This window comes from Protofrankia sp. BMG5.30, from assembly GCF_001983005.1.
Classification (GTDB): domain Bacteria; phylum Actinomycetota; class Actinomycetes; order Frankiales; family Frankiaceae; genus Protofrankia; species Protofrankia coriariae.
Genome location: NZ_MOME01000014.1, coordinates 1 through 57671 on the forward strand (window position 1 = coordinate 1; position 57671 = coordinate 57671).

Annotated in this window: 49 protein-coding genes; 11 read left to right on the forward strand and 38 right to left on the reverse strand. The window is 70.6% G+C overall.

Features of this window, described 5'->3' with window-relative positions; all coding sequences use genetic code 11:
* Positions 1–86 precede the first annotated feature (86 nt).
* The 4 genes from BL254_RS09045 to BL254_RS09060 all read right to left on the reverse strand — a co-directional run bounded on the left by BL254_RS09045 (position 87) and on the right by BL254_RS09060 (position 3840).
* Entirely contained in the window at positions 87–776 is a 690-nt protein-coding gene (locus tag BL254_RS09045) for an NADH-quinone oxidoreductase subunit C (protein ID WP_047221542.1), read from the reverse strand.
* Entirely contained in the window at positions 773–1576 is an 804-nt protein-coding gene (locus tag BL254_RS29320) for an NADH-quinone oxidoreductase subunit B family protein (protein ID WP_076843065.1), read from the reverse strand. The genes BL254_RS09045 and BL254_RS29320 overlap by 4 nt, the downstream gene beginning before the upstream one ends.
* On the reverse strand, positions 1567–1926 hold the full coding sequence (locus BL254_RS09055; protein WP_047221680.1) for an NADH-quinone oxidoreductase subunit A: 360 nt from the start codon (positions 1924–1926) through the stop codon (positions 1567–1569). The genes BL254_RS29320 and BL254_RS09055 overlap by 10 nt, the downstream gene beginning before the upstream one ends.
* Before the next feature lie 477 nt (positions 1927–2403).
* Complete coding sequence (locus BL254_RS09060) at positions 2404–3840, reverse strand: geranylgeranyl reductase family protein (RefSeq protein WP_076843084.1); 1437 nt, start codon at positions 3838–3840, stop codon at positions 2404–2406.
* A gap of 744 nt (positions 3841–4584) precedes the next feature.
* Here BL254_RS09060 and BL254_RS09065 point away from each other — a divergent pair.
* Entirely contained in the window at positions 4585–5304 is a 720-nt protein-coding gene (locus BL254_RS09065) for a dienelactone hydrolase family protein (RefSeq protein WP_047221540.1), read from the forward strand.
* Between the two features lie 150 nt (positions 5305–5454).
* On the opposite strand, the gene BL254_RS09070 is transcribed toward BL254_RS09065, so the two are convergent.
* From BL254_RS09070 to mqnC, 3 genes are all read right to left on the reverse strand, one after another.
* Positions 5455–6192 carry a demethylmenaquinone methyltransferase gene (locus BL254_RS09070; RefSeq protein WP_013875160.1) on the reverse strand — a complete coding sequence of 246 codons (738 nt, stop codon included), beginning with the start codon at positions 6190–6192 and terminating at the stop codon, positions 5455–5457.
* Positions 6193–6506: 314 nt separating this feature from the next.
* Positions 6507–7700 (reverse strand): adenosine deaminase, encoded by a 1194-nt coding sequence (add, locus tag BL254_RS09075; RefSeq protein WP_047221539.1) that lies wholly within the window; start codon positions 7698–7700, stop codon positions 6507–6509.
* Positions 7701–7878: 178 nt separating this feature from the next.
* Positions 7879–9132 carry a cyclic dehypoxanthinyl futalosine synthase gene (gene mqnC / locus BL254_RS09080; RefSeq protein ID WP_371390307.1) on the reverse strand — a complete coding sequence of 418 codons (1254 nt, stop codon included), beginning with the start codon at positions 9130–9132 and terminating at the stop codon, positions 7879–7881.
* Positions 9133–9819: 687 nt separating this feature from the next.
* Between mqnC and BL254_RS09085 the strand changes: the two genes are divergently transcribed.
* Entirely contained in the window at positions 9820–10785 is a 966-nt protein-coding gene (locus BL254_RS09085; protein ID WP_047221677.1) for an NAD(P)/FAD-dependent oxidoreductase, read from the forward strand.
* Between the two features lie 667 nt (positions 10786–11452).
* Complete coding sequence (locus BL254_RS29325) at positions 11453–12295, forward strand: sirohydrochlorin chelatase (protein ID WP_371390309.1); 843 nt, start codon at positions 11453–11455, stop codon at positions 12293–12295.
* A 273-nt stretch (positions 12296–12568) separates the two neighbouring features.
* Here the strand turns inward: BL254_RS29325 and cobA are convergent, their stop codons facing one another.
* From cobA to BL254_RS26930, 5 genes are all read right to left on the reverse strand, one after another.
* Positions 12569–14629 (reverse strand): uroporphyrinogen-III C-methyltransferase, encoded by a 2061-nt coding sequence (gene cobA / locus BL254_RS28255; RefSeq protein WP_052914240.1) that lies wholly within the window; start codon positions 14627–14629, stop codon positions 12569–12571.
* 427 nt (positions 14630–15056) lie between these two features.
* Positions 15057–15728 carry a phosphoadenylyl-sulfate reductase gene (locus BL254_RS09110; RefSeq protein ID WP_076843067.1) on the reverse strand — a complete coding sequence of 224 codons (672 nt, stop codon included), beginning with the start codon at positions 15726–15728 and terminating at the stop codon, positions 15057–15059.
* 191 nt (positions 15729–15919) lie between these two features.
* On the reverse strand, positions 15920–16135 hold the full coding sequence (locus tag BL254_RS09115; RefSeq protein WP_013875167.1) for a hypothetical protein: 216 nt from the start codon (positions 16133–16135) through the stop codon (positions 15920–15922).
* On the reverse strand, positions 16135–18024 hold the full coding sequence (locus BL254_RS09120) for a nitrite/sulfite reductase (RefSeq protein ID WP_047221536.1): 1890 nt from the start codon (positions 18022–18024) through the stop codon (positions 16135–16137). Before BL254_RS09120 ends, BL254_RS09115 begins: the two co-directional genes overlap by 1 nt.
* 86 nt (positions 18025–18110) lie before the next feature.
* Complete coding sequence (locus tag BL254_RS26930; protein ID WP_157180363.1) at positions 18111–18266, reverse strand: putative leader peptide; 156 nt, start codon at positions 18264–18266, stop codon at positions 18111–18113.
* A gap of 137 nt (positions 18267–18403) precedes the next feature.
* On the opposite strand from BL254_RS26930, the gene BL254_RS26935 reads away from it, so the two are divergent.
* The gene (locus BL254_RS26935; RefSeq protein ID WP_162233161.1) at positions 18404–18580 is read left to right on the forward strand and encodes a hypothetical protein; all 177 of its coding nucleotides are present in this window, start codon (positions 18404–18406) and stop codon (positions 18578–18580) included.
* A 172-nt stretch (positions 18581–18752) separates the two neighbouring features.
* On the opposite strand, the gene BL254_RS09130 is transcribed toward BL254_RS26935, so the two are convergent.
* A complete protein-coding gene (locus tag BL254_RS09130; RefSeq protein ID WP_013875170.1) occupies positions 18753–19166 on the reverse strand; it encodes a response regulator transcription factor in 414 nt (137 codons plus the stop codon).
* Positions 19167–19557: 391 nt separating this feature from the next.
* Here BL254_RS09130 and BL254_RS09135 point away from each other — a divergent pair, with 391 nt between their 5' ends.
* Positions 19558–19740: a hypothetical protein gene (locus BL254_RS09135; RefSeq protein WP_076843068.1), complete on the forward strand. Its 183-nt coding sequence runs from the start codon at positions 19558–19560 to the stop codon at positions 19738–19740.
* Between the two features lie 950 nt (positions 19741–20690).
* On the opposite strand, the gene BL254_RS09140 is transcribed toward BL254_RS09135, so the two are convergent.
* The 9 genes from BL254_RS09140 to BL254_RS09180 form a co-directional block, all read right to left on the reverse strand.
* Entirely contained in the window at positions 20691–21575 is an 885-nt protein-coding gene (locus BL254_RS09140; protein WP_076843086.1) for a menaquinone biosynthetic enzyme MqnA/MqnD family protein, read from the reverse strand.
* Positions 21576–21853: 278 nt separating this feature from the next.
* Entirely contained in the window at positions 21854–22228 is a 375-nt protein-coding gene (locus tag BL254_RS28260) for a hypothetical protein (protein ID WP_254857932.1), read from the reverse strand.
* 328 nt (positions 22229–22556) lie between these two features.
* Positions 22557–23036: a hypothetical protein gene (locus tag BL254_RS09150; protein WP_254857935.1), complete on the reverse strand. Its 480-nt coding sequence runs from the start codon at positions 23034–23036 to the stop codon at positions 22557–22559.
* Positions 23037–23495: 459 nt separating this feature from the next.
* Complete coding sequence (gene mqnE / locus BL254_RS09155) at positions 23496–24644, reverse strand: aminofutalosine synthase MqnE (RefSeq protein WP_076843069.1); 1149 nt, start codon at positions 24642–24644, stop codon at positions 23496–23498.
* 194 nt (positions 24645–24838) lie between these two features.
* Positions 24839–25048, reverse strand: a complete 210-nt coding sequence (locus BL254_RS09160; RefSeq protein WP_076843070.1) for a BldC family transcriptional regulator — start codon at positions 25046–25048, stop codon at positions 24839–24841.
* 404 nt (positions 25049–25452) lie between these two features.
* Positions 25453–25851 carry a hypothetical protein gene (locus tag BL254_RS25850; protein WP_086055211.1) on the reverse strand — a complete coding sequence of 133 codons (399 nt, stop codon included), beginning with the start codon at positions 25849–25851 and terminating at the stop codon, positions 25453–25455.
* 484 nt (positions 25852–26335) lie between these two features.
* Entirely contained in the window at positions 26336–27049 is a 714-nt protein-coding gene (locus tag BL254_RS09170) for a UbiX family flavin prenyltransferase (RefSeq protein WP_083730939.1), read from the reverse strand.
* Positions 27050–27415: 366 nt separating this feature from the next.
* Entirely contained in the window at positions 27416–28339 is a 924-nt protein-coding gene (gene mqnP / locus BL254_RS09175) for a menaquinone biosynthesis prenyltransferase MqnP (RefSeq protein WP_076843071.1), read from the reverse strand.
* A gap of 91 nt (positions 28340–28430) precedes the next feature.
* Complete coding sequence (locus tag BL254_RS09180; RefSeq protein WP_076843072.1) at positions 28431–29882, reverse strand: menaquinone biosynthesis decarboxylase; 1452 nt, start codon at positions 29880–29882, stop codon at positions 28431–28433.
* A 740-nt stretch (positions 29883–30622) separates the two neighbouring features.
* Here BL254_RS09180 and BL254_RS09185 point away from each other — a divergent pair.
* On the forward strand, positions 30623–31060 hold the full coding sequence (locus BL254_RS09185) for a PLD nuclease N-terminal domain-containing protein (RefSeq protein WP_047221529.1): 438 nt from the start codon (positions 30623–30625) through the stop codon (positions 31058–31060).
* 436 nt (positions 31061–31496) lie between these two features.
* Here the strand turns inward: BL254_RS09185 and ccsB are convergent, their stop codons facing one another.
* From ccsB to BL254_RS09210, 5 genes are all read right to left on the reverse strand, one after another.
* Positions 31497–32804: a c-type cytochrome biogenesis protein CcsB gene (ccsB, locus tag BL254_RS09190; protein ID WP_047221528.1), complete on the reverse strand. Its 1308-nt coding sequence runs from the start codon at positions 32802–32804 to the stop codon at positions 31497–31499.
* Between the two features lie 57 nt (positions 32805–32861).
* The gene (locus BL254_RS09195; protein ID WP_175648327.1) at positions 32862–34889 is read right to left on the reverse strand and encodes a cytochrome c biogenesis protein ResB; all 2028 of its coding nucleotides are present in this window, start codon (positions 34887–34889) and stop codon (positions 32862–32864) included.
* Positions 34890–35262: 373 nt separating this feature from the next.
* Complete coding sequence (locus tag BL254_RS09200; protein ID WP_076843073.1) at positions 35263–36390, reverse strand: cytochrome c biogenesis CcdA family protein; 1128 nt, start codon at positions 36388–36390, stop codon at positions 35263–35265.
* Positions 36391–36835: 445 nt separating this feature from the next.
* Entirely contained in the window at positions 36836–37492 is a 657-nt protein-coding gene (locus tag BL254_RS09205; protein WP_083730940.1) for a TlpA disulfide reductase family protein, read from the reverse strand.
* A gap of 466 nt (positions 37493–37958) precedes the next feature.
* Positions 37959–39275 (reverse strand): HNH endonuclease signature motif containing protein, encoded by a 1317-nt coding sequence (locus tag BL254_RS09210; RefSeq protein ID WP_076843074.1) that lies wholly within the window; start codon positions 39273–39275, stop codon positions 37959–37961.
* A 623-nt stretch (positions 39276–39898) separates the two neighbouring features.
* Here BL254_RS09210 and BL254_RS09215 point away from each other — a divergent pair.
* Entirely contained in the window at positions 39899–40171 is a 273-nt protein-coding gene (locus BL254_RS09215) for a toll/interleukin-1 receptor domain-containing protein (protein ID WP_052914872.1), read from the forward strand.
* 956 nt (positions 40172–41127) lie between these two features.
* On the opposite strand, the gene BL254_RS29330 is transcribed toward BL254_RS09215, so the two are convergent.
* Positions 41128–41289, reverse strand: coding sequence for a hypothetical protein (locus tag BL254_RS29330; protein ID WP_371390318.1), 162 nt, complete (start codon positions 41287–41289; stop codon positions 41128–41130).
* 285 nt (positions 41290–41574) lie between these two features.
* Here BL254_RS29330 and BL254_RS29335 point away from each other — a divergent pair, with 285 nt between their 5' ends.
* Positions 41575–41946 (forward strand): tetratricopeptide repeat protein, encoded by a 372-nt coding sequence (locus tag BL254_RS29335; protein WP_371390326.1) that lies wholly within the window; start codon positions 41575–41577, stop codon positions 41944–41946.
* A gap of 413 nt (positions 41947–42359) precedes the next feature.
* Here the strand turns inward: BL254_RS29335 and BL254_RS09225 are convergent, their stop codons facing one another.
* The gene (locus BL254_RS09225; protein WP_235433761.1) at positions 42360–43115 is read right to left on the reverse strand and encodes a histidine phosphatase family protein; all 756 of its coding nucleotides are present in this window, start codon (positions 43113–43115) and stop codon (positions 42360–42362) included.
* Positions 43112–44470: a glutamate-1-semialdehyde 2,1-aminomutase gene (hemL, locus tag BL254_RS09230; RefSeq protein ID WP_076843076.1), complete on the reverse strand. Its 1359-nt coding sequence runs from the start codon at positions 44468–44470 to the stop codon at positions 43112–43114. Before hemL ends, BL254_RS09225 begins: the two co-directional genes overlap by 4 nt.
* An 866-nt stretch (positions 44471–45336) precedes the next feature.
* Between hemL and BL254_RS09235 the strand changes: the two genes are divergently transcribed.
* The 3 genes from BL254_RS09235 to BL254_RS28270 are packed head-to-tail and all read left to right on the forward strand — an operon-like array spanning position 45337 to position 48955.
* Positions 45337–46305, forward strand: a complete 969-nt coding sequence (locus BL254_RS09235) for a PadR family transcriptional regulator (protein ID WP_254857939.1) — start codon at positions 45337–45339, stop codon at positions 46303–46305.
* A 20-nt stretch (positions 46306–46325) separates the two neighbouring features.
* A complete protein-coding gene (locus tag BL254_RS09240) occupies positions 46326–47630 on the forward strand; it encodes an ATP-binding cassette domain-containing protein (RefSeq protein WP_052914871.1) in 1305 nt (434 codons plus the stop codon).
* A complete protein-coding gene (locus BL254_RS28270) occupies positions 47630–48955 on the forward strand; it encodes an ABC transporter permease (protein WP_235433759.1) in 1326 nt (441 codons plus the stop codon). Before BL254_RS09240 ends, BL254_RS28270 begins: the two co-directional genes overlap by 1 nt.
* 314 nt (positions 48956–49269) lie before the next feature.
* On the opposite strand, the gene BL254_RS09250 is transcribed toward BL254_RS28270, so the two are convergent.
* The 8 genes from BL254_RS09250 to BL254_RS29340 form a co-directional block, all read right to left on the reverse strand.
* Positions 49270–49548, reverse strand: coding sequence for a hypothetical protein (locus BL254_RS09250; protein ID WP_052914870.1), 279 nt, complete (start codon positions 49546–49548; stop codon positions 49270–49272).
* A 124-nt stretch (positions 49549–49672) separates the two neighbouring features.
* A complete protein-coding gene (locus BL254_RS09255; RefSeq protein WP_076843078.1) occupies positions 49673–50053 on the reverse strand; it encodes a twitching motility protein PilT in 381 nt (126 codons plus the stop codon).
* Positions 50050–50376 (reverse strand): hypothetical protein, encoded by a 327-nt coding sequence (locus tag BL254_RS09260; protein WP_076843079.1) that lies wholly within the window; start codon positions 50374–50376, stop codon positions 50050–50052. Before BL254_RS09260 ends, BL254_RS09255 begins: the two co-directional genes overlap by 4 nt.
* A 526-nt stretch (positions 50377–50902) precedes the next feature.
* Positions 50903–51883 (reverse strand): porphobilinogen synthase, encoded by a 981-nt coding sequence (hemB, locus tag BL254_RS09270; protein ID WP_235433758.1) that lies wholly within the window; start codon positions 51881–51883, stop codon positions 50903–50905.
* A 104-nt stretch (positions 51884–51987) separates the two neighbouring features.
* Entirely contained in the window at positions 51988–53877 is a 1890-nt protein-coding gene (locus tag BL254_RS09275; RefSeq protein ID WP_047224614.1) for a uroporphyrinogen-III synthase, read from the reverse strand.
* 909 nt (positions 53878–54786) lie between these two features.
* A complete protein-coding gene (locus tag BL254_RS09285; RefSeq protein WP_047224612.1) occupies positions 54787–56160 on the reverse strand; it encodes a glutamyl-tRNA reductase in 1374 nt (457 codons plus the stop codon).
* Entirely contained in the window at positions 56157–57050 is an 894-nt protein-coding gene (locus BL254_RS09290) for a redox-sensing transcriptional repressor Rex (RefSeq protein WP_047224623.1), read from the reverse strand. The genes BL254_RS09285 and BL254_RS09290 overlap by 4 nt, the downstream gene beginning before the upstream one ends.
* Before the next feature lie 217 nt (positions 57051–57267).
* On the reverse strand, positions 57268–57519 hold the full coding sequence (locus tag BL254_RS29340) for a glutaredoxin family protein (RefSeq protein ID WP_043607207.1): 252 nt from the start codon (positions 57517–57519) through the stop codon (positions 57268–57270).
* Between the last annotated feature and the right edge of the window lie 152 nt (positions 57520–57671).

Below are 57671 nucleotides of genomic sequence, written 5' to 3' on the forward strand. Positions count from 1 at the left end.
ACCGAACAGATCTGCCGTACCGAACAGATCTGCCGTACCGAACAGATCTGCCGTACCGGCCATACCGGCTGTATCGAACAGGCTGGTCATGAATAGCTCCGGCGGCTGTCCGGTGCCGGTACCTGAGCGCCCTTGTAGTCGACCGGTACACCGCCGAGCGGGTAGTCCTTGCGCTGCGGGTGGCCGATCCAGTCGTCCGGCATCATGATCCTTTCCAGGCCGTCCCGGCCGGAGAAGACRATGCCGAACAGGTCGTAGGTCTCCCGCTCGTGCCAGTCCGCGGTCGGCCAGACATCCATGACGCTGGGGACGGTCGGGTCGTCGTCGGCCACCGAGACCTCCAGCCGGACGCGGCGGCGCCAGGTCATCGACGTCAGGTGGTAGACGGCATGCAGCCGGCGTCCGGTCGGATCGTCGGGATAGTCCGCGCCGGAGACCCCGGAGAGCAGCTCGAAGCGCAGCTGAAGGTCGTCCCGCAGGGTCTGGGCGACCGCGAGCAGATGGTCGCGCCGGACGTGCAGGGTCAGCTCCCCGCGGTCGACGACCACCCGTTCGAGCGCGTCGGTGAGCTGCGGAAAGGCACGCTCGAGGGCGTCGTAGACGGTGTCGGCGTCAGCGTCGCCGAACGGCCGGGAGCTCGAGGCGAGCACCGGCGGGTTGCGGACCAGACCGCCGAAACCGGAGGTGTCACCGGAGCCGGAAGCTCCGAAGGCGTCCTGCCGACGCGGCCCGCCCCTGCCCGACGCCGCGCCGGCCGCCGGTACGAGCTCGCTCATGACGCCGCCTCACCAGTGGAATCCTCGCTCCCGGCACGCCGGCCGGCCGATCCGGCCGATCCGTCCGGCCCGGCGGCCGGCGGCAGGCGCTTGGTCCGGCCGAAGACCGACTCCGGGGGGATGGCGGCCGGGCGCCGGTCGTCGAGGGACGGCTCGACCGCGCCGACCCCGGCCGGCGCCGGAGCGCCCGCCGGCAGGCGGAAGCGCTTGCGGTCGTTGACCGACAGCGTGCGGGTGTCGACGGCACCGGCCGGCAGGCCCGCGCGCGCCGTGGCCACCTCGATCGGCTTCGGGTAGGGCGACTCGCCGACCTTCGTGTAGGCGACCTTGCCGGTGATCGTGCCGGCCAGGATCTTCTCGTGCAGCTTCAGGATCGCGTCCATGAGCATCTCCGRCCGCGGCGGGCAGCCCGGCAGGTACATGTCCACCGGGACGATGTGGTCGACGCCCTGCACGATGGCGTAGTTGTTGAACATCCCACCGCTGCTCGCGCAGACGCCCATGGACAGCACCCACTTGGGCTCGGGCATCTGGTCGTAGATCTGGCGCAGCACCGGGGCCATCTTCTGGCTCACCCGACCCGCGACGATCATGAGGTCGGCCTGCCGGGGGCTGGCCCGGAACACCTCCATCCCGAACCGGGCGAGGTCGTAGCGGCCGGCGCCGGTCGACATCATCTCGATCGCGCAGCAGGCCAGGCCGAACGTCGCCGGCCACAGGGAGGACCGCCGCGACCAGTTGGCCATCTTCTCGACGGTGGTGAGCARCAGGCCGCCGGGCAGCTTCTCTTCTAGTCCCATTCCAGGCCTCCCCGCCGCCACACGTAGGCGTAGGCGACGAAAACGGTCGCGACGAACAGCACCATCTCGACGAGCCCGAAGGTCCCCAGAGCGCCGAACGCGACCGCCCACGGATAGAGGAAGATGATCTCGATGTCGAAGACGATGAACAGCATCGCCGTCAGGTAGAACTTCACCGGAAAACGATGTGGGCCAACCGGCTCGCGCGGCGGTTCGATTCCGCACTCGTACGCGTCGAGCTTGGCGCGGTTGTACCTCTTCGGGCCGACCAGCGCGCCCGTGATCACAGATCCGATCGCGAACGCCGACGCGATCACTAAAAGCACGAGGATCGGCACGTAGTTCGACAGCATGCCGAGCTCCTCTCTACAGGTCCGATGYGGGACGTGGCAGTTTTCGGTTCGCGGTTTTCGGTTCGCTGTTCCGGTTCGCGGCCGTGGGCTCACCGCTGGCCGCCGGGACGCGACCGGCCGCCGGGACGCGGCTGGCGCGGCGAGGACGGCCGGCTCACGGCGCCGACACCGATCACGGTCACCGGTTGTCCCGACTCCGGTCGCCGGGTGCCGCCAGGGAGCCTACGCGACGCCCGCCCCAGACGCGCGGACCGGTTTCCCAGCGGCGATCCGGCGGGCGGAAAAAGCATGATCGGGCTGCCGTTGGCCCCCGGAACGAGCGAGCGTCAATGCACGCCCGCCGCATGTCCGGCCACAAACCGATGCTGTCGATGCGGCCACCGGTCTGTTCACCGGGCGGAAGCCGTGTGCCGGAAAACCGTGACCCCGTGTTTCGCCAGTGCCGCAACCATCCGCTCGGGCCACTCGGGCTGCTCAGGTCGCGGGCGCGAGCCGGGACATAGCGTTGATCAGGCGGTCCAGCGCATCACCCCCTCGCGGGTCGGTGAGATTCGCCAGCAGCTTCAGGGTGAAGCGCATGAGCGTCGGTCGCGGCAGCCCGTAACGGGTCAGTATCCGCATCACGGACGGGTTCCCGATCAGTTCGACGAACACCCGCCCGAGTGTGTAGTAGCCGCCGTAGCGTTGCCGGAGAACGTCCGGGTACGCCTGCAGCGCCCGCTCCCGGGCCGGCCCCTGGGAGCGGGCCAGCGCCTGGACGGCCACTTCGGCCGCGAGCCGTCCGGACTCCATCGCGTAGGCGATCCCCTCGCCGTTGAACGGGTTGACCGTCCCGCCTGCGTCCCCGACCAGCAGCAGGCCGTYGCGATAGTGCGGCGCGCGGTTGAAGGCCATCGGCAGGGCGCCGCCGCGGACCGGCCCGACCGCGTTCTCCTCGGTGTAGCCCCACTCCGGCGGCAGCGCGTTGAGCCATCGCCGCAGCAGGTCCCGGTAGTCGGTGTGCTGGAAGGCGCTGGTGGTGTTGAGCATRCCGAGCCCGACATTGCTCGTCCCGTCGCCCACCCCGAAGATCCACCCATAGCCGGGCAGCAGCCGGGACGCGCCGGGCTTTCCCTCCCACAGCTCCAGATGGGACTCCAGGTAGTCGTCATGCGTGCGGGGGCTGCGGTAGTACTGGCGCACCGCCACCCCCAGCGGACGGTCCTCCCGGCGGCGGATGTCCAGCGACAGCGCCATCCGCGCGCTGTTCCCGTCCGCGGCGATCACCAGTGGGGCGTGGAAGGCCAACGGCTGCCCACCGCGGGACGCCCTGGCCTGCACCCCGACGACCCGCCCGGTGCGCTCGTCGCGGATCGGGCCGGTGACGGTGGTCTCCTCCCGTAGCTGGGCGCCGGCCTTCTCGGCGTGCCGGGCGAGCAGCTCGTCGAAGTCGAGACGGGGCCGGACCAGGCCGTAGTCCGGCCAGTTCGCCAGCTCCGGCCAGGGCAGCTCGAGCCGCAGCCCACCGCCGATGACACGCAGGCCTCGGTTGCGGGCCCATCCGGAACCGGCCTGAACCGTGCCGGTCGCGCTGGCCGCCGGACCAGCGGTGGCACCGGCGTCCGCGGGCGCGCCGGTAGCCGCGGCCGTGCCGGTATCCGCGGGCGCGCCAGTACCAGTGCCAGTGCCGACGCTGGTGCCAGGGCCGGTGCCCATGTCGGCATCGGTGCCGGTGTCGATGCCCATCTCGATCAGGCTGCGCACGGCACGGGGGGTCAGCCCGTCACCGCAGACCTTCTCCCGAGGGAAGCGGGTCTTTTCCAGCAGGACGACAGCGAGCCCGGTCCGGGCCAGGTGGCAGGCGGCCGCCGAGCCGCCGGGGCCGGCACCGACGACTATGACATCGGCATGCTCGGCCTGGACCGCTGTCATGATCACACATCTCCGGATCGCCGGTTGTATTCCCATTTGCTGCGCTGCCGCCGCTCGTGAAGGTTTTCACGAGCGCAACGGCGAGTCTAGGCCCTGCGCCCGTCGTCGGCACAGGCGCCAGGATCGCGCCGACCCCCGCGCCGCGCCGTCCGGCCGGCGCACACAGGCGACACCAGCCAAACAGCTGAACAAACAGCGGACAACAGACGTCAATTTTCACTGATAGTAGCCAGAAAAACCCAGATTTTACCGGACATACCGCATATTCGGGTCCGCGCGACAATCACGGCCGACAATCGACACGGCCAACAATCGACACGGCCGGCAATCGACACGGCCGGCAAAGCCATGGCCGGCAAAGCCATGGCCGACAGGCGCTGGCCGACAGCCCATGGGTCGACAGGCACGACCGGCCGGCACCCGGTCGTGCGCTCCCACCTCCGCCGGCTCCACCGCCCGCGCCGCGCCCATCGGGCCCACCGGACTTACGGAGCCGGCAGGCCACCGCACCCCGCACCCCGCGTGCCCGCGGCCGGCCCGGACGGCAGGCGGCCCGGCCGGCCGGTCTGCCCAGATCACCCGCTGAATGGTGGACGATGCACCGAACGACCATGGGCGTACTGGAAAGACAGTGATTGATCCCGCACGCTGAGGTGCTGCGGAGCATGGGTCGCGCCGTCTCTGATGCGATCCTCTCGTAGAGCCGCATCCACACCGGATGCGCCGGACAGGAGCAGAACACAGATGAGCCGCGAGACCGTGACGCTGTCCACCGCGGACGGGCCCATGCAGGCCGCCGTCGCCCACCCGGCCGACAGGCCTCGAGGCGGGGTCGTCGTCGTTCAGGAGGCGTTCGGGCTCACCGACCACATCGTGGACGTGTGCGACCGGTTCGCCACCGCCGGCTGGCGCGCCATCGCGCCAGCCCTCTTCCACCGGGTGGGCTCGCCGGTCTTCCCCTACGGCGGGGACTTCACCGCGGTCCGGCAGGCCATGCAGACACTCAACAGCCTCGACATCCTGGAGGACGTCGACGCGAGCATGGCCCTGCTCGCCGACGAGGGGACCGCCGTCGACCGCATCGCGGTGGTCGGCTTCTGCATGGGCGGGTCGGTCGCCACCATCGCGGCCGTCCACCGCCCGCTCGGGGCCGCCGTGAGCTTCTACGGCGGCGGGCTCGCCGAGGGCAGGTTCGGCGAGGCACCTCTGATCGAGATCGCGCCCCGCCTGCAGGCCCCCTGGCTGGGCCTGTTCGGCGACCGCGACCAGGGCATCCCGGTGGAGCAGGTCGAGGCCCTCCGGTCGGCCGCGCGGGAGGCGGCCGTGCCCACGCAGGTCGTCCGCTATCCGGATGCCGAGCACGGGTTCCACTGCGACGCCCGGCCCGCCGTGTACAACGCCGCCGCGGCCGAGGACGCCTGGGCCCGCACCCTGACCTGGCTGGACGCCCACATCCCAACCTGACCATCCGGACCCGCCCGTCCGCCCGTCCGATCGACCGGCCCGCCTGGTCTCTCAGCCCCGGTCATCCGGGCCGCCACCGGCCGGCCACCAGCCGGCCACCGGCCGGCCACCAGCCACTGCCAGCCACTGCCGGCCAGGCCAGGCAAGCCGTCAGGCCGGACGCCAGGCGCGGTGCAGGGCCACGATGCCGCCGGTGAGGTTGCGCCAGCCCACCCTGGTCCAGCCCGCGCCGGCGATGCGGTCGGCAAGGGCCGACTGGTCCGGCCAGGCCCGGATCGACTCGGCCAGGTAGACGTACGCGTCCGGGCTGCTGCTGACGAGCCGGGCGAGGCCGGGCAACGCCCGCATCAGGTACTCCGTGTAGACCGTGCGCCACGGCGCCCAGGTCGGGCGGCTGAACTCGCAGATCACCAGACGCCCGCCCGGACGGGTCACCCGTGCCAGCTCCGCCAGGCACACCTCGACGTCGACCACGTTGCGCAGGCCGAACGAGACCGTCACCCGGTCGAAGGAGGCCGCCGCGAACGGCAGCGCGAGCCCGTCCCCGGCGACCAGCGCCACCGCGCCACCGCCGGGGGCGGCCGGGCGCTGACGCAGGCGGTGCTGCCCGACCCTGAGCATGCCCAGCGAGAAGTCGCAGGCCACGACCGAGGCGCCACGGGCGGCGAACGCCCGCGACGAGGTGCCGGTACCGGCTGCCAGATCCAGTACCCGCAGCCCCGGGCGCAGGTCCAGGGCGTCCGCGGTGGCGCCGCGCCAGGTGCGGTCCAGACCGGCCGAGAGCACCGCGTTGGTCAGGTCGTAGCGCCGGGCGACACCGTCGAACATGGCCGCGACCTCGTCCGGCCGCTTCTCCGGCCCGGCCACCCGCGCCGGAGCCTCACCCACGGGGCCCGCCGGGCTCCTCGTACTTCGCATGCTTCTTCCCAGGCTCCCCGTAATTCTTTCCGGGACTCGCGGGCTTCGCGAACTTCCCAGGTCCTCCGGACCGCGCGGGCTGCGCGCTCTTCGCAGGCCCTGCGGACGTTGCCGGCCTGCCGGTCCTGTCGTATTTTCCAGGCCTTCCCCGCGCTCCGGGCCTGCCGCTTCCGCTCGGCTTCCCGGGCTTCCCGAGCTTCCCGGGTCTTCCAGGATTTTTCGGTTCTCTGGATTTTTCGAGCCTGCCGGGATTTCCGGATCCGCCGGGCCCGCCGGGATGGCACTCACCGCGACACCGCCGCGGTTCCGGCACCGTCGGTGAATCCGGCCCCGGGGCCGGCCCCCGGCCCAGCCGTGGGCACGACCGCTGGTCTCCCGGCCGCGGTGACGGGCGGCGAGGAGGCGGCCGCGGCGATGCCGGCGGCCAGCGGATCCGTACGGGCGGCCGTGGCCAGCGCCGCGGCCACGGCGTCCCAGTCGGTGCCGGCGCCGATCGCCGCCAGCCGCTGCCGCGTCGCGGCGTCACACAGCGCACCGGCGACACCGGCCTCGTACAGGTCACGGGCGGACACGCCCAGCGCTGCGGCCACAGCGTGCTCACGGCCGATATCGGTGTCGAACATGGCCGGGTCGTCGGTGGCCAGCGAGCAGCGCACCCCCGCGTCGACCAGCGCGGGCAGGGGATGCCCGGCAAGATCCGCCACCGAACGTGTCCGCAGGTTGGACACCGGGCAGACGTCCAGGACGATGTCCCGATCGACGAGCTCCGCCACGAGACCGGGATCGTCCAGGGCGCGGATGCCGTGCCGGATGCGGCGCGCGCCCAGGGCGTCCAACGCGCCGCGGATCGAGGCCGGCCCGCTGCTCTCCCCCGCGTGCGGGACGGCGGCCAGACCGCCGTCGGCGGCGATGGCGAACGCCCGCGCGTACGGTTCGGGCGGGTGGCCGGCTTCCGGCCCGCCCAGCCCCAGGCCGACGATCCCCCGGTCGCGGAACCGGACCGCCTGACGGGCCACCTCGCAGGCCTCCTCCGGAGGCAGGACACGGTCGATGTCGGGGGTGAGGCCCATGTGCAGGCCGAACCGTTCGCGGGCCTCTGCCACCCCGTCGGCGTAGCCATTGAAGATCTCTTCCCAGGAGATCCCGCGCCGGACGCGGAACCACGGGGAGAAGATCCCCTCCACGTAGACCGCGCCGTGCGCGGCCGCCTCGGCGGCATAGTCGACGACGACCTGACGGAAGTCCTCGGCGGTGCGCATCACGTGCGTGGTGAGGACCCAGACCTCGATGAAGTGGTCGAAGTCCCGGAAGCGGTACAGCTCGGTGAGCTCCTCGACCGTCGTGGCCGGCAGTGTCTCCCCGTTGCGCCGGGCCATCGCCAGCAGGGTCGCCGGACGGACCGTGCCCTCCAGGTGAACATGCAGTTCGATCTTTGGTCCGGTGGGCGGTCCGGTAGGCGGGCCAGCGGGCACGGTCACCCCGACAGGCTAGCCGTCCCCTCCCGCCCAGGTGCGCGGACAGCCGCCCTCCCCCGCCCCGCCGGGCGCCCAGGCACGTGCCCTCGAACGGAGCCGTGACGTCGAAAACATGGGCGCGGGAGGGCCGTGGAGCACGTCACCGCACCTCTCGCGTGCTCCTCCAGCCGCTCGGGGCAGCCTAGGTGGTGGCGACGATCGGTAGGGCGGTCGAGGAGAAGTGTGAGGCCACCCGGTCGTCCACGGGGTCCTGCGCCGGATCGCGGTGTACGACCAGGTGCTGGTAGAGGGTGTCGCGCTGCGCCGRTGTCCGGTCGGCCGCGCGGATGAGGTGGATGAGTTCGGTGCGGTTGGTCCGGTGCCGGGCGCCGGCCGAGGAGACCACGTTCTCCTCCAGCATCACCGAACCCAGGTCGTCGGCGCCCATGTGCAGGGTGAGCTGGCCGACCTCCTTGCCGGTCGTCAGYCACGAGCCCTGCAGGTGCGCGATGTTGTCGAAGAACAGCCGGGCCACCGCCACCAGCCGCAGGTACTCGATGGTCGACGCCTGGGTGCGTCCGCGCAGGTGGTTGTTTTCCGGCTGGTAGGTCCACGGGATGAACGACCGGAAGCCACCGGTGCGGTCCTGCACGTCACGGATCATCCGCAGGTGCTCGATGCGCTCGGCGTTGGTCTCCCCGGTGCCCATCATGAACGTCGCGGTCGACTCAAGACCGAGGCCGTGAGCGGTCTCCATCACCGACAGCCACACGTGCCCGGGTTCCTTCAGCGGGGCGATCGCGTGCCGGGGACGTTCGGTGAGGATCTCCGCACCCGCGCCGGCGAAGCTGTCGAGCCCGGCGTCCCGCAGCCGGACGATGACGTCGGTGAAGCTCAGCCCGGACGTCCGGGCGATGTGGACGACCTCGCTGGCGCCCAGCGAGTGCAGCGCCAACTGGGGGTAGACCCGCTTGATCGCGGCAAAGGTGCCCTCGTACCACTCGATGCCGAACTCGGGATGGTGGCCGCCCTGGRGCATGATCTGGGTCGCGCCCAGCTCGACGGCCTCGCCGCATCTGGTGAGGATGTCGTCGACGTCGCGGACCCAGCCCTCCTTGTGGCCGGGCGCCCGGTAGAACGCGCAGAACCGGCAGGCGGTCACGCACACGTTCGTGTAGTTGATGTTCCTGTCGATGATGTAGGTGACGATGTCGTCCGGGAAGCGGCGGCGGCGGGCGGCGTCGGCGGCCCGGCCGAGCGCGTGCAGCGGCGCCCTGGTGTACAGCAGCAGCGCCTCGTCGGCGGTGATCCGCCCGCCGTCCGCGGCACGCGCGAGCACGGACGAGACCGTCTGGTCGCCGGCCGCCGCTGTTCCCGCGGCCGCCGCCGCTGCGGTCGGGGCTGACGGGCCCGCCTGCGCGGACGGGGAATCACTGCCGGCATCCACAAGGCTCACCCTGCGATGGTACGGCGGGCCACCTCCACCCGGCGCCGATCCCGCCCCGTTCGCACTCGCCCCCGGCCCGCCGTACTTCCTCGGCCACCTCCGTTTCCTGGGCCGTCTCCTCGATCGCCCGGCTTCCGGGCACCATCCCGGCCGCGCGTCACGATCACCAGCCCGGCCACCTCGCCAACGGGGCCATCGATACCAACGGGGTCGTCGATACCAACGGGTCGTCGGCCGACGCACCGCTCGGCACCTACCGGCGATTTCGCCCGGCATCTACCGGCGATTTTGTCGGTACCGTCCGCCAGACCTCGGTACCGTCCAGCGGACCAATGAGGCGCAGGCATGTTCCCGACGGTGAGCGTCCGGCACCGAGCCGGATTATCCGCCGGCCCACCGAACCGATGACACGACCGGCTTCTTCCTGATTTCTCCCGTCCTGCCGGAATATCCGCGCTCCGGATCACCGGCGGGGAAAGAGCACCGTAAATGCCCGCGTGCCACGCCGACGCCAACGCGCATGTTGAGGCACCTCACTCTCCGATGCGGCAGGATGAGTAAAAAATTCTTCCGGTGGCTCTGTCCGACCCCTGCGCATCCGGTCCGGCCACGGCCACATGGCACCAGGAGTCGCATGTGGACGCACTGACCACTACTGGCCCTGACGGCTCGACATCGGCGGATGTCGACACCGACATGCTGATCATCGGAGCCGGCCCGGCCGGCCTCTTCGGCGCCTACTACGCCGGATTCCGCGGGCTGTCCGTGACGGTGATGGACTCGCTTCCCGAGGCGGGCGGTCAGGTCACCGCAATGTACCCGGAAAAGGTGATCTACGACGTGGCCGGGTTCCCCGCGGTACGGGGCCGGGAGCTCATCGCCGCCCTCGTCGCCCAGGCCGGCGCGTTCTCCCCCAGCTACCTGCTCGGCCAGCAGGCAACCGAACTGGCCCACGAGGCCGACGCCGTCGTGGTCACCAGCGCGCAGGGGACACGGGTGCGGGCGAAGGCCGTTGTCATCACCGGCGGGCTCGGGACGTTCACGCCGCGCCCACTGCCCGTCGGCAGCGATCATCTCGGTCGCGGCCTGGTCTACTTCGTCCCGAAACTGGACGTCTACGCCAACGCCGACGTCGTCATCGTCGGCGGGGGCGACAGCGCCTTCGACTGGGCGCTCGCCCTGGAGCCGCTGGCCCGGTCGGTGACTCTCGTCCACCGGCGGGACCGGTTCCGCGCACACGCGCACACCGTCGAGAAGGTGCTGTCCTCCAGCGTCGAGGTGCTCACGCACACCGAGGTCGCGGCCATCCACGGAGACAACCAGGTGGAGAAGGTCGAACTGGTGAACAACAGGTCCGGCGACCGCCAGGTCCGCCCGGCCCAGGGGATCGTCGCCGCCCTCGGGTTCACCGCCGATCTCGGCCCCCTGACCCGCTGGAACCTGACCGTCGAGAAGCGTCACATCGTGGTGGACACGACCATGGCGACCGGAGTCGAGCGGGTCTTCGCCGCCGGCGACATCACCGAGTACCCGGGCAAGGTGCGTCTGATCGCGACCGGTTTCGGCGAGGTAGCGACCGCGGTGAACAACGCGGCACCGATCATCGACCCGTCCGCCAAGGTCTTCCCGGGCCACAGCTCCGACGACGGCCCCGCCGCCTGACACCCCAGAGCACCGCCGGGGACGCCTGGGCCCCTGATGACCCGGGCGTCCTGATGATCCGGCATGCGCCGTCCACGACGGCCGCGTTCTCTCCGCACGCCCTCCGTACCGCTCGGATGTACCGCCCGAAGTTGTTTTACATTGTTCAAAATTATTTGACGTTGTTCGATTCGGCCRTGCGGGTTCGACGCCGTGCGGCCGCATCCACAAACGACCCGCCGCCCCGGGCGGGCGCCCTCCGACGGAGGCATCCTCCACGCCGTCCGGCTGAATCGCCATCCGACCGGACCCCGCACGGCCAGACCTGGCGACGCAGCCACCGACCGGAGGGGGCAGCCCGACAACGACATCACCGACCTGGCTGACGACGCCTGGGCCCACCGTCACACCGATGAGTCATCCGGCGGGATCAGATCACCGTCCGGCACAACGCCGCCGTTATACGACGAGACCACCATTCACCCTCGGTGGTCGCCCGACGAATGGGCCATTACCGTCAAGCAGCCAGCGGCGGTGCGACCGGTACCCCCCGATATCTCCCACGTGATCACATCCTGGCGGGGGCGGCCAGCGGCGGTGCGGCGGTGCGGCGGTGCGGCGGTGTACCCGTACTCCCGACGAACGCGCCATTACCCGACGAGCGCGCCGCCGGCGCAAACTGGTGGGCATGCGGGGTCTACTGGTGATCGGGCACGGCTCACGGCGGGACGAGGCGAACGCAACCGTCCGCGAGGTCGCCCGCCTGCTCACCATGCCCGGCCGGGCCACTGCCGCCGCACCCGGCGCACCCAGCCAAGCCGTGACCGCCACGTCCGGCCGTCCCACAACCTCTACTTCTGGTTCCACATCCGGTCAGGTCACACCTCCCGCACCCGGCCAGGGCACACCCTCCGCAGCCGGCCAGGCCGCGGCCTGCGCGCTCAGGCAGGAAGMGGCTTCCGCGCTCGGGCGGGGGGCAACTCCCGTGCTCGACCCGTCCGGCTCGTCCCGCCTGTCCCACCCGTCCGGCCGGTCCAGCGCTTCCGGGCCATCCGACACTTCCGGGTCGTTCGATGCTTCCAGACGTGTGACGGGCCCCATGCGCGATCCGGCAACGGGCACCGTATCTGACGATCTTGAGGCCTCGTCCTGCGAGTTCGAAACCCCGTATGCCGAGCCCGGTCCTGGCGTGACGGGTGGTCACCGTCAGATCCGCTGGCACGCCGTGGAGCCGGCCTTCCTGGACGTGGTCCAGCCCGACATCATGACCGGCTACGCCAACCTGGCCGCCGCCGGCTGTACCGAGATCGTGGCCCACCCGTTCTTCCTGTTCGACGGCAGCCACACGTCGCGGGACATCCCGGCCGCCCTCGCCCGGGCCCGGGAGCGCTTCCCGCACACCCGCTGGACGCTGACCGCGCCGCTCGGGCTGCATCCCGGCGTGCTGACCGCCGTCACCGCCCGCATCGACGACGCCCTCACCGGCCATGCCTTCGCCCCGGACGAGCCCTGGCCGGACGGGCTCCGATGACAGCGATGACAGATATCACTTAATACATCACTGGATGTGATGCTCGACGACGGCGGTGGCAGGCACCGACCCGCTCACACCAGGCTCGCGCCCACTCCGAACGGGCTCACACCCCGACCAGACCCCCGAACACCGATCAGCCGACCACCCGCCTCGTCTCACCCCACCCTGCCCCGTCCCGATCAGGACAATCCCCAAACAGGACAATGAGGGTCGAAACGGCTGCCACAGCGACCGTTTGATCCCTCGTTCGTATGGTCCGGCAGTATTCGGTCATCTGTTTTTGATTGATTTCGGGACGGATCCGCGTTGGCTGGCCGACGCTTCAGCCGAGCGGGCCCTGGTGACGGCGTCGGCGACCGCCGCGGCCAGGGGATGGATGCCGGGCTCGGTCGCCACCGCGTCCACCCGGACGCCGGCGCGCCGACAGGCCTCGACAGTGCGCCGCCCTATCGCGGCCACCATGATCCCATCCGGTAGGGAGCCGTACAGCGCGACGGTCGCGCGGACCGCGGTCGACGACGCGAACGCCACCGCGTGCAGATCGCCGTGCCGGATCTCCTCGACGATCCGCGGGTCGGGTTCGGCGACAACATCGGTCAGGAGGCTGATCCGACGCACCGTTTCCGCTCCGGCGGGCGGCGACGCGGACGCGCACACCACCACCCGGACGCTGCCGCTCACCACCCCGGAGCCGAGTGGCAGCCGGCGCCTGTCCCGCCCGCGGGAAGGCTCCTCCGTGCTCCGCACATCAGCGGACTCCGTGCTCCGCGCACCGACAGAGCTCGTGCCCCGCACGTCAGCGGATGATCCCGCCCGCTGCGTGCCAGCGGGCTCCACGGTCCGCGGCTGTGCGCCGCGCGTGTCGGCTGGCTCCGAGCCACCGGCGGGCCCCGCGTCACAGGCGCTGACGGGCAGCCGGACGCAGGACAGCCCAAGGGCCTCCAACGCGACCTCCGCCTCGGCGTCGGCGGCCACCAGCACGAGCCCGGCAAGCGCCCGGATGTCGTGGCCTGCCCGGCGCAGCAGCGCGACCACCGCCGCGACCTCCGCGACACCCGCCAGCACCAGCGCGTCCGCGTCGGTGAGCGCAGCCAGCAGCGGCGCCGGGTCGGCCACCGGCCCGGGACGCGAGACCGTGCTCTCCACGGCGTCCGCGCCGAGCGCGCGCAACCGGGTGACCAACAGCCCGGGACGCGGTCTCGTCCGCGGGACGAGAACCCGGACTCCCGCCAGCGGACGGCCGGCACCGGCGTCCACAGCCGGCGAGCCGGCGGCGGATCCGTACGGATCATCATAACTGTCCGTTGTGCCGTAAATATCGGCATTGCGGAGACTGTCGATGTCATCGCCGGGGCTGTCGGTGTCACCGGGGCCGGCTCCATTCCAGAAGCGCGGTCTCACCGTCGCCCGGTCCGGCCGGTTGTTGGCGTCGCAGGGGCCCGCACCGTTGCCGCCTGCGGCGGTGTCGGTGCCTGCGGCGGTGCCGGTGCCGGTGCCGGTGAGGCTGTCGCGGCTGCCGTCGCCGTTGACAGCACGGGGACGGCAGCCGTGGCTGCCGCTGTCCGGAGGCGGGAGGATCCGGGGTACCGCGTCGTGACGGGCCGCGACGTCACCGATCACCACAACAGCTGGTGATCGCACACCCCGCGCAACCGCGTCGACCACGATCGTGTCGAGGGTGCCGCGCACGACCCGCTGCGCCGGCGTGGTGGCGCGTTCGATCACCGCGACAGGCGTGTCGGGTGACCGCCCGCCCTCGATGAGGGCCGCGGTGACGTCGGCGAGCCGGGCGACCCCCATCAGCACGACGATGGTCATCCGGGACGCGCCGAGTGCCGCCCAGTCGATGGTGGAGTCGGGATGCCCTGGCTGCAGATGACCGGAGACGACCGCGACATCCTGCGCGACGCCACGGTGGGTGACCGGAATACCTGCATAGGCGGGGGCCGCGAACGCCGAGGTCACTCCCGGGACAACGGTGCAGCGCACCCCGGCGAGCCGGCACGCCTCCGCCTCCTCGCCGCCACGGCCGAGCAGGAACGGGTCCCCGCCCTTGAGCCGGACGACCCTGCGGCCCGCGAGTGCCCGTTCGACCAGCAGCGCGTTGATGCCCTCCTGGGTGCGAGTAAGCGCGCCAGCGCTCTTGCCGCTGTAAACAATCTCCGCCTCGGGCCGGACGTATCCGAGAACGTCAGTGGACACCAGGCGGTCGGTGACGACGACATCGGCCGCACCGAGCAGTTCCCGACCGCGGACAGTGAGCAACCCTGGATCACCAGGCCCTGCCCCGACCAGCCAGACCTCCCCGTGGGGGCGCTCCGGGCCGTTCACGATCTCCTGCCCAGGCGGGTCAGCCCCCGGTAGGTCATCACCCTCACCGCCGCCGTACCCGCCCGTGGGCCAGGGCCGAGCGGTCCGACCTCCCGGCACCTCACCAGCCTCACCTCAGCCCCACCGCTGCCGCGCTGACCCTCGCTCATCCCTGCGACGCTACCGCCCACGCGCACCCCGCACCCCGGGCACGAACCCGGCCGGCCAGTAGGTGGAAACCGTTGCTACCACAGCGATTTTCACCTACGGCCGCGGAAGCCGTAGGTGAAAAAGGCTACCGTAACGACGGTTTCCACCTACGACTCCCGCGGCAACTCGCCTCGCCAGGCCGGGGCGGGCAGTCGTCACCGACGGCTTCCGGAAAGGAGATCCGAGACAGCGGCGGAAAGAAGAAAGGCGAAGAGGAACAGGCAGAAGGCTCAGTGGCTCAGTGGATGCCGCATTCGGTTTTGGTTGAACCGACCCAGCGGCCGGCACGTCCCTGGCCGCRCTGGGTGCACGGCCAGCAGCCGACCGAGTCGTAACCGTCGGAGAGCAACGGGTTGACGATGATGCCGTGCTCGCGGACGTAACGCTCGACGTCCTCGTCCGTCCATGCCGCCAACGGATGGATCTTCACCTTGCCGCGGCGCTCGTCCCACCCCACGACCGGCAGGTTCCCGCGGTTGGCGCTCTCGGCCCGCCGTGAGCCCGCCGCCCAGGCCTGGTACGGCGCGAGTGCCCGGTCCAGGGGCACGACCTTGCGCATCCGGCAGCACTGGTCCGGGTCACGCTCGAACAGCCGCGGTCCGTACACGGCGTCCTGGCCGGCCACGGTGAGCTGCGGGGCCGCACTGATCAGCGGCAGGCCGTAACGGTGCCGGACCGCGTCCCGGGTGCCGATCGTCTCGGCGAAATGGTAGCCGGTATCGATGAACACCACCGGGACGTCCGAGCGGATCCGGGAGAGCATGTCGACGAGCACCGCTTCGGCCATGGACGCGGCGACGGCGAGCCCGGTACCGAACCGCTCCACCGCCCAGCCCAGGATCTCCTCGGCCGGCGCGCCCGCCAGCTCGTCGCCGGCGCGTAGGGCCCGGGCCTTCAGTGCGGTGTCCATCAGTGTCCCTCCTTGCGTTGCCGCGACCGTTGCCGCGGCGGCTGCCGTTCTCCCTGCATGCCGAACAGACCGCTGCCGGACCAGACAAGCGCGGGTCTGGGCAGGGGCCGGGCGGGACGGCACCGAACGGGTTCAGTGCCGGATGGGTTCAGTGCCGGCGGGCCGCTGGGGTGCGGGGATCCACCCGTGGTTCAGTGCCCGACGGGTTCAGTGCCCGACGCGGCTGGCGTCACCGCGACCGCGAGTGCGGTCAGACTCAGCCGGAACGCCCGTCGACAGCTACCGCACGACCACTGGCCGTGCCCGGATCCAGCGGAGGCTTCCCCGGCCTCGGCCGGCAGGTAGGGGACAAGGTCCTCCTCGCCGCAGTACGGGCAGTAGAACGGGACCGAATGCGCGCTGGCCATCAGCTGCCGCCACCGCGCTCGCCCGGCGTGCCCGCCGCCGAACCGGCCCCGCCGGCCGCGGTACCGCTGGCCGCGGTATCGCCAGGCGCACGGCCCCCGCCGGCTGTGCGGCCCCCATCGGAGACACCGACCCCGCCGGTGGCACGGCCTGCGCCGGCGCTACTGGCGGCGCCGGCACCGCCGGGGACGCCGGCTCGCACGGATGCGACGGAGAGCGCGGACTCGTCCACCCGTTCCACCCAGTCCGCGAAGGACTCGCCCGCGCCGCGGTCCGCGGAGTAGGCGCGCAGCAGGCCGTCGACGTAGTCGACGACCCCGACGGAGGTGACCTTCAGCCCTCGGGACTTCCGACCGAGCCGCGACCGGGTGCCGAGATGACCACCGAGGTGGACCTGGAACCCCTCGACGAGTTCCCCGGAGGCGTCCGGCACCAGGGAGCCCTTGAGCCCGATGTCGGCGACCTGGAAACGCGCGCAGGCGTTGGGGCAGCCGTTGACGTGGATGCCGATCGGCTCGTCGAAGTCCGGCAGGCGGCGCTCGAGCTCGTCGATCAGCGAACCGGCCTTCCCCTTGGTCTCGACGATGGCGAGCTTGCAGAACTGGATACCGGTGCAGGCCATGGTGCCGCGCCGGAACACACTCGGCCGTACGACCAGGTCGAGCGCGGTGAGCTCGGCCTCCAGCTCGTCGACCCGGGCCGGGTCGACGTCGAGGATGACCAGCTTCTGCGTGGTCGTCGCTCGGATGCGGCCGGCGGCGAAACGGTCGGAGAGGTCAGCGACGGCGGCGAGCGTGGTACCGCTCAGCCGTCCGGCGCGGGGGGCGAAGCCGACCGCGAAGCGGCCGTCGCGCTGCTGGTGGACGCCGATGTGGTCACGTCCCTCGTTACGCGGCGGCGCCGGGGGTGGGCCGTCGGGCAGCGCCGTGGCCAGGTACTCCTTCTCCAGGGTGGCGCGGACCCACTCGGGCCCCATGTCGGCCACCAGGAACTTCAGCCGGGCCCGGGTGCGCATCCGCCGGTAGCCGTAGTCCCGGAACAGGCTGGCCACGGCGTGCCAGACCTCGGCGACCCGGTCGGGGGGCACGAAGGTGCCGAGCCTGACCCCCAGCTTCGGGTTGGTCGACAGGCCGCCGCCGACCCACAGGTCGTAGCCGGGACCGAACTCGGGGTGAACGACACCGACGAACGCGATGTCGTTGATCTCGTGCAGCGTGCAGTGGTCGGCGCAGCCGGAGATGGCGCTTTTGAACTTGCGCGGCAGGTTGCTCAGGGACTCGTCGCCCACGTAGCGCCGGACGGTCTCCTCGATCGCCGGGGTGGCGTCGATGACCTCGTCGCCGTCGACGCCGGCCAGCGGGCAGCCGAGAATGACGCGGGGGGTGTCACCGCATGCCTCGGCCGTCGTCAGCCCGGCGCCCTCGAGCGCTGCCCAGATCGCCGGCACGTCCTCGATGCGGATCCAGTGGAGCTGGATGTTCTGCCGGTCGGTGACGTCGGCTACGTCCCGCCCGTAGCGGGTGGAGATCCCGGCGACGACGCGGAGCTGGTCGCTGGTCAGCTGGCCGCCGTCGAGGCGGATGCGCTGCATGAAGAACGGCGCCTCGAGCTCCTCGGGCTCCAGGACTGCCGTCTTGCCGCCGTCGATGCCCTCCCTGCGCTGGGTGTACAGCCCCCACCAGCGGAACCGCCCCCGAAGATCCTGGGGGTCGATGCCGGCGAAGCCCGTGTACGGGTAACGGTTGAGGATCCGGTCCCGGACGGCCAGGCCGTCCTGGTCCTTCTTCATCCGCTCGTTGGGGTTGAGGGGCTCCAGGTGGCCGAGCGCCCACTGGCCCTGCCCCTTCGGACGGGAYGGGCGCGCGGAACGGGAGCGTGCGGGGGTCGTCATCGAATCTCTCGCAACCGTGTGCGGGGTGCGCCGACAACATGCCGACAGCATGAGGTGGCGCGACGGAAAGGTCAGCGGTGGAAAGGTCAGATGTGACGCGGACAGACCGCGCTGGCGACCCTGAGCAGGTCGACATGCAGGCGCGCAACCAGTCCGAAGTCGACCAGGGTCGCGAAGTCCGCCGAGGTGTGGCCGGCGGGCGTGAAGCCGGTCCACGGGAGGTCCGAACCAAAGTCCGTCATGCCTGAACCGGTCAGACGGAGATCCGGGCGTGCGGTCACGGACCCATGCTTTCACATCGAGCGCCCGCAAGACAGCGAATGCACCCAGAATCAGGATAAAATTACGGAGCGTCCAAAATTTGGATGGATGCCGTTGGATGGATGCCGTTGGATGGATGCCGGCCGGTCGTCCGGGCCATCCGATTTCATTGTTCAGCAGACTGGTGGATAAACGGGTCAACGACAATAAACAGATCGACCGGTCGGACAGATCTCGACCGGTCGACGGCGCCGCCGGCTCGGCGCGGGGCCGTCGCCTGACTGTCGTCGCCTGACTGTCGTCGCCTGACTGTCGTCGCCTGACTGTCGTCGCCTGACTGTCGTCGCCTGACTGTCGTCGCCTGACTGTCGTCGTGCGCTCGGCGGGCCGCCTCGCGCGAGCCGCGGCCGGTCGACGGTTCGGCGCGGAAGCGGCCAGCCCGGTCGTGCCCCGGGCCGGCCGATGGTTCAGCTCTGGACCGGCCGGCTTGCGACAGTTCGGACGGGAGCACGTCCGCACACGTCTCGCAGGCGGTCGACCAGGCTGTCGATGGCGAGGCCCTTCTCGATCAGGGCGTGCGCGCCGAGCGTCGAAGCCTGTTCGCCGAGAGCCCGCTCGGAGAAACCGGTGAAGATGACGACCCGGGCCCGGGGCACCGTCCGGCGAATCACGGGTAACGCCGTGAGGCCGTCCATGACGGGCATGGCGACGTCCAGCAGGACGAGGTCGGGGTCGGTACGCGAAACGATCTCAATTGCCTCGGCCCCGTCCCTGGCCCGGCCGACGATCACGAAATCGGGCTCCATGTCCAACAGGAGACAAACGAGATCGCGTACGCCGTCGGCATCGTCGGCCACCACGACGCGGACGGCATCCTGCACACCTGGCTCTCCGTCCATATCCGACGTTCTACGCTGTGCCGGTACCACCCGCCCATCGTCATTCAGGATGGTTTCCGGAGCTAGCCCCCCGGCGAATCCCCCAAAGGGAGGACAGCTACCGGCAAAGGGAGGACATCCGCTGGCACCGGACACCCACAATCACACCTGTTCATAATCGCGAAACGATGCGGAACGACCGTGCGTGGATTGTCATCGATGTCCGGCCGGCGGCAACACCGATGACGGCTGCCGGTAACCTTCGGCCGCCCGAACCGGCGGATCCGATGTCGGTCGGCTCACCGCCCCGCACCCGGCCGCCCGGCCCACCCGCACCGGCGGGGCATCCGCGGGGCGCTCTACCCATTGGGGCCAATGGGGGTCCAAGGGGTCAATGGGGGTCCGCAAGGAGGACCTGGACGCCTACGAGGCCAACGAGGCCAACGAGGCCAACGAGGCCTTCGGGTCCAAGGGGTCAATGGGGGTCCACAAGGGCCATGGCCCGTATGGGCCGCGCAAGTTCCTGGTCCGGCATCCACGGCACCCTGCATATTGGCGGGCCACACCCCGGGCCTGATCGGTGGGGCTGTGCCCCGGGTCCGCCTGGCGGTCTAACGTCCCGAGCCGGATCCCGTTGGGGCCACGTCCTGTTTGAGCGCGAGCCAGGGCCACCACCTTGATCCCGAGCCGGGTCCGTGGGGCCACGCTCTGAGCTGGGCCCGAGTCGGGCTGTGCCCCGGGTTCCGGTTCACCCGCGCCGACGGCACCTATATGATCATCCTCAGGGGCGGGCCGAGCGGCAGGTGCTGACCCAGCGTGCCAGCGGCATCCGACCGGGCGGCGTCCGCGGACCATCGCCGCACCGGAGCGTCGCCTGTGCCGGGCCACTGTGCCGGGCCCCTGTTCCAGACCGCTGCGCCGGGCCACCCATACCGACGTGACATCTGCGCCGGTGTCACAGGCTGTAGGCAGCCCACCGGACTCCGCGAACGTCCGGGTACGGTTGGCCACCGGATTCCACGCGTGGCCACCGAGGGCGGCCGCCAGGGATGAGCCGGCAGCACGGCCACCGGCACCGATGCCACCGATGTTGCCTGTGCCACCTGTGCCACCGATGGCACCGGTGCCGCCGATGTCGGTGCCGACACGCGCGGACGCACGCCCATGCCGTTCGATCCAGATGGCCGCCCCCGTACCCCTCGTCCTCCTCATACGCGACCGTTGGCGCGCGGGGGCGCGTCGCCGAGAACAACGAAACCGACGAGCAACGGGCTTCGCTCCACAAACCGCGACGGTCAGATCCTCGACGGCGAGATCCGCCCCATCCGGGAGACGGCACCAGAAACAACGGATCGCGCCACCACCGGCAGCGGAATATATCGTTATGAACAAAATATCGTGTCACCGCAGGCGATGGGATACGCCGTGACGGACGGCGACCGGTACGGCGCCTTAGCCTTATCCCGTACCCGTTCGTATCGGTACCCGTTCGGCCGTTCGTATCCGCCCGTACCTGTCCGCCCGCACTTATCCGTTGGCGAACAGCACGTTCACGTCCGCCGGAACGGCGTCCCGTGCCGCCGCCCGCCGGGCGAAAGCCGTTATTCCCTCGAGCTGACGCTCCCCCAGGGAGAAATCCAGCGTGGTGAAGTACCGCGTCAGCGTCGCCACGTCGAAAACCTCCCAGCGCGCCGCGTGCCGGGCCACGGCGTCCACCTGGCGCAACGCGAGATCGAGGCTGCCCCGGAAGGCGTCGTGCACCTCCTTGACCACCCCCGGGCGGGCCTGGGCGAAGTCACGGCGCGCCGCCCACACCGCGAACACCATCGGCAGCCCCGACCAGTCCCGCCAGGCCGCGCCCAGGTCGACGACATGCAGCGGATGCGCCTCCCCGGCGCGCTCGGCGTCATAGGTGGCCCGCAGGGCCACGTCACCGATCAGCACAGCGGCATCAGCCTCACGCAGCATCAGAGGCAGATCAGGCGGCATGATCGTATAGGTCGGCCACAGCCCCAGCCGGTCCTCCAGCAGCATCTGCGCGAGCAGCACACTCGTCCGCGAGGTGGAACCCAGGGCCACCGATCGAATCCGGTCCACCGGCACGGCGCTGGCGAGCACCACCGACAGCACCGGGCCGTCGGAGCCAACCGCGAGGTCCGRCAGGACGACAAGTTCGTCGGCGTGCCGCAGGTACTCGACCAGGCTGATCGGGCCTATGTCGAGATCGCCCGCCACCAGCGCCTCGTTGAGCCGGTCGGGGGTGTCCTTGGTCAGTTCGACGTCCAGTACCGCGCCGGAGTTCACCAGGCCCCAGTAGAGCGGGAGACAGTTGAGAAACTGGATGTGGCCGACCCGCGGCCGCCTGAAAGCGGACGCCGGCACGGACGGGACCGGTACCGGCGCGGCGGGCACAGGCGCGGCGGGCTGCGGGCTCTGAGTCGGCAGCGACGGCGGCACCGTGTGCCCGGCCTCCTGGCCGGGCACCTGCGTGACATCGCTGGTCACCTGCACGACATCGCCGGTTATTTTCGTGACGTCAACGGCCGCTTGCGTGACATCTCGCCGCTGCGCAATGTCACGCTGCGGTACAGAACTACACTTTTCGGTGATATCAGGCTGGGATGCGGCGTCGTGCTCCCGGGTGGCGTCACGCTTTCTCGCGGCGTCGTGCTCCCGGGATGGCTCGCCGCTCAACGCAGCCAACCGCGTCGTTGCTCGAGGGCATCGAGCACCGCCCGGCGCTGACGGATCGCCAGCGGATAGCTCACCAGCCCGCTGAGGACCACCGCGACGGCGAAACCAAGCAGCCAGTGCAGGCCCACGAGCAGCACGACCGTCAGCACAGCGGCGAAGATGACAGTCCGCAACGCGAAGTAACGGGCGTTGATGGCGAGCAGCCCCGGCCTGGACGGCAGCGGTCCGGCTGACGATGATGACCCGGACGACGGTGCCCTGTACGGTGACGGCGATCCGTACGGTGACGGTGACCCAGACGGCGACAGCCCGGCCGGCCGCTGGCGCGAGGCCCGCCCCCACCTGCCCGCCACTCGCTTTTGAAGATCCACAAATCCTCCCGCTCCCCGGCCGCCGGGCGGTTCCCGGCGACCGGACATACACGGCTGCTTCATCCCTTCCCGTCTTCCCGTCCCCTCGCCCTCCCGCCTCACCGTCCTTCCGCCCAGTCTCCTCCCACGCCCCGTCATCTCGTATACGTTGGACGGCATGGGCGGGTTCCGCGGCCCGTGCCCACCAGGCTCACCTCGCCGCCGGCCTTATCCCGATCTCACCACCGGCCTCTCATCCCGCCGCCGGCCGTTCCCCGTAGCCCACCGCCGCCGCATCGCCGGTCGCCGCCCGCGGCCCCGCGGCCGGCAGCCATCCCGCCGCCGGCCGTCATCTCGTCCGGCGGGCGCGACGCCGAGGCACCCAGCCGAGACGTTGCAGCAGGGACGGATACAGCCCCAGGCAGACGAACATCACCAGCAGGCCGAGCAGGCCGGCCGGCCCGATCGCCAGGCCGGCGAGCCGCAGCAGCGCGTACGCGGCCACGCCCGGCAGCAGAATCGCCAGGAAAGCCAGCGTGAAGATGGAACCGATCCCCGCGGATCCCCGCGGCAGGACACGGCGCGCCGACGGAGCCGGCCGCGGCACCCCGGGCCGCGGGGTGGACGGAGCCGACGGAGCCGACGCGGCAGGTCGTGGCGCCCCGGCTGCCGCGTCCGACCGGACGGGCGGAACCGACTGCGGCAGCCGGCTGTCCGGGCCGGACGGGCGATCGTTCAGCCGGTTGTCCGACCGGTCACCATTCATGATCAAGCCGCCTTCGGCTAGTAGTCCTCCGCGCACCTCCGGCAGCACGATGAACATCATCATGCTGCCTTCGGCCGATACTCCTCCCGATGCCCCCGGCAGCGCGACACAACGCCCACGCCGCCTTCGGCTGCACCCCCTCCAAGCCTCCGGCAGCACGACACAACGATCGCGCTGCCTTCGGCTGGTGCCGTGAGCACATGCCTTCATCGCCCCCGCAACACTGTGATCGTTGTGGTTTCGATGTCGCTGGAGCGGCGTCCGGGTCACAAGAACCAAGAATCATGCCGCCCGAACCCGGTCGACGTCGGCGGTCATCGCGCTGGAGCGCCAGCCACGCGGTACGGACACCATCCGCGACCACCCACGTGGAGCATGATCCAGGCGAGTTTGTCGTTCGGTACGCTTTTCAGCCCAATGGGCGTACCTGACGACAAACTCGCGGCGATCTTCTCTGCTGGCCGGCACCCGTTGACGTTGGTCGTCGACCGTATCGCTACACATGGTCACATAACTGGCGCTTCAGGCGTTGATCTCCTGGGGGAGATCCCGACGGGTGGAGTCGGGGCCGTCGAACTCAYGAATCACGCGATACCGGGTGTCCCGCTCCACCGGGCGGAAGCCAGCGTCCCTGATCACCTCGAGCAGGTCCTCCCGGGTCATCGTGTCCGGCGTCCCGAAACCGTCGGCATCATGAGTGATCTTGTATTCGACGACGGAGCCGTCCAGGTCGTCCGCGCCGAAGTTCAGGGCGAGCTGGGCGGTGGTCAGGCCGTGCATCACCCAGAAGCACTTGATGTGATCGACGTTGTCGAAGAGCAGCCGGGACACCGCGAACGTCTTCAGCGCCTCGGCCCCGGTCGCCATCGGCTGGTTCATGAGCCGGTTACGCGGGTCACCGGCCGCGTCGTGCTGGAAGCGCAACGGGATGAACACCACGAATCCGCCGGTCTCGTCCTGCAGTTCGCGCAGCCGCAGCACGTGGTCGACCCGGTGCCGTGGCTGTTCGATGTGGCCGTAGAGCATGGTGGCCGGCGTCCGCAGGCCCTTGGAGTGGGCCAGGCGGTGGATGCGCGACCAGTCCTCCCAGTGCGTCTCGTGCCCCACGATGTGCTGGCGGACCTCCCAGTCGAAGATCTCCGCCCCGCCTCCGGTCAGCGACTCCAGGCCGGCGTCGATCAGCTCGTCGAGGATCTCCTCCGCGGGCAGACCGCTGATCTTCTCGAACCAGTGGATCTCGGTGGCCGTGAACGCCTTGAGCGCCACACCCGGCAGCGCCTTCGACAGCTCACGCAGCGAACGCGGATAGTAGCGCCACGGCAATGTGGGATGCAGGCCGTTGACGATGTGCAGTTCGGTGATGCCGGCGGGCTCCATCGCCCTGGCCAGCCGCACCGCCTCTTCGATGCGCATCGTGTACGCGTCGACCTCACCCGGTTTGCGCTGGAACGAGCAGTAGGCGCAGGATGCCGCGCACACGTTCGTGAGGTTCAGATGCCGGTTGACGTTGAAGTACGTCGCGTCYCCGTTCTTGCGGACGCGGACGGAGTGCGCCAGCTCCCCCAGCCAGGCCAGCTCGTCGCTGGCGTAGAGCGCCTCGCCGTCCGCCCGGCTGAGCCGTTCGCCGGCGTGTACCTTCGCCTCGATCTCCCGCTTGAGCCCGACGTCCATGAGAACGAGGGTAGTCCCGCCCGGTGCCGCGTCCCGCCGACATGTGACCTGTGGCGCCTCGAACTTCCGGGCCACGGGTGCAGCGCGACCTGGGCGGCCGGCCCGAAGGCCGAGCCGGTCCGAAGGCCGAGCCGGCCGCGTCCGGTGGATCAGCGGGTGTCACCCGGCATCCACCGGACGCGGCGGCCTGGTGGCTAGGCCAGGCTGTCCCCGGGCGAGACCCCGGCGAGGAGCGCGCGGACCTCCGCCTCCTGATAGCGCCGGTGGCCGCCAAGGGTACGGATCGAGGTCAGCTTCCCGGTCTTGGCCCAGCGGGTCACCGTCTTCGGGTCGACCCGGAACATGCTCGCCACCTCGGCCGGTGTCAGCAGCGGAGCGGATTGTGGTGTTGGTGTCGTTGTCACTGAGCCTCCTGTCACAGAGCGTTGACAGTCAACATACAGAAGGTTCTTGCTTCAGTGGTAATTCGGGCGTGACACATCGGGGTCATGTGGTGACTAGTCCGCTCACGTCCGCATGAGTGAGAACACGTTCAGTGACCAAGCGCCTGCGAGGATGATAAAGAAGAGATCACTGCGGCGCACGGCCAGCCRCCGGTCCCCCGGCTACCGGTTCCCCCGGTAACCGACCGTCAGCTCAGGACTCGTTCGCCCCGGGGACCACCGGCGTCCCACCAGGAGCGTGGCCGTCCCACCAGGAGCACGGCCAGGAGCACGGCCACACCACCACCCTGTACCCGTTCGCCCCGGGGTTACCGACTCCCGGGGACTACACGCGTGTTCCTCCGGGGGCGGCGGATACTCAGCCGTCAGCGTCCCGCGCCGACACCGGCGCGGCCGGCGGCCTGCTGGGCGGCCCTGCGCTGCAACCGGCCCAGCGGATAGGTCAGCACACCCACGATCACGAGACCGGCCAGGATCGCGAGGAGCGGATTGACGCTCAGGATGAGCAGGATGGTCAGCATCACGAGCAGCGCCGCGATCCGCGCGGCGAAATACGGCAACTGCACCCGCAGGCCGAGGGCGGCCTGGCCGGCTACGGGGCGCCCGGCGGGCCAGCCCACCCGGGCACCCGAACCGTCGGCGGTGCCACCGGAAGCGGGCGTCCGAGGCCGCGGCGTCCGGTTCAGGTCCGCAGGCACGGCCCGCGTGCCGTTGCCTCTCGTCTGCCGCTTCCCGTCGCTCTTCCTGCCGGCGTCGTGTGTCATGCTCGCCTCTGTCCCAGTCCGGTGTGCGTCTCCCGACGGGCATCTCGAACCGGTATGAGCACGGATCCCGCGAATTCACGGTACGACCCACCGGATCCGCGGCGGTCACGAGGGCGGGTATCGGGCGGGGCCGAGCCCGCGCACCCCTTCACCCCGGTCACGTTCCACACCATCCGGTCACGTTTCACACCATCTCAAAGATCATGGGGACGGGCGGCGCGTGACGCCGAGCCCGCTGGCCTCTCCGGCCCTGACCGCGTTCCGTGCCGTTCCATCCGCGATGCTCCAAAGATCCGCGACGCTCCAAAAATCATGATGGTGGGCGGCGGCGCCACCAGAGCCGTCCCGTCTGTGCGCCCTCGTCCTGTTCGCCCTGGTCCTGTTCCGCGCCGCCTCGCATTTATGACCGCCCACATTCATACATATTCATGCATATTCACATATCAAGGACCATGAAAGTACAACGGACGCGGAAACATGAAGATCATGAGGGTGAGCGGCGGGCGGCGCCGAGCTCGCCGGTCCAGCGACGCAGCAGGTCATTGGGCACCCCGGCCGCGTCCAGGACCTTGCCGGCGACGAAGTCCACGAGCGCGCGCGCGTCGGTCGCGCCGGCATAGAAGCCGGGGCTGGCGGCCGCCACCACCGCGCCGGCATCGTGCAGGGACAGCATGTGCAGCAGGGTCGAGCGGGTGAACGGCATCTCCCGGGGTACGACCACCAGCCGGCGGCCTTCCTTCAGCGTCACATCGGCGGCACGCTGCAGCAGGTCCTTGGACAGCCCGAGGGCGATCCCGGCCACGGCGGCCGTGCTCGCGGGGACGACGATCATTCCCCTGGTCAGGTACGAGCCACTGCTCGGGCCGGCGGCGAGGTCACCGCAGGACCAGTGACGGAGCAGATCCGCCGCGGCCGCCGCGGAGATGACGGACGGGTCGACTCCGAGCCAGCCGGCCAGAGACCGTGGCCAGGTGCTGTCCCGCCAGGCGATCCCGGTCTCGTCCAACAGGGTGAGCCGGGCCGCCCGGGAGACGACCAGGTCCACCGGCAGCCCGGCGTCCAGCAGGCCGCGCAGCACCGACGCCGCGTACGGCGTCCCGCTCGCGCCGCTGACACCGACCACCCACGGTAGCCGCGGTAGCCGCGGTTCGCCTTCACCCGGCCGCGGCGGCACCGCGTCCCGGCTGTCGAGACGCACCCGTCCTCCCAACTATCCGCCCGGCCGCCCGACTGTCCGACCGCCCGACCACCTCCGACCGCCCGACCACCTCCGACTGCCCGGCCGTCTCCGAATGTCCGACCGTCCGGCCGCCTGACCGTCCGGCTGCCCGACTATCCGGCCAGCTGTCCGGATGCGCCCCACGCCGGTGGTCGCCGGACGCACCCCGACGTTCTTTTACCTGCGGCCGCCCTTCCCGCCTCGCTCACACCGGTGGTCGCCCGGACGCACCTTGACCCCGTACTCTCGACGCCTCCCGCACTTCCGACGATCATGAAGTCCTCTGCGATCCCCGTCGTCCGCAGTGGCCCGGTCGTCACGGGGTGGCCGCGGTCGTCGTGGCCGTCACCAGGCCAGGCCGCGGGAGACGAAATCGAGGACGGCGAAACCGAACAGGGCAATGCCGACGAACCCGTTGGCCGTCAGGAAGGCCCGGTTCACCCGGGACAGGTCGTCCGCGGAGACGATCGCGTGCTCGTACCAGAACGCGACAGCGGTCACCACCAGCCCCGCCCACCACCACGCGCCGAAGTCCTCCATCAGCCCGAACACGACGAACAGGGCGAACGTCACGACATGGGTGACGACCGAGGCGGCCAACGCCACCCGGATCCCGAACCGGGCCGGCACCGAGCCCACCCCGATGCCACGGTCGACCTCGGCGTCCTGACAGGCGTAGATCAGGTCGAAGCCGRCTATCCAGGTACCGACCGCGAGCCCGAGTACGACCGAGGCCCACGACCAGCGATCGGTGATGGCGATCCAGGCACCGACCGGTGCGACCGCCTGGGCCAGCGCGAGGACGGCGTGCGGGAAGTTGGTGAACCGCTTGGCGTACGAGTAGACGATCAGGGGGGCGACCGCGAACGGAGCGAGGGCCAGGCAGAGCCAGGACAGCGCGGCTGCGGACCCGGCGAAGACACCCAGGGCGACCACGGCGCCGACCGCGGCCGTGCGTACCGACACCACGCCGGTGACCAGCTCCCGGCCGGCCGTCCGCGGATTACGTCCGTCGATCTTCCGGTCGATGATCCTGTTGGTCGCCATCGCGAAGGTGCGGGCGGCGACCATCGCGACGGTCACCAGCGCGATGTCCAGCCAGTGCACGGAGCGGGAGACGTCGAACGATGCGGCGAGCGCCGCCACATAGGCGAACGGCAGCGCGAACACCGAGTGCTCGATCACCACCACCCGCAGGAAGGCGCGGACGGGACCGTCAGGCGCCGATGCCGGCCCCGGCACTCCCGGGGCGARCGCCGTGTCGCTCACCAACGACCATCTCCCGGACGTTCCGGCGAGCGGCGCGCCCCCGCAGTGGACGGTGGTGAAGTGGACGGTGGTGAACAGTGGTCGACGGTGGTCACAGCCCGTACTCCTTCCAGCGCCGGGCGACCTTGTCCCTGACCGCCTGGTCCATCACGGCCTCCGCGGGCCAGCCGCCCTCGCGACGGTATCCCTCCGTCGGGAGTTTGCGGGTGGCGTCCACACCGATCTTCCCACCGAAGAACTGCTCGTACGAGGCGTGGTCGAGGTGGTCGACCGGGCCGATCGTGGTCAGCAGGTCGTGGGCGTAGTCGACATTGCCGAACGCCCGCCACGCCACCTCGGAGTAGTCGTGGACGTCACAGTCGGCGTCGACGACCACGACGAGCTTGGACAGCGACAGCAGCCCGGCACCCCAGATGGCGTGCATGACCTTCTGCGCGTGCTTGGGGTAGCGCTTCTCGATCGAGACGATCGCGCAGTTGTGGAAGACGCCCTCGACCGGCAGGTCGTAGTCGACGATCTCCGGGATCATCATCCGGACCAGCGGCAGGAAGATCCGTTCGGTCGCCTTGCCGAGCGGCCCGTCCTCCTGCGGTGGGCGGCCCACGACGATCGTCTGGAAGACCGGGTCACGCTGCATGGTCATCACGTCGACGTGCAGGGCGGGGAACGGCTCGACCGGGGTGTAGAAACCCGTGTGGTCGCCGAACGGGCCCTCCGGGAGGCGCTCCCCCGGCTCCAGCCAGCCCTCGAGCACCACCTGGGCATTCGCCGGCACCTGCAACGGGACGGTCAGGCAGTCGACCATCTCCACCCGTTCGCCGCGCAGGAACCCGGCGAACAGGTACTCGTCGATCTCCGCCGGCAGCGGGGCGGAGGCCGCGTAGGTCACCGCCGGGTCGCAGCCGAACGCGATCGCCACCGGCAACCTCTCCCCCCGACGCTCGGCGACGGCGTGATGGGCGTTGGAGTCCTTGTGGATCTGCCAGTGCATGCCGACCGTCCGGGCGTCATGGCGCTGCAGCCGATACATGCCGAGATTGYGCTGACCTGTCTCGGGATGCTTCGTGTGGGTCAGGCCCAGGTTCAGGAACACCCCGCCGTCGTCCGGCCAGGCGTGCACGCCGGGCAGGCGGAACAGGTCGACGTCCGAGCCCTTGAGGACGACGTCCTGGCACGGCGCGGTCCGGACCCTGYGCGGCGGCACCGACCGGAGCGCGGCGACCTTGCCCAGCGCCTCCCGCAGCCCGCCGAGCCCGACCGGGAGCTCGGGTCTGAGCAGGGTGGCGATCCGGTCGCCGATCTCGTCGAGGCTGCCGGCCCCCAGCGCGGCGGCCATCCGCCGCTCGGTGCCGAAGACGTTGATGGCCAGCGGCATGTCGGCGCCGAGCGGCCGGTCGAACAGCAGCGCGGGCCCGCCCTCCCGAACCACCCGCGTGACGATCTCGGTGACCTCCAGGACCGGGTTGACCGGGACGCGGACGTGCCGCAGGTCGCCGTGACGCTCGAGATGAACGAGGAACGCGCGCAGATCCGCCCAGGCCATAACGCCCATCCTGGCAGGACACCCATCCTGGCAGCGACCCGCGGGCCCGGGCCGTCCGGGCTTGTCAGGCCAACCGCCGGAACCCGCTGCCGGCCGCGTCGCGTAGCACTGGCCGCAGCGTCCGTCCGGCTGCCAGACGGATCCGGCGGGAACCCGCGTCCGGTTACCAGCCGGATCCGGCGGGAGCCCCCCGCCCGCCCGGTCGGACAGACAACGCCCTCGGGTGGCGGACACGTCCCGGCAGCCACGATCGACGCACTGGCCCGACACACTGGCCCAGCACACCGGCCCAGCACAACAGCAGCCTTACACAACAGCAGCCCGACACAGCAGCCATGGTCGACGCGTTGGCCCCGGTGCCGATGGACGACACCCGGGTGGTGGGCACCTCGGGACGTGCGCCGACCGGCCGTACCCGATACGGGTTTCCACCCATGCGGCACGTCCCACAATCGAAAGGAGCACACTGGGAGTGTTGTCGTTGCGCGGCGGCCGCCCTGGCGTCACTGATCTGACTGGACGGGCGGATGGTTCCAACGGGCATCAGCTGTTCCAATGGACATCGGCTGTTTGGGCATCAACRGGCATCCATGGTCACCTATGGGCGTCGGAACCGCCCCAGAGAGCATTGGCTGTACCGTCGGACGACGGTGGATATGGATCTGCACGCGATCAGGACTCCGGGTCGTGACGGACGGTCATGACGGTCGGAGTGAAGACTGGAGAGGAGCAACGGTGCGGTGGTGGGGTTCGTACTGACGCTGATGATCTTCGGCTTCTGGATTTTCACACTCATTGACGCGATCATGGCTCCGTCCGCCGCCGTGCGTACACTCCCCAAGCTCGCCTGGATTGCGATCATCGTTTTCTTCTACGCCCTCGGCGGTGTGGCCTGGCTTCTGGTCGGCCGCCCCCGCCGTGACGACCGCGTCGGCGAGGGTATCGATCCTACGGATCATCCAACATGGGGAGGCCGGGGCCGCTGGGCCGGGGCGGACGGCTTCGGCCGGGGCAGCCGGGAAAGCGGCCAGGACGGGCCGTCGAATGTCCGGTGGCCGTCGTGGCCACGCCGTAGTCCCACGCCACAGCCGGTCGCGCCCGACGACAATCCGGAGTTCCTGCGGGAGTTGTCCGAGCGTATCCGCCGCGGGGATGGCGACGGCACCTCCCGGACCTGACCACAATCGGCTGACCACAACCGGCTCGTACGGCGACGCCCGCGGCATCACCTACCCGGCCTCACCCACCGCCGTGCCGGATCGACCGTCCTGTCACGTCGACCGCTGTATCACGCTGGCGGCAGCAATCATGCTGGCAGCGCTACCACGTTGGCATCACGTTGGCATCACAGCCAGCGCGGTGCTGTTGATGCCGGCCGGCGTCATCCGGCCGGCATCCCGGCAGCGACACGATCGAGCACGATCGAGAAGGTGCCGCTTACGGCCGAGGCCACCGGCGGCCAGCATCATCCTGGCGGCCTCCTGTCGGTATCCCTGGCCAGATTCCTGGCAGATTCCTGGCAGCATCCCGTCGGGAAGCCAGCCGGGCAGGCATCCGGCACGGACCGGTCCGAGCCTCGACCAACGGCACTCAGGATGATCGCGTTGACGGGCCTCACCCACCGACACCCGCGTAGGAGTGCAGCCCCGAGATGACCAGATTGACCAGATAGTAGTCGACAAACAGCGCACTGAAACCAAGCAGTGATATCGCCGCGGCCCGGCGGCCCTTCCAGCCGGCGGTGGCGCGGGCATGCAGGTAGGCTGCGTAGATCACCCAGGTGATGAACGACCAGGTCTCCTTGGGATCCCAGCCCCAGTAGCGGCCCCAGGCCGCCTCCGCCCAGATGGCACCGGCGACGACCGCGAACGTCCAGACCGGGAATGCGAAGCCGATCACGCGGTAGGTGACGCGGTCCAGCGACGCGGCCGTGGGCAGTCTCATCATGATCCCGCCGCGCCTGCGCATCGCCGCGGAGGCCTCGGCCTGTCCGGTGGCAACCGCCGCGAGGCGGTTCTCCCAACGGTCCTTCAGCAGGTACAGGACGGTGGTGACCGCCGAGACCATGAACACCCCACTGGCCACGATCGCCGCCACCACGTGAATCTTGAGCCAGTAGGAGTTGAGCGCCGGAACGAGCGGGCCCGCCGCCACGTAGAGCACCGTGCCGGCGAGACCGAGGTAGAGGACCACCGGCAGCATCACGAAGACGCCCAGCCAGCGGACACGCGCCCGGGTCCGGGCCAGCATGCCCAGATAGGTCAGCACCGCGACCAGGGTGATCATGGATGAGAACTCGTACATGTTCCCCCACGGCACCCGGTCCGCGGCCAGGCCGCGGGCGGTCACCGAACCCACGTGCGCCGCGCATCCGAGCGCGGTGAGCAGCACCGCGGCCCGGCCGAGCCAACGCGCCCGGGGTGAGGTCAGCAGGTCCGCGCCGTCCCCGGCCATCGCCTCAGCCATCGCCGCCCGCTCGGCGGCCTGCCGGACCGCCCTGGCGTCGGCCGCGGCGAGCGCCTCGGCGGCAGGGTCCACAACAGGATCGCGATCGTTCACGGCAGGGGTGACGGACGCGCCCGCCACGTCTACGCCTGCCGTGGCTACGCCTGCCGGAGTTGTGCCTGCCGTAGCTGTGCCAGCCACGTCCGCGCCGACCATCGACGCCACCCGTCCGGGCGTCGTGACCGCCGCGGCCCGCACCGACGACACCGATGAGGAGGCCGATGACGCCACCGATACCGACGCAGCCAGTGACGACGATCTACCCGCCCGGCCTTCGGCCAGGGCCGTGGCACTGGCACGCCCGAAACGGCTGAAGGCGAACTCGGCCGCGTAGCCGAGCATAGCCAGYGCGTAGACCGCCATAGTCACGCCGAGAAGATGGTCGGACAGCGTGGCAAGACCGGAATTGACGGGCATCACAGCTCCTGTTCGGTGGGATCCCCGGTTCCACTGCTGGCCCGGGCAGCCTCCGGCTCAGTCATCAGATCCTCCCTGTGCCGGTTCCCCGGATCCGCTGGTGGTCCTGGAGGTCCGGATGGCGCCTGCCRCCCGGTCCGCCTGTGTCTGTTTCGCCAGTCCCCGCTCCGATAGCGCCTGAGTATCCGATGGCGCCTGAACCTCAGACGGCGCCTGAACAGGTGCAACCGCAACCCATCCGGGCGGCTCCGAGCGCTCCGGGCTGCCCGACCGGGTTGGACGCGCCCCATCGGCGGGTGTGGTAGCCAGCCGTATGTCCTCGATGATCGCCCGTAGTTCGGCCGCGAAGCCGTCCACGTCGGAACGGGACAGTCCGCCGACCTCGACCATGCTCATCGCGCGGGCGCCGGCGTCGGTGTCAGGACCGGAACCGGAACCGCTGCCGCTGCCGGTTTCGGTGTCGCTGCCGGTGTTGACGCTGGCGCTGGTGTCTGCGCCAGCTGGCGCGGATACGGCGGGACGTGCCCGCAGCCAGACCCGGCGTCGGCGTACCCGCATGCTGACCAGCAGGCCACCGATGATCGCTACAGCCGCGACCAGCACCCAGCCCTTGAACGGATCGGACTTGGTCTGGAACGTGGCGAACGCACGAACCCCGTCGACCTCCAGGGTTATCCCCCCGGGCAGACCGCTGATCGTCCGCTGCTCGGGATTGTTCAACGCGAGTACCTGCGCCACCCGTCCGGCGCCGATCGGGCCGTCTATGTGGAGCTGGCGCATGTCCCGGGTGTCCAGCGAGTAGATATTCTGTGGCACGCCCTCGTTGATGTGGAGGTTGCCGACATAACCGGTGAGTGTGAGGCCGGGGGCGGTCGCGGCCGGATGGGTCGAAATGTAGCCGTGCGCCGGATCGAGCTGCGTGGTCGGAGTGAACACACCGGTGAACGCCAATTGCTGAGGCTCTCTGGTCGGCCCGGTCGGCGGGAGCCCAGTGTCACCGATCTTCAACGTGCAGGTGGACGCGAACATGGCGTCCCGCGGCGTACAGGGCTGATAGCCCTCCCAGACAACGCTGCCGTCGCTGTTCCGCAGCACGAAGTGCGGAGCATATCCGTGGCCGATCAGGTACACCTTGGCGCTACTGATCGCCAGCGGATGGTTGACCCGGATATCGGCCGTGCGGATCCGCCCGCCGAGATCGGTGCTGTAGGCGACTTCGGCGCGGAAGTCCGCTGGTTGYCCGTTGGGCTGATAGGAGGCGGTGAACTTCTCCAGTGTCAGGGAGAACGGCGCCAGGTCACCGGCGGGGTCGACCAGCTTGCCCCGGCTGAACTGGTCGTAGGAGACCAGCGTGTTCGTGAAACCGTCACCCTGTATGACCAGGACGGTGCCCTGGTAGCCGAACCACGAACCCAGCCCGACCCCGAGGAGCATCAACACCAGCGCGATGTGGAAGACGAGGTTCCCGGTCTCGCGCAGGTAGCCCTTTTCCGCGGCCACGGAGAAGTCCTGGCTGCCGTCGGGCCTGGTTGCGCCCTCGGGCGCGACCGCGACCCGGAACCGCCGCCGCCGCAGGACCACCCGCGCCGCCTCGACCACCTCCGGGGGGCRCAGCGTGCTGTCCCACGACCGGCCGCCGGCCAGCCGGCTCGGCCGGGCCGGCGCCCGCGGCGGCCGTCCCACCAGCTCCCTGGCATGCCAGCGGACCCTCGACGTCAGACAGCCGATCAGGGAGACGAACAGCAGCAGATAGACCGCGGCGAACCAGGGAGCGCCGAAGACATCGAAAGCTGACAGCCTGTCGAGGAACGGCGCGAGCGAAGGATGATCGCGAAAGTACTCCTCGACCTTCAACGGGTTCAGTGAGCGCTGCGGCAGCAGGGAACCGGGGACGGCCGCGAGCGCGAGCAGAAACAGCAGCAGTAGCGCCGTGCGCATACTGGTCAACTGGTGCCAGGCACGCCGGACCGGACCAATGATCAATAGTAGGGGACGGGACGAGCCGACGGCCCCGATGGTGCCGCCGCCGGCAGCGCGCGGGCCGGACGGCACCGCGGGTATCCGTTCCCGCACCTCGTCAGGCACGGTCGTCAGGATCCCGRCCCGGTCGGAGACATCTGTCGAGTCGGTCAGGCCGGTCCGGTCAGTCGGCTCGGCGACCGGCGATCCAGAGGGGCCCGATGGAGATGATGGCCTGCCGGTCGAGCCGCTTGGGGTGGTCAGGTCAGTTGGCTTGGCGACCTCGATCGGATCATCCGCACCCGGGCCAGCGTCCACGCCCGGACCAGCGTCCACACCTGGGGTAATTGGTACAGCCATGGTCGCCGTTGCTCCTGATCCGTCGATCGCCAAGCTGTCGATCACCGGGCTGGATGCGGCATTGCGCTCCAGATCGGACCCGGATGGGCGCCTCCGGCTCGTCCGACTGGTCCGGCTGGTTCGCCCGCTCACAAGACGCTCACAAGGGGGTCTCCGTGAATCCCGGGGCGTATGGCCGAAGAGCAGCGATCAGATCGGTCCACAGGCCGGTGACCTGAAGAAGCCCGACAGCGACAAGAAGCACACCGCCGGCAAAGGTGAGCGCCCGGGCACGCCTGCGGGCCGCCGCCAGAGCACCGGCCACCCGCCGGAAAGCCAGGCCCACGACGAGGAACGGCACTCCCAGGCCGAAGCAGTAGGCGGCGGAGAGGAACGCGCCTCGGCCGGCGGTTGCGCTCTGTACCGCGAGCGCCAGCACCGCCGTCAGGGTGGGCCCGAGACACGGTGTCCAGCCGATCCCGAACAGGACGCCGAGGACAGGCGCGCCGACCAGGCCAGGTGCGGGCAGCCGGTGTATGCGCCACTGGCGGTTGGCCAGCGGGAGCCGGGCGAACACCCCGGCGAACGCCAGCCCCATGACCATGGTCACCGAACCGAGGATCTGGYTGACGCCGACCTGGTGCAGGGTCAGCCAACGGCCCAACCCGCCGAAGGCCGCACCGTAGCTGACGAAGACCGCGGTGAAGCCAAGGACGAACAGCACGGTACCGAGCGTGACCCGGCCCAGCAGTCGCCGCCGAGCCCAGCGGATAGTACTGATGCTGTCACCGGCACTGATTCCGGTATCAGTACCGCTTCCGGTATCAGTACCGCTGTTGCTGTTGCTGTTGTTGCCAGTGCCGGTACCAGCGTTGATACCGCTGCTAATGCCCGTACCGGTGTCGCTGCCTCTACCGGTGTCGACACCGGTAGAGGCAGCGGGCCGCGGTCCTGCCACCCGGCCACCGACCGCTGGCGTCGAAGCTCCGACCAGCACCGCTGAAGCGGCAGCCACCACCGTAGAAGTACCAGCCGCCGCTGAGGAAGCGACCATCTGCGACGAGGTGTCAACCATCGGCGACGAAGTATCAACCGCTGGTGGCTGGGAGTCGACGCCAACCGAGGGGCGGGCGGCCAGTTCCTCACCGGACAGCCCCGTGATGAATGACAGGTATCCCGGCACGAGGGGCAGCACGCACGGAGACAGGAACGACAACAGCCCCGCCGCCGCCGCGACCGGTGCGGCGAGYAGCAGCGGCCCGTCCGCGACGAACGATGTGACGCTCACCGCGGGACTCCCCCCAACCAGACCGGAGCTCCCTCCAGCCGGACAGCGCCGCCGATTCTGTCACCGCTGACAGCACCATGAGCACCCACACCGCCGGCATCCATACTGCCGGCATCCATACTGCCGGCATCCGTATGGCCGACGACCGTACGACCGACATCCGCGCCACCAGCGACCGTACGACCGACATCCGCGCCACCAGCGACCGTACGACCGACATCCGCGCCACCAACGACCGTACGGCCGACATCCATGCGACCGGCGTCTATTCGGCCGACATCCATGTCACCGGCGACCGGATGGCCTGCGACCGTATGGCCCATCCTGACGCCGCTCATGCCTCCGTCAGAGGCCAGACAAACCACGTCTCCACCCGCCGTGCCTCCGCCAGAAGTCGGGCAAGCCACGTCTCCGCCCGGTGCTGGGCGGGTCACGCCTTCGCCCATCATGTCTCCGCCTGGAGTCGGGCGAGCACGGGCGTCAACTCGTCCGGGAGCACACCGCCGGTGAAACGGGCGGCAAGCCGGCCCTCGCGGTCGAGCACGAAGGTCGATGGCAGACCAGGCGGGACCGGCCAGCGGGCCGCGAGCGTGCCGATCCGGTCGACGATGCTCGGATAGGCCACGTCATTGTCCCGGACGAACGCCTTCGCCGCGGAGAGGTTGTCCTTCTCGTTCACTCCGACAAAGGCCACCTCCGGGTTGTCCGCGGCCATCCTGACCAGGCCAGGCGTCTCCGCTCGGCACGGCGCGCACCATGACGCCCAGAAGTTCACAACGGTGATCTTTCCGCGGAAAGCCACCAGGCTCAGCTCGGGACCGGCCACGGTGGGACCGGTGAGGTCAGGAGCCGGCTTGCGGCTGCCGATCGGGACGAAATCGGAATTGGGTGCTTGTTGGACGAAACCGAAGCCACCACCGGCGGCCTGGTCCACACTGTCGCTTCCGCCTGAACACGCGGTCGTCATCAGCGCCAAAGCGCCCGCCGCCAGCACCGAGACGCACAGTGCGCGGACGATCCTCAGGGGATGGCGGTACGACGTCCGGCCAACCCGCATGCGCGACGCATCGGATGCAGCCCGCGCGTCCTGCCGTCCGTCCACACACACTCCTCCCGGTAACCCCGTGATCCGGGCCTCCCGGATCTCTGGCGACCCGGTGATCCAGAGCTGTCGATTCCGGACCTTCCGCTTCCGGGTCTCTCCGGGCCTCCCGGTTGGGCGTCCGGACTCCAAGCACGAAAGGATCATGATCGCGCTACCGCCACCTCTTTGCCCGGCTGGCTACCGTCCGGACCAGAGTGAGTCGGTAGGTGCCCTGACCCACCAGCCTACGACCAACTGTAGAACTCAACCCCGAGGATCAGCTTCAGYCACGGGCGCGTTCCGGACAGTCGGCACCCCACATAACCCGACAAACCAGCTATTCGCCATCGAATGAACATCAAATAATCTCTGTTGACGATCTCCGAAGCGGGGCTGTGACCCGTGGAACCGCTTGAATATCACTGTCCGTTACACCGCTCCTCGAGCTGGCCCCTGAACCTGCGGGCATGCCCGCCATCGACTTTCAGAAGGGCGGTGGGCCGAGGTCCGAAGGGCCGCTCCGCCCGGTCTCGTCCGTGGTCGGCTCGTGTGATCCGACCCGGCTCCAACCCCCGGCACAAAGATCGGAGCCAGGCGCGGAGACAGTAGCGGCCGTCCGTCGGGGTGCATGGCGGAGGCCCTCTTCTTCCCCGGCCCCGGGCTGCTCTCCAACCTCGGGCCGGATCGGTTCGTCCCAGGGTTCGGGGATGCTGGGATAGGTCCGCCCGGTCGGACTGGTCCAGATCGCCGTGTCACCGTCGGTGCGGTGCACCGTCCAGCCGCCGTCATGTTTTGCCCTGTGATGCCGCCGGCACAGAGCGAGCAGGTTGTCCTCGCTGGTAGGTCCGCCGACGGCGTGCGGGTGGATGTGGTCGAGGTCGCAGAACTGGGCGGGTTTGCGGCAGCCGGGGAACCGGCAGCTCCGTTCCCGGGTGCGTAGCAGCCGGGCCAGCCTGGGGGCGGGGAAGCGGCGGCTGACCTCGACCGGCCGGTTGCCCGCGGCGGGGTCGGTGAGGATGCGCCGCCAGGTCGCCTCCGCGGCCAGTTCGCGAGCGGTGGCAGCGGGAATCGCCCCGTACCCCGCCAGTTCCCCAGGAACATCACTCACCCCGGCGAGGGTAGCGGCCGACACCAGCACCCCGACCTCCACGGACACCTCGGCGCCCCGGTCCCGGCCGAGCAGCAGGTCGACCAGCGCGTCGGCGCGGCGGGCGTCCATGCTGCGGGTCTCGTCCGGGCTGTCAGTGGCCTGACGAGCGAGGGCATCCAACCGCTGGTAGACGGCCTGGGCGTCAACGGCGGACAGCAGCGCCCCCAGCTCGGCCATCCCGTCCTCGGCCGGGCGGATCCAGACCTGCCGATCCTTCCGGGCGTGAGCATGCCGCCGCCGCGCCCCGTCCGGATCCACCGCCAAGACGGTGCGGCGCAGCGCCTGGCGGAACAGGCTGGGGCTGGCCCGCCCACCCCGAGCCAGTACTTTCCGTTCGACCGCACCGGCCTGCTCCGGGGTGAGCGCGGCGGTGCTCTCCGCGGCCGCACGGACCCGACGCAGATCGATGTCACCGGTCTCCAACGCGGCCAGAGTGGCCGGCAGCCGGTCAACGACGGTGACCGCCAACTCCAGGCCGGCCGCGGCGGCGGCCGGGGACAGGGCCAGTCCGGCAGCAATCTCCTCGGCGGCGAACCCCGGCCCGGCCGGGTTCCTCTCCCCAGGAGGGGTCGGCCGCAGCCCGGCGAATCGGGCCTGGGCACGCAGCATCACCGCTTCCAGCCCGGCGATCCGCCGCCGCAGCACAGCCATCAGGGTCAGACAGCCATCCGCATCACAGGACTCCACCGCTGGTAGAGCGCCTGCAATGTCACTGCCCTCCACCGTGGGCAGGCAGCCATCCGTATCACCGCGCTCCGCTGTCGGCGGACAGCCGTCCGCATCACAGCCCTCCACAGCAGGCGGAGCGGCACACGCACGGCAGGCCGTGCCGGATGCACAGCCCTTCGCCGGGGGCCCTTCACAGGCGGGGAACGACGAGGAAGTACAGAGACGACGGACTGCGGCGGGCGCGGCGGCGCCGGTGGGGGCGGGCCGGACGGTATCCCGGCGGCCGGCGGGCTCGACGATGCCGAGTGCCGCCGGGGCGGCCGTTGGAGAGATACCTCCGACTCCCACAGAATCGAACATGTGTACGATCTTACCAGTAGATTCGGACATTTCCACCATCCAGGACAGGCAGTTCCCGCAGCCCGACGCACCCAGCGCGGGGACGACGGCCGTCGCCCTCGGCACGCCACCCCGATGGCGTGCCGGACAAGGCGGTGAACGTAGCCGGACGCGACTGATCATCCTGTTTCGGGCGTGTCGGGTGGCCGTGGCATGCTGGGTAAGCGACCGACGGGGGCGGTACGGAGAGCAACCCGGACTTCTTCGTGTCGTACACCGATGTGGACCGGTCGTGGGCGGAGTGGATCGCCTGGACGTTGGAGGCCGCCGGCTACCGGGCGGTGATCCAGGCGTGGGATTTCACGGCCGGGACGGGGTTCGTCGAGGCGATGCACCAGGCGACGCAGACGGCGCCGCGGACGGTGGCGGTGCTCTCGGCGGCCTATCTGGCCTCGGCGTACGCGACCGCGGCGTGGCAGGTCGCCTGGCAGGCGGATCCGCTCGGCCGGGACCGCGGACGCTGCTGGTCTTCCGAGTAGAGGACTGTGACCGCCCCGGGCTGCTCGGTCAGCTCGTGACGGTGGACCTGTTCGGGGCGGACGAGGCCACCGCCGCCGACCGGGTGCTGGCGGCGGCCCGTGCCGAACGCGCCAAGCCCACGGTGAAGCCCGGTTTCCCGGGTGTCGGGTCCGCCGTGGCGGGCTCGGGGCTGCCAGCGGTTGTCCCGTTCCCGCCGGAGTTGCCGGAGTTGCCGAACCGGTGGCAGGTGCCGGGCCGGCTGGCCCGGTTCGTCGGCCGGGAGGCGCTGCTGGCGGACCTGCACCGGGAGTTGACGGCGGCCGAGCCCTCGGCCGTCGGGCCGTCGGTGGTCGGGCGGTCGGAGGTCGGGCGGTCGGAGGTCGGGCGGTCGGAGACCGGGCTGGTGGCGGTGACCGCTGTGGCGGGAATGGGTGGGGTGGGGATGTGGGGTGGGGAAGGCCGCGCTGGTGGTGGAGTACCTGTACCGGTATGCGCAGGCGTTCGACCGGATGGGCTGGGTGCCGGCGGAGAACCCCGACCCGCTCGGCAGCCATCTTGCCGACCTGGCCCCGGCCGTCGGCCTGCCCCGGGACGCCGACCCGGCGGCGGTGGTGGCCGGTTGGCTGGCCCGGCCGCGGTCGCTGCTGGTGTTCGACAACGCCGACGACCCGACGATCCTCGAACAAAAGCTGCGGTTCGTACCGGGGCCGGGCCGGCTGCTGGTGACCTCCCGCCGCACCGGCTGGCGCCGCCTCGGTGCGGTGCTGGACATCCCGACCCCGCCGCGGGCGGAGGCGGTGGCGATGCTCACCGGCCGCTTCCCCGACCTGGACCCGGCGATCGCGGACCGGATCTGCGACCTGCTGGGGGATCTGCCGCTGGCGGTGGAGCAGGCCGCCGGCTACCTCGACCAGACCGGCATCCCCCCGGCCGACTACGCCGACCTGCTGGCCGACCGACTGGAGGACATGCTCACTCATGGGTCGGTGCCGGATCCGGTGGAGCGGGCGGAACGCACGGTCGCGACCCTGTGGAAACTGTCGATCGACAAGCTGCGGGAGACCCAGCCGGCGGCGGTGGGCCTGCCGGAGTTGTGGGTGTTCTGCGCCCCGGAGGCGATCCCGCTGGAGTTGCTCACCACCGCCCCGGACGCTCTCGGCCCCGGGCTGTTACGGGACGCGGCGGCTGACYGGCTGGTGTGGGCGGAGACGGTCGGGGCGCTGGGCGGCTACCACCTGGCTCGCCGCGACACCGACACGGTCGGTGTGCACCGGCTGGTCCAAGCCGCGACCCGCGCCGCCCTGCCCGCCGCGGACCGGACGGAGCGGGTCACGGCGCTGGTCGGGCTGTGCACCGCCGTCCTGCCCGGGACATCCAGAACAACCCGGCGGTGTGGCCGTGGTGGCGGCGGGCCCTGCCGCACGTGCTCGCCGTCCTCGACCGGACCGGCAGCCTCGACCCACCTCCCGATGGACTGCCCGGGTTGTACACCCGCACCGCCGTCTACCTCGTCGAGCACGGCCAGCCCGGGCAGGCCATCGCCTTGCTCCACCGCGCCCTGCCCCTCGCCGAGCACCTCCTCGGCCCCGATCATCCCGACACCCTGGCCTCCCGGCACAACCTCGCCGGCGCCTACGGGTCGGCGGGCCGGGTGGAGGAGGCAGTCCGCCTGCACGAGGAGACGCTGGCCGACGCCTTGCGGGTCCTCGACGCCGACCACCCTCTTGTAGCCAAGATTAAGGAAAATCTGACTATCGCCAGAAACCCTACGAAAAGCGATACAAACACCACATAATGTTGCAAATTCATCCGAAAGCTGTGCGGGGGCTCTGACCATACGCGTTCTCGGGCAAGGGCAACCACGTCGTATGCGGCGGCGTGCTCGGCGAGGCGAATGTTCCGGACGATCATCCGGGCACGCCCATGGCTGCGATTATGGATGCCGACGACGGGGCAGCGTTCCGTACCATGCCCGGGACGTCGCGTGGCAGCGTCCACGCGTGTATGGGTTTCGCCGCCCGACGGCGCGCTGACGCCGTCGGCGCCTCCCGGACCCGTCGCGAATCGGCATCCGGATCCCGGATCGGCCCCACCTATTCGGGAGAAAAACCCGCATCCGTTAGAAACCCGGGCGTGAGGGAAGCCGGTCAGGTCGTCCTCGGCCCAGTTGGGTGTCGCCTTCGGTCAACCGGGATGCTTCTATGGATGTCAGGCGCCGACGGAGCCGGGCTGGTTTGTGGTGGGGCCGTTGGGCTCGGCGTAGTCGATGCGGAGGAGACGGTCCGCGGAGTAGACGGCTGAGGTGACGCTGGCGAGCGCGCACTGGCGGCGGTCCGGGCGGTGCCAGAGCTTCTGGCCCTCCAGCGCGCGCCGGGCCGTCCACACCGGCAGCTGGTGGCTGACGAGCACCACCTCGCGGCCGGGGAAGGCGTCTCGCCACTCGGCCACGGCGGCGAGCATGCGTCCGGCGATCTCGGTGTAGGGCTCGCCCCAGGACGGCCGGAACGGGTTGATCAGCACCCGCCACATCCGCGGGTAGCGGAGCAGGGCCGGGCCGGCTTCGAAGGGCTTGCCCTCGAAGACGTTGCGGCTTTCGATCAGGCGGGGGTCGACCTCCACGCCGATGCCGAGGGCCTGCGCGATGGGGGCGGCGGTCTGCCGGGCCCGTTCGAGCGGGCTTGCCACGACCGCGGCGATGTCGCGCCCGGCCAGGAACTCCGCGGTGACCTTCGCCTGCCGCTGCCCCGCCTCGGACAGGACGAACCCGGGCAGCCGCCCGTAGAGGACCTTCTCCGGGTTGAACACCTCACCGTGACGTACCAGGTGGACGGTGGTTGGCACGTCCGTCGAGGATGACCGCGACACGGGCGGCCGCGACGAGGGATGTCCCGGGGATGACGGTTCCGGCGCTGGGGACGGGTGCCCGTCGACGGGGTCGGACGCGCCGCGCCGTGCGGATGTCATGGACGCTTCCCTCCAGCGCTCGTGGCCGGGACCGGTTCGGGCACGCCGGCGGCTGCCCGGGCCGCCGTCGGCGCGGCGGCCGCGATCCGTTCGACGACCTCGTCATCATGCGCCGCCGAGACGAACCACGCCTCGTAGGCGGATGGTGGCAGATACACCCCGGCGTCCAGCATGGCGTGGAAAAACGCGGCGTACCGGGCACTGGACTGCGTCCGCGCTCCAGCGTAGTCGACCACCGACGGCGCGTCGGTGAAGAAGAAGCTGAACAGCGAACCGGCACTGCTGGGCAGGTGCAGCACGCCCTGCTCGGTCAGCGCCGTCGAGATGATGCTGGCGACGTCGCCGGCGCGGGCGTCCACCGTGGCRTACACCTCGGACGTGCAGGCACGCAGGGTGGCCAGGCCGGCGGCGACCGCGAGCGGGTTGCCCGAGAGTGTCCCGGCCTGGTAGACGGGGCCGGCGGGCGCGAGGTGGGACATCACCTCGGCGCGCCCGCCGAAGGCCGCCGCCGGCAGCCCGCCGCCCATCACCTTGCCGAAGGTGAACAGGTCCGGGGCCCATCCCTCGACGGCGCCCTCCACCCCCCACCAGCCGGCCGGGCCGATCCGGAAACCGGTCATGACCTCGTCCAGGACGAGCAGGGCGCCGTGGACGTCGCACAGCCGCCGCAGCCCGGCGTTGAAACCCGGCAGCGGGGGGACGACGCCCATGTTCGCCGCGGCGGCCTCGGTGATGACGGCGGCGATCTGCCCGGGATGTTCGGCGAAGGCCTCGTCCACGGCGGTCAGGTCGTTGTAGGGCAGGACGATCGTGTCCGCCGCGGTCGCCGCGGTCACCCCCGGTGTGTCCGGCAGGCCGAGGGTGGCCACCCCCGAGCCGGCGGCGGCGAGCAGCGCGTCGACGTGCCCGTGGTAGCAGCCGGCGAACTTTATGATTTTCGACCGTCCGGTGACGCCGCGGGCGAGTCGCAGCGCGCTCATGGTGGCCTCGGTCCCGGAGTTGACCAGCCGGACCTGCTCGATCGGCCCCACCCGGGAGACGATCTCTTCTGCCAGCTCGACCTCGCCCGGGCTCGGCGTACCGTAGCTCGTGCCCCGCGACACGGCTGCCCGCAGCGCCTCGACCACCGCCGGGTGGGCATGCCCCAGGATCATCGGGCCCCAGGAGCAGACCAGGTCGACGTATCGGCGGCCGTCCGCGTCGGTGAGGTAGGCGCCGTCCCCGGACACCATGAACCGTGGTGTGCCGCCGACCGCCCGGAACGCCCGGACCGGTGAGTTCACCCCACCGGGGATGATCCGCTGAGCTCGACGGAACAACTCCTCGGAGGCAGCGGCCTCGGACACGACTGACATGCCACCGATCCTCGCAGGTCGGCGCCGCCCCTTGCTGCCCCTGGCCCCATCCCGGTTCCGCCATCGGGGACACCCGTGGCCGGTCGCCGGGAATTCGGGCCGGCACGGGACGGGATGCCGGCCGGCTCCGGGGCCGCCGGTGGGTGGGGGATGACCCAGCCGCCCACCGGCGGCGGTCCGTGACGCGGCACGCCCACCGGCCGCGCACCGTGCGCCAGCAGGCCCGCGTGTCCGCGCTGGCAAGTGACCAGGAGGGCAGGATGCCGGTTCCACACCGGCGAGTGGTCAGCGGGCCGGTGCGGACGCGCCGGTGGATGTCCAGCAGGCCGCCTGCGCGGGCGCGCCGCCGAGGGTCAGCGGCCAAATGGTCAGCGGCCAAATGGTCAGCGGCCAAATGGTCAGGGGCCGGGCGGTCAGAGGCCGGCGCGGGTGCGCCGCCGAGCCCACCCGCGCCGGAGGTGTCACGACGCACCTCCGAGCATGACGCAGCAGGTCGCGCGGCGCTCGTCGAGCGTCCGGCCCGGGGCATTCGCGGTGGTCGGACCACCGACGTCTCCATCCGCCGGACCCGCCGCCGAATCCGACGCCGGACCCGTCACCGAATCCGACGCGGGCCGACCGGAATATCCGGGATATTCGCGCGGCGCCGGGCAGGAATTCCGCCATATCCTGGTTCCGTCACCTCCTGATTCCGTCATGTCCCGTGAACATCTCGTGAATCAGGACGCCGCTGTCAGCCCCGCCGGCCGCCCGGCCGGATTGACAGGCCGGCTTTTGCGACCGGACACTCGCAGTCGAGTAATCGGGAGCGGAGAACAGCACGGACGGAGAACGGTACGGACATGGCCCGTCGACGGATGGCAAACATGCTGGCTCTCGCCGTACTCGGACTTCTCAACGAACGGCCCATGCACCCGTACGAGATGTCGACGACCATGCGCGAGCGGCACAAGGAAGACAGCATCAAACTGACGTACGGTTCGCTCTACACGGTCGTGGACGCGCTGGCCCACAACGGTTACATTACCGCCCGCGAAACCGTCCGTGACGGTCGACGGCCGGAACGGACCGTCTACGAGATCACGCCAGCCGGCCGGACCGAACTCTACGACTGGATGTCCGAGCTGGTCAGTACGCCGACAAAGGAGTATCTCCGCTTCGAGGCGGCGCTTTCCATGCTGGCGGTGCTCACTCCGGAGGACACCATAAGGCTGCTCACCGAACGTCGCAACCGACTCCTGCTCCAGATCGAGCACAGCCACGCGGGCGAGGCGCTGGCCGTCCGCAAGGGGCTCCCCYGGCTGTTCACCCTGGAAACCGAGTATTTCAGCGCCCTGGCCGAGGCCGAGCTGCGTTACGTGAACGAGCTCATCTCGGAGATCACCAACAGGACGTTGGACGGCATCCACATCTGGGACGCGATCCACACCCGCGGCGAGACCGATCCCGACCGGATACGAGAGGCTGTGATCAAAGCCCTGGAAGGCCAACGACGACGCGACCGCGCTCCCTGCGCACCCGGCATTCCCGCCGGGACCGGGACTTCCACCGAAACGGGAGCGCCTGCCGAAGCAGGGGCACCTGCCGAAACAAGGGCGCCTGCCGGGAGCCGGACTCATCCTGTGTCCGGAATTCCCACCGAACCCGTGCCGCTCGCCGAATCCGGGATTCCCCTCGGATCGGCAGAGCCCGTCCAGGAGCTCCGACAGCAGGCCTGGGAGCCGGTCCGGAAAATCTGGGAAATCCGGGAACCGGTCCGGCAGGATCAACGGAATTCCCCGGACAGTGGTACGACGCCCTGCTCGGACCAGACCGCCGGAAGAAAAGAAGAGTAATGCAGACAAGGGGGGATCTGATGACCTCGCACCCGGTTCCGGGACCTGCCGGGCAGCCGCCCGGCACCACCACGCAACTGCCCAGAACATCCGGAGCGGCCGAGCTGACGACGGCCACGACAACAGCCGCAACAGCGGAGACGACCACGCTGACGACGCAGCCGGGCGGCACCCGCGGAACGGCCACGGACGCGGCCGTCCCCCGGAACACCGTGCACACCACCGGCCCGGGCAAGCATTTCGCGATTCAGGCAGAAGAGCTGGCGAAAACCTACCGCGGGGGCGTGCGGGCACTGTCCGGCCTGAGTTTCGGCGTCGCACCCGCGACGGTGTTCGGCCTGCTGGGGCCGAACGGCGCCGGAAAATCCACGACAGTGAAGATTCTGACCACGCTGTCACGCCCGGACTCGGGAACGGCCAGCGTGGCCGGGATCGACGTCCTCGCGCATCCCGAGCAGGTCCGGCACCGCATCGGTGTCGTCGCCCAGCGGTCCGGTATCGACCTGGAGGCCACCGGTCGCGAGAACATCGCGCTCGCCGCCCGCCTGCACGGCCTGCCTCGCGCCGTGCTGATCGACCGGGTCACCGAATTGCTCGACCAGTTCGAGCTGACGGCGGCCGCGGACCGGCCGGCGCGCACCTACTCCGGTGGCATGCTGCGCAAGCTCGACGTGGCGGTCGGCCTGGTCCACCGGCCCAGTGTGCTCTTCCTCGACGAGCCCACCACCGGCCTGGACCCGCAGGCACGTGCCCAGATGTGGGACGAGATCGGTTCGCTCGCGGCGGGCGGCCTGACGATCCTGCTCACCACGCACTACCTCGAGGAGGCGGACCGGCTCGCCTCTCTCGTGGCGATCATCGACGGCGGGCGCATCCTCGTCCAGGGCAGCCCTGACGCGCTCAAGAGCGAGCTGAAAGGTGACGCCGTCCACCTTGAGCTYGCCGCCGTCCCGGCCCCCACGGTCGTGGACACGGTGACCGCGGCCCTCGGCCAGGTCCCGGGTGTCACCGAGACCACGGTGAACGGCCGGGAGGTGCACGCCCGGGTCACCCACGGCGCTTCGTCGCTGCCTGCCGTTTTCGCGGCTCTCGACCGGGTGGGGGTCGCGGTGGTCGCGGCGACGATCGCCCGGCCGTCCCTGGATGACGTCTACCTGCGTCACGTGGGCCGCCGRTTCACCGCCGACACGGGGTCCGGAGCGGATACCGGCCCCGTCCCGGGCACCGTCCAGGACAGCGGGGCCCATGGCGACAAGACCCAGGATGACAGGGCCCAGGGCGGGGCTGCTCAGCCCAACGCTGTTCCGGACAAGGGGGTGGCCTGATGGCAGGCCTCACTGACACCGGCACGACCACCGACACCACCGCCGACGCCGACACGACCAGCGGCGCCGGGACGACCAGCGGCGCCGGGGCGATCACCGATACCGGGACGGCCGGCGGCACGGACGCCGGGACGGCTGATAACACGGACAGCGGGCCCGGCGGTGAGGCTGGCCTCCCTGCCCGCGCCAGTATCACCGACAGCGGTAGCACTGGCACTGCTGTCACAACCGATGCCAGGACGGACACGGACGGCGATACTGATGCTGCCGGTACCGCTGCTGCTGGTACCGCCGACCCTGGCTCCAAAGCCGGCGCTCGGGTCAGYCCTGGCAGCGGGACCGGTAATGGGAACGGCGTCCCGACCGGTCCTGGCACCGCGATCGCCACCCCGACCGGTGCCACCAGGAACGGCATCCCGACCAGCCCCGAGGCCACGATCGGTGCCCCGGCCGGCGCAACCGCACGGGCCCGTGTTCCGGCCGTCCCGGTTGACGTCACGGGAATCCCGGCGCCACGGCCGTTGCCGGCTGCCGAGCGGAGCGGGTTCACCGCCTCGGCCGCCAGCCAGCTGCGCTGGCTGACCGTTCGCCACCTGCGCGCGATGCTGCGCCAGCCCGCCTACCTGGCGATCACGATCGTGCAGGCGGTGGTGTGGCTGCCCCTGTTCGGCTCGTTGTTCCGCCGGGTCGTGGATGTTCCCGGCTTTGGCGGGGGCTCCTATGTCGACTTTCTCACGCCCGGTGTGGTGGTGATGAGCGCGCTGTTCGCGGCGGGCTGGTCCGGGATGAACGTCATCATCGAGATCGACCGTGGCGTGACGGACCGGATGCTGACGTCCCCGGTCCGGCGCGGCGCCCTGATCGGCAGCAGGATCGTCTTCCAGGTGCTGATGACCATCATCCAGTCGGCGATCATCATGTTGCTCGGCTGGGCCATCGGAGCCCGCTACCACAACGGGCTGGTGGGCCCGGTCGTCCTGCTCGTCGGTGCCGCGCTGATCGCGGTCATCGTGGCGTCCCTGTCCTACGGGCTCGCTCTGATCGTGCGCAGGGAGGAGGTGCTGATCGCGGCGGTGAACTTCTGCGTTCTGCCGCTGACGTTCCTGTCATCCGCGATCATGGCAAAAGAGCTCATGCCGGACTGGATGCGGATTGTCGCCTGGTTCAACCCGGTGGACTGGGCGGTGACCGCCGTCCGCGAGGCCGGGTCGGTCGATCCGAACTGGCTGTCGGTCAGCCTCTACCTGTTCGGCCTCACCGCGCTGGCGGCGCTGGCGGGAAAGTTCGCGACCCGCGCCTTCGGCATCTACCACCGCTCCCTGTAGCCATTCCCGGTAGACCGTGAAATCCTCGTAGAACCATGAAACCGAGGGACCGGACGGTCGCCACGACAGCAGCCGTTTTTCGTACTCGGCCTCCTGATCGAAACAGGACGGGTGGTCACCCGGACGGGTGGTCACCCGGACGGCGTTCCGGCGTCACTTCCTGCCGAGGACGGCTGTCTTCCCGCGCGCGGGTTTCAGGAGCGGGTTTCAGGAGCCGGATCTCGGTAAAGCATCATCCGGTATACGGCGAGCGCATTCGCCGCATACCGCAAATGTGCCGCATACCGCGAATGTATGGTCAGGCGCCCGGCCGCTCAGGCCTCCTGGAGGGCGGCGCCCAGGTTGCGTAGGCCCTGCCGGTGGCTGCGGTAGGCGATCGTGTGCCCGACGGCCACGACGGCCGCGACCGGCCACTCGATGATCCCGAGCAGGCCGAGCGCCGCCAGGCCCGCGAAGTAGCCGAGCTGCTCGGACGGCAGCAGCTCGTAACGCCGACCGTCGAGGTCAATGGTGATGACACCACGCCGGATGGCGCGTTCGGCCACTTCCTGGAAATTTCCCGCTTTCTCGACCGATATCGGCGTCAGAACCATGTCCGCCTCCCTGCTCTGCTGCTCCGTCCAACCAGTCCTTTCCGCGCCGCTCCCTACTGGCTCCATACTGCCCGGAAAGACACCGGACAGACGGCCCGGCAGCGATGAACAGGCGGCGGGATGGTCAAACGGGGTGAATGTCGACCTTCGTACCGTGTGCTTCGGACAGCGCACGAAGGTCTGACGCGTCGCTGGTCAGGATCGAACGGTCCGTCGAGGCCGCGTTCAGCACGACCGTGGCGTCGACAATGTCGCTGGTCCCCGCCCGGGCCAGCAGTTTGCCGACGGCCCGCGCTGTTTCCTCGGCCAGCGGCTCGATGTCACAGCCCTTCAGCAGACGGGACAGGTTTGGTTGCGGCCCGCCCCGCCAGACCTGCGCCAATACGGGTGCCGGAACAACTGGTCGGACGTCATGCTCCAGCGCCTCGGCGTGCATGGCCCACACTTTGTGGTCCGCCTGCTCGGCGGCGATGAGCGCCCCCGCGTCATAGAGCAGGCCMTTCATTCGATCACTCCGAGGTCACGCAGGACGCGGCGGGCATTCTCGCGCGCTTCCTCGGGGATGGGGCCGTGTTCGGCCTCGTACTCGCGGACGRCCGCGAGGCCCTCCTGGATGCCGATGTGGTGGTCGATCAGGCGGGAGATCCAGGCCGACAGGCTGATGCCCTCGGTCGCGGCCGCCGCCCGCGCGGCGGTGAGGACACGTTCGTCCAGGGAGACGGACACCTTTGCGACGGCCATGCCGTCACCATAGTCGATCTGTTCGTACCATCGGTACGAACACGCGACCGGGATCTCTCCGACCGGCCGCTCCATGAGCAGAGTCACCGCACACCTTCCCGTACACTTCGACAGATCTTGCTGTAAAGCAAGAGTACCGCCCAAGGCGGGCAGATCAGCACGTACCGCACACCAAAGACCACATACCGAGACCACAGAATCGTCAGGACGCCGGCCAGTGGGTTCGGGTTTCATGATTGTTGTGACCTGGATGCTGTCCCAGCAGCACCAGAATCACAACGATCACAGTGGTAATCACGATGTTGCCAAGAGCCGACGGTTGGCAGAGAGGCCGGTGGGGGTATGCGGCCAGCGCGGCGGGAACGGCGGCCTGCGCGGTGAGGCAGCGCGGCAGAAGCAGCCTGCGACAGCGGAGGCAACGCGGGGCAGGCGGGGCAGGCGGGGCAGGCGGGGCAGGCGGGGCAGGCGGGGCAGGCGGGGCAGGCGGGGCAGGCGGGGCAGGCGGGGCAGGCGGGGCAGGCGGGGCAGGCGGGGCAGGCGGGGCAGGCGGGGCAGGCGGGGCAGCGAGGCAGCGAGGCAGCGAGGCAGCGAGGATAAACGCGGGCGGTGTGAGTCAGCGCAGGCGGTGGGCCGCTTCCGTTGCCCAGTAGGTCAGGATGATGTCCGCGCCCGCCCGGCGGACGGCGATGAGCGTCTCGGTGATGGCGCGCTCGCGGTCGATCCAGCCGCTGGCCGCCGCCGCCTCCACCATCGCGTACTCGCCCGAGACCTGGTAGGCGGCGACCGGCACGTCCACGGCGTCGGCGACCGCCCGCAGCACGTCGAGGTAGGCCAGCGCCGGCTTCACCATCACGGCGTCGGCGCCCTCGGCGAGGTCGAGGGCGACCTCACGCAGGGCCTCGCCGACGGAACGGGCCGGATCCTGCTGGTAGCCGGCGCGGTCGCCGAAGCGTGGCGCGCACTCGGCCGCGTCCCGGAACGGGCCGTAGAACGCCGACGCGTACTTCGCCGAGTAGGCAAGGACCGGGAGGTGGGAGAAGCCGCCGCCGTCGAGCGCCGCCCGGATCGCGCCGACCTGCCCGTCCATCATCCCGCTCGGGGCCACCACGTGGGCGCCGGCGCGGGCCTGCGCCAGGGCGATCGACGCGTAGCGGGCCAGGGTGGCGTCGTTGTCGACCTCGCCGTCCTCGGTCAGCAGGCCGCAGTGGCCGTGGTCGGTGTACTCGTCCAGGCAGAGATCCGTCATGATCACCATGTCGTCGCCGATCTCGGTGACCAGGTCGGCCAGGGCGAGCTGCACGATGCCGGACGGGTCGTCCGCGGCCGAGCCGCGCCCGTCCTTGCGCGCGGGCACGCCGAAGAGAATCAGGCCGCCGACGCCGGCGCGGGCCGCCTCCACCGCGGCCTTGCGCAACGACTCCCGGGTGTGCTGGACGACCCCGGGCATCGAGGCGATCGGCGCGGGGGCGTCGATGCCCTCCTTGACGAACAACGGCAACACAAGATCCGCGGGATGCAGCCGGACGTCGGCCACCAGCCGGCGCAACGGTGCCCCGCGGCGCAGTCGACGGGGCCGGGCCAGCGGGAATCCCACGCCCCCACCGGGGGTGGCGCTCAGGGCTCCGGCCCCGGGTGACGGCGCAGGCGAGGCAGTTGGCCCCGTTGTACCCACACCGGCGGTGACGCCCGGCGGCACGCTCACCGCCGAGAACCGCGCCGGGGCTTGGGCAGCCGGGCCGCGAGCGGGCCGACCTTGCCCAGTTCCTCCCGGTGCTCGGCGGCGAAGTCGGCCAGCGCCTGCACCAGCGACGGGATCGACGCCTCGGTCGCCTGGACGTCGACCCGCAGGCCCAGCTCGGCCGCGGTGGCCGCGGTCTGCGGGCCGATCACCGCGATCACCGTGGTCTCGTGCGGCTTGCCTGCGATCCCGACCAGGTTGCGCACGGTCGAGGAGGAGGTGAACACCACCGCGTCCACCCGGCCGCCCTTGAGCGCCTCCCGGATCGGGGCCGGCGGCGGCGCGGCCCGTACCGTGCGGTACGCGGTGACGTCGTCGACGTTCCAGCCGCGGTCCTTCAGGCCGGCCACCAGGGTCTCGGTGGCGATGTCGGCCCGGGGCAGCAGAACCCGGTCGAGCGGGTCGAACACGTCGTCGTAGTCGGGCCAGTCGGCGAGCAGGCCCTCGCTGGACTGCTGGCCGGAGGGGACGAGGTCGGGGCGGATGCCGAAGGCGCGCAGGGCGTCCGCGGTCGCCTCGCCGATCGCGGCCACCTTGACGCCGGCGAACGCCCGCGCGTCCAGGCTGCGCTCCTCGACCTTCTCCTGGACGGCCCGGACCGCGTTGACCGAGGTGAAGGCCACCCACTGGTAGCGCCCGGACACCAGACCGGTGATGGCGCGTTCCATGGGAGCGGCCGTCCGCGGCGGCTCCACCGCGATCGTGGGCACCTCCAGCGGGCTCGCGCCATGCGAGCGCAGCAGATCCGACAGGATCGCCGCCTGCTCCTTCGTCCGGGGCACCAGCACCGTCCAGCCGAACAGCGCGCGCGACTCCCACCAGGACAGCTTGTTACGACCTGTGACCGCGACCCCGATGGAGATCACCACRGAGGAGGCGTTCCCGACGACGGGCGCGGCGTCGGCCTCGATCCGGTCCAGGGTGGAGGCGACCGTGCGCTGGTCGGTGGTGGTGCCGTCCACCGTCACCGACACGGGGGTGTCACCGGCCCGGCCGTGCTCGACCAGCGCCGCCGCGACCTTGCCGACCTCGTTGGAGACCGCCGTCACCACGAGGGTGCCCGGTGCCTGGGCGAGCGCCGCCCAGTCGAGGTCCGAGCCGGAGCCGGCGGCGTCCAGGCTCCCGCCCCCGGCGAGGCCGCCGAGTCCCAGCGAGGAGCCCAGCGGCGAGGCCGCAAGCCCCGCGCCGAGCCCGGACCCGCCCAGTCCGGACCCACCCAGCCCGGACCCGCCGAGCCCTGGGCCGCCCAGCCCGGGACCACCGAGACCGGAGCCGGAGCTGCCGAGGCTGGACAGGCCGCGTCCGCCGAGGCGGCCCGCCCCGAAGGACGGGGAGCCCAGCCCCGTGGTGGGTGTGTCCGCCGCGGGGGCCACGGTGGGCCGCACCCCGCTGGCGGAGAAGACCCCCTGGGTGCTCGCGAAGGTGACCGGCAGGCCGGTGGCGATCCCGGAATAGGTGGCGACCGCCGTACCGGTCGGAATCCCCGGCACGACCCGGAAAGGAATCTTCGCCTTGGCCAGTGCCTGCGCGTCGGCGGTGCCGATTCCGGTCAGCCACGGATCCGAGGAGTACAGCCGTACGACCCGCTCACCGGCACGGGCCCGGGCGACGACGGCGGTGGTCGCCGCGGTCGCGTCCAGGATTGGTTTTGCCACGTCGGTATCGCCGATCCGTAGCACCTCGCCGGGCAGCCTGGCGACAATCTCCGGGGCGACGTCAGGATCGACGATTATCGAATCGGCCCCGGCCAGCGTCTCGGCGGCGAGAACTGTCAGCAAACCGGGGTCGCGCGGGCCTGCTCCAACGAGGGCGACCGGGGTCAGAGGCTTCTTTGTGCGGCGGGTGGCCATGATCAGCGATTTCCCATCAGCGTCTGTGCTCCGGCGGACAACATCTTGTCCGCGAGGCGCTCTCCCAGCGCCTCCGGGTAAGTCGGCGGACCCGGTGATCCCGTGCCGGAGAACATGTTCCCTCTCCGGCAACGCGACCACGGCCCGTGGTCGAATGGCACCGGCGCCCGATGCTTCAGTGGACGCCATCGCGACCTCGGCGAAGGCGCCGACCAGCGCACCACAACCGGCCTCAAGGGCCGTCGGGTAGGCACGCTCGGCAACAACAGCAGTCCGCGATGGTGGACCGTCCAGTACAAACCGTAGCAGCCGGTCGAGAGTTGCCCGTCGTCGGTACAGGCCGCGCGCTCGAACACGGGCTTCGACGCGTCCTGTTCACCTACGTGTTCGACTGCCAGCGCCTCCCTCCTGTCACCTCGCCGGACCTCTGCCCGGACCGCTGTCCGGACATCGCCACCGGTTGAACGGTCCCGCCCGTGACATCCCGCCCCGCGGGACGAGACAACTCCGGTGCCTGTCGACGGGCTCTGCCGGATCCACGGCCCCGGGCAGCTCGTACATCGCTTCGCGATGCGCCACCGAACCCTGCTCACTGATCCAGTGCTCACTGACCCAGTGCTCACTGATCCAGTGCTCACTGATCCAGTGCTCACTGATCCAGTGCTCACTGATCCAGTGCGCCTATCGGCGCAGCCCTTATCCGAGTATCGACGTTACCTCGTATCGGCGGGATATTCAGTCCCGGACCGGGTTTGTGCCGTTGCGTCATCCACCCGGCCGCTGAGCCATCCACCGGRCCATCCACCGGGCCACCCGCCGCGTCACCCACTGGATCATCCGCCGCGCGACTCCCGCCAAGCCTCGTATTGCGGTCGTGGACGACGCGCCCGCGCCGGCCACGACCGCCCGCTACGGCGCCTCCGGCAGATCGGGTACCGAGACCACCGCGGGAGCTTCCCGGGGCAGATCGAACAGTTCCCGCAACGCCTCGGCATAGGAATCACCACCGGGGGCGGCAGCAAGCTGCTGGACCCGCACCGTCGGCGCGTGCAGGATCTTGTCCGCCACCCGGCGCACCGCGCCCTCGACCACGGCCCAGTCGCGCGCGTCGAGATTGGGCAGCCGGGTGTGCAGCCGCAGGAGCTCCTCCCGGACGACGGCGGCGGCCTGTGCCCGCAGCGCCACCACGGTCGGGGCGACCCGGTGCGCGCGGCGGCGGTCGAGATAGGCGCTGACCTCGGAGGCCACCAGGGTCCGCACCGACTCGACGTCGCTGACCGCCTGCTGGCCCTCAAGGACCGTCCGCAGCGTCTCGAGATCGATGAGGGTGACGCCGGGCAACTCGCGGACGGCCACGTCGACGTCCCGCGGGAGCGCGAGGTCGAGCAGCACCAGCGGCTGGCCGTCGCGGCGGGCCAGCGCGTCGGCCACCACACCCTGGGTCAGGATCAGCCCGGACGCGCCGGTCGAGGAGATCACCAGGTCGGCCCGGCTCAGCTCGTCCGCCAGGTGCGTGAGCGGAATCACCTCGGCGCCGTAGGTGTCGGCGATTCGGTGGGCCCGCGCCGCGGTACGGTTCGCGACGACGAGATCGGTCGCGCCGGCCCGCCGTACGACCGCCGCGGCCAGCGCCCCCACCGCTCCCGCGCCCACGAGCAGGACGCGCCGGCCGGCCAGTGCGCCGTCGGCGGGCGCGTTCCCGGCTGATGTGCTTCCGGGTAAGGGGTCGGGCGCGTCGGCGGGCAGCGGCCCCCACTCGCCCGCGGCCAGCCGTACCCCGACGGAGACGATCGACGCCCCGGCGGTGCCGATCGCGGTTTCGCTGTGCGCCCGCTTGCCGACCCGCAGTGCCGTCTGGAACAGGCTCTCAAGGGTGGCGCCGACGCTCGCCTCGGCCTGGGCCACGCGTAAGGCCGACCGGACCTGCCCGAGGATCTGCGTCTCCCCCACCAGCATCGAGTCGAGCCCGCAGACGACCGAGAACAGGTGGCCGACGGCCCGTGCCTCGTGGTGGACGTACAGATGCGGGGCAAGATCCGCCAGCTGGGTGCCGGTGATCCGGGTGAGCTGGTCGGAGACGTCGGCGACGCCGCCGTGGAAGGTCTCCACCTCGGCGTAGATCTCGGTGCGGTTACATGTCGAGAGCACCACGCTCTCCGCGACGGATCCGGCCTGCGACAGGTCGTGGAGGACCTTCGGGACGTCGTCGTCCGGCACCGCGGCCTTCTCCAGGGTGGACGTGGGCGCGCTGCGGTGGTTGAGACCGACGACCAGCAGGCTCATGACGCCTCACCCCCGGTCTTGGCCCCGGTCACGGCTCCGGTCGCGGCCCCGCTCGTCCCCCCGGTCGTGCCCACCAGTGGGCCGGTGCCCCGCGTCCCCAGCGTCGGCGGCCCGGTGGGCGCACGGGTCACCATGGCCAGCCGGGGGTCGTCGGACTCACCGGAGCGGCCCCCGGCCCGGCGTCCGGGTGAACGCGTGGGTGCGGCCACACCGCCCGTGGCCGGCGCCGAACGCTTGCGAGCCTCGTGGAACGACAGGATCTGCAGTTCCACGGCGAGATCAACCTTGCGCACGTCCACTCCCACCGGCACCGACAACGCGATCGGCGCGAAATTGAGGATGCTCGTGATTCCCGCGGAGACAAGGCGGTCACACACTGCCTGCGCGGCCGCGGCCGGCGTGCAGATGACACCTATCGTCACCTGGTTGCGCTCGACAAGTGCTTCCATCTCGTCGAGCGGGCTGACCGCGACGCCGCCGACGGACTCGCCGATCCGGTCGGGATCGACGTCGAGCAGGGCGACCACGCGGAATCCCCGGGACCGGAAACCGGCGTATCCCGCGAGTGCGTGGCCGAGGTTGCCGACCCCGACCAGCACGACCGTGCGGTCCTCGGTCAGCCCGAGTTCGGCGGCGATGCGGCCGAGCAGGAAGTCGACGTCGTAGCCGACGCCGCGTGTCCCGTACGAACCCAGGTAGGACAGGTCCTTGCGAACCTTCGCCGAGGTCATGCCGGCCGCCTTCGCCAGCGTCTCGGACGAGACCGTGCGGACCGCCCGGTCGGCCAGTGAGGTGAGGACCCGCAGGTACAGCGGAAGGCGGGCGACCGTCGCCTCGGGCACGGACGAGCGTCCACGGGCAGCGCCGGCCGCCCGCCGAAGCTCAGTCATGTACGGCTCCCGCCCCACTCGAGACGCCCGGCCGCCGACGACGCCGGGCGCGCGGCCCCACAGTGCTCCGCGACCGGCTCCGCGGTGGGCGCCACGGTCGGTCTCGCGGTCGAACGACGCCGGTGGACGGCTGTCGGGGCGAGTTTACGACTTCGTGAAGGACTTCACGAAGTTGACATGATCTTGCACGCGGGGACACCGCGAGCTCGACCCGTGATCATTTCCTGGACCACCCCCAGCGGCCGACGGTCAACGCACGCCGCAGACGGGCCTCCTCGACCCGCCAGTAGCCGTGTTCCCGCCCGTCGACGAGAACCACCGGGACGCGGTCGCCATAGGCGTCGGCGAGCTCGGCCGAAGTGTCGACGTCGACCTCTGTCCAGCCGGCGCCGGTGTCGGCTGCCACCCGGATCACCGCGGCGCGGGCGTCGGCGCACAGGTGGCAGCCGGCCCGGACCAGCAGGGTGATCTGTCGATCCGCCGCCCGCGCGCCGCCAGCGCCATCTACATCGCCAGTGCCAGTGCCAGCGACATCGCCGGCGCCACCGACGTCCGCCCGCGCGCCGGCACCAGTACCGGCGGCACCCCCGTTCGCGCCGTCAGCGCCACCGCCGGTGCCTC

Coding starts and splice junctions, on each gene's coding strand:
- BL254_RS09065 (WP_047221540.1), top strand. CDS start 4,585: ATGAGCCGCGAGACCGTGACGCTGTCCACCGCGGACGGGCCCATGCAG.
- BL254_RS09085 (WP_047221677.1), top strand. CDS start 9,820: ATGCTGATCATCGGAGCCGGCCCGGCCGGCCTCTTCGGCGCCTACTAC.
- BL254_RS09115 (WP_013875167.1), bottom strand. CDS start 16,135: ATGGCCAGCGCGCATTCGGTCCCGTTCTACTGCCCGTACTGCGGCGAG.
- BL254_RS26930 (WP_157180363.1), bottom strand. CDS start 18,266: ATGACGGACTTTGGTTCGGACCTCCCGTGGACCGGCTTCACGCCCGCC.
- BL254_RS26935 (WP_162233161.1), top strand. CDS start 18,404: ATGGATGCCGTTGGATGGATGCCGGCCGGTCGTCCGGGCCATCCGATT.
- BL254_RS09135 (WP_076843068.1), top strand. CDS start 19,558: ATGGGGGTCCGCAAGGAGGACCTGGACGCCTACGAGGCCAACGAGGCC.
- BL254_RS09150 (WP_254857935.1), bottom strand. CDS start 23,036: ATGATGATGTTCATCGTGCTGCCGGAGGTGCGCGGAGGACTACTAGCC.
- BL254_RS25850 (WP_086055211.1), bottom strand. CDS start 25,851: ATGACACACGACGCCGGCAGGAAGAGCGACGGGAAGCGGCAGACGAGA.
- BL254_RS09210 (WP_076843074.1), bottom strand. CDS start 39,275: ATGGCTGTGCTGCGGCGGCGGATCGCCGGGCTGGAAGCGGTGATGCTG.
- BL254_RS09225 (WP_235433761.1), bottom strand. CDS start 43,115: ATGACATCCGCACGGCGCGGCGCGTCCGACCCCGTCGACGGGCACCCG.
- BL254_RS09250 (WP_052914870.1), bottom strand. CDS start 49,548: ATGGTTCTGACGCCGATATCGGTCGAGAAAGCGGGAAATTTCCAGGAA.
- BL254_RS09285 (WP_047224612.1), bottom strand. CDS start 56,160: ATGAGCCTGCTGGTCGTCGGTCTCAACCACCGCAGCGCGCCCACGTCC.
- BL254_RS09290 (WP_047224623.1), bottom strand. CDS start 57,050: ATGACTGAGCTTCGGCGGGCGGCCGGCGCTGCCCGTGGACGCTCGTCC.